This is a genomic window from Hymenobacter daecheongensis DSM 21074 (assembly GCF_900141805.1).
Taxonomy (GTDB): Bacteria; Bacteroidota; Bacteroidia; order Cytophagales; family Hymenobacteraceae; genus Hymenobacter; species Hymenobacter daecheongensis.
In genome coordinates, this window is the sequence record NZ_FQYN01000008.1 from 57672 (window position 1) to 115342 (window position 57671).

The window sequence follows — 57671 nt, forward strand, 5'->3', positions numbered from 1 at the left end:
TCTGGAAGACGACTGCGTGCCCGCGCCCGGCTTCTTCCGCTTCTGCCAGGAGCTGCTGGCCCGCTACCGCCACGATACGCGCGTGATGCACATCGGCGGCAACAACCTCTCCCATGAGGCGCAGCAGCCCGTGGCGGCCGGCGCCGACTCGTACCACTTTTCCGGGCAGGTAAACAGCTGGGGCTGGGCCACCTGGCGGCGGGCCTGGCAGCACTTTAACTTTGAATACCAGCTGCTGCCGGAGCTGCGGCAGCGCGGGCTGCTGCGGGGCATGTACCCCGGCTGGTTGGAGCGGGCCTATTGGCTGCCCAAGTTTGAGGCGGTGCGTACGGGGCCGCAGCCGGCCCACATCTGGGATTATCAGTGGCACTTCACCGTGGCGGCGCACTCAGGCCTGACCATTGTGCCCGCCGTGAACCTGGTGACCAACATCGGCTTCGGCACCGATGCCACCCACACGCTCCATGCCGATGACCGGCTCGCGGGCCTGGCCACCGGCGAGCTGGCATTTCCGCTGCGGCACCCGCCCACGGTGCTGCGCGACTGGCCGCGCGACCAGCGCTATTTCCGCGAGCATCTTACGCAACGGCTCCTGGCCAAAGCTCAGCGCCTGCTGCGCCGACTGCGGCCAGCTGCCGCCCCGGCCGCCCCGCCCACTCCGGCGGCTTCTCCCAATTTTCCACTGCCCCAGCCGCTTCCGTCATGAACGTCCTGCTTTCTGCTTATGCCTGCAACCCGGCCCAGGGCGGGGAATGCGGCAACGGGTTTCACTGGACCTGGGAAATGGCCCGGCGCGGCCACCACGTCTGGTGCCTGACCACGCCCTACGGCCTGGCCGGCATCACGGCTTTTCTGGCGAAGCACGCCGAAGACCCGGCCGCGCGGCGCGTACATTTCACGTATCTCGATGGCCCGCCTTGGGTGCGGTTTCTGTACCGCTGGCAGTTTGGCGTGTATCTGCATTATATGGTGTGGCAGTATACGGCCTGGCGCACGGCCCAGAAAATGGACCGCGCCATTGGGTTCGATCTGGTGCATCATGCCACCTATAGCAGCCTGAAAATGGGCTCGTGGCTGTGGCGACTGGGCAAGCCGCTGGTGTACGGGCCGGTGGGCGGGGCCCAGAAAGCCCCCATTGCCTTCCGCCGCTATCTGCCCGACTGGTTCCGCACCGAAACGCTTCGCTCGGCTTTCACTTGGGTACTCACCACGCTCGACATCAACCTGCACCAGAACCTGCGCCACGCCACGCTGGTGCTGGCCTCCAACGACGAGTCGGCGGCGCTGGCGCGGCGGCTGGGGGCCCGGCGGGTCGAGCTTTTCCTGGATACGGGCCTGCCCGAGGCGTTTCAGGCCGCCACCTTCCCCGAGCGGGTGCCGCAGCCGGTACTGAAGCTGCTGTGGGTGGGCCGCCTTTTCCCCAACAAAGCCTTGCCGCTGGTGCTCGATGCCCTCTCGCAAACCGATCCGCGGGTGCAGTTTCACCTCACCGTGCTTGGCGACGGGCCCATGCGCGACCTGGTGCCGGGCTGGATTGCGCAGTATGGCCTGCAGGACCGCGTGACGTGGCGCGGCAGCGTGCCCTGGGTGCAGGTGCACGCCGCCATGCTCAGCCACGACGTGTTCCTGTTCGGCTCGCTGCGCGACTCCTTCGCCTCGCAGTTCATGGAGGCCATGGCCACCGGACTGCCCATCATCACGCTCAACCACCAGGGGGCCCGCACTTTCATTCCGAATGCTGCCGCTATCAAAGTTCCCGCCGAGCAGCCCGACGAAGCCACCGCCGCCATGGCGCGGGCCGTGGAATACGTGTATGACCACCCGGCCGAGCGGCTGGCCATGGGCCGCGCCGGCTACGACTTCGCCATGGCCCAGACCTGGCCCCAGCGCATGGACCGCCTGCTGACCATGCTCCGGGAGCTGGGCCTGGATACCGCGCCGGCCGCCAGCCATGCCCCGGATCCAGGGCTGCTGCCGGAGCACCGCCGGCCCGTTGCGCCGGTGCTGGCGCAGTAGCCCGCCTTTTGCCTTGCCTTGTTCACTTTACCAAGCGCGTTTCACCCATGCTTTTCATCGTCATTCCTGTATTCAACCGCCTGAAATACACCCGCGACTGCCTGCTGTCCTTGCGGCAGCAGACGCGCCAGGACTTCCGCGTCGTGGTGGTCGATGATGGCTCGACCGACGGCACCGACCAGATGCTGGCTCGCGAATTTGGGGAGGTGGAAGTGGTCACCGGCGACGGCAACCTGTTCTGGACGGCCGGCGTGAACCTGGGCATCCGGCGGGCGCTGGCGCTGGGGGCCAGCCGCATCATGACGCTCAACAACGACCTGCTGGTGCTGCCCGATTTCGTGGACCGGATGCTGTATTGGGCCGATCAGCACCCCACGGCCGTGCTGGGCGCGCTGGAGCTGGATGTGGCCACCGGCCAGCCTGTATACGGCGGTGAGCGGCTGAACTGGCGCACCAACACCCGCCACGACCTGCTGGCCGAGCTGCCCGCCAGCCAGCGCCACGGCCTGCACCCGGTCACGTATCTGCCGGGCCGGGGGCTGCTCATTCCGCTGGTCGTCATCGAAAAAATCGGGCTGTTCGATGAGAAGCGCCTGCCTCACTACCTGGCCGATTTCGACTACACCAGCGTGGCCCGCCGGCATGGCTTTCCGGTGTATTGCAACTACGATGCGCGCCTGAGCACCTACCCCGAGGAAAGCGGGCAGGAGCAAACCCGGCGCTTCCGCAGCCTGCGCGGCTATTATCAGCACCTGTTCGGTATCCGGGGGGGCGGCAACCTGCGCAACTTCACGCATTTCTCGCTCAAAAACTGTCCGCCCCAATACCTGCCCTACTACCTGCTCAATGGCTATGCCCGCCGGCTGGTGGGCTACTTCATGCACTGAGCCGCCCGCGCTTTCCTTCCTCTCTCCCTTTCACTTCCAGCCCGCCTCGTTTCTGGATGCCGCGCCCGCCCCCGGGTCCGGCGGAGGCCCTCACTACATGGTTATTCTCACTCAGGACCTCGACGGCTTCGGCAATCATCTGCTGCTCACTTCCCATTTTCTGGTCAATGTGGCCGAGCACCGCTACGAGCTGGCCATTCCTTCCTTTGAGCGCTACGCCCCCTTTTTCGAGGGCACTGTCCGGCAGGATTTCGACGGGCTGCCGGTGCGCCTCCAACCGGGGCCGCGCAGGTTTCGGGTGTTTTTCCGGGCGCTGCGCCTGCGCTGGGGGGGCGCGGTGGCTCAAAGAGCGCCCTGGCTGCAGCGCCTGCTGGGCGTGCGGGTGCTCACCGACCACGGGGCCAATGATGTGGACCTCAACAGCTCGGCTTACCTCACGGCCGCGCACACGGAGGATCTGCTGGTGCACGGCTGGCAGTTTCGTGATAAGCGGCACTTTGCCCAAAACGGCGACCTGCTGCGCCGGATCTTCCGGCCCATTGCCGCGCATCGCCGCGCCGTGGAGCATGTGCTGACCGCCAACCGGCAAGCGGCCGACGTGCTGGTAGGCGTGCACATCCGGCGGGGCGACTACGCGGGCTGGCATGGCGGAGCCTACCTCTACGACAACGCCACGTTCGTGCGGGCCATGCAGCAGATGCAGGCGCTGTTTCCGGCCACCACGCGGGTGCGGTTCCTGCTTTTCTCCAACGAAACCATCGCCGATGCCGATTTTGCGGCCTTCGATACGGGCCGTTCCACCAACCACGCCGTGGAAGACCTGTACGCCATGGCGGGCTGCGACTACATTATCGGCCCGCTGAGCACGTATTCGATGTGGGCTTCCTTCTACGGCCGTGTGCCGCTGTGCCACCTGCACCGCCCCGATCAGCCTATTGCTTCGCTCCGGGAATTTATGGTATTTGAAGACCAGCCCAGCGTACGGTGGGAATCCAGCCTGGCGTAGGTGCGCTCCAGACTCGTCTGCCTGTTTTCAGGCTTAATCTGAAGAATGCAAAACCCTGACCTGCGCAAGTCTTATGAGCAGTACACGCTCCGGCGCGGCCCGGTACATACCGCGCGGCCATTCGGGCTAGGTGCCAAGCGACTTGCCCTGCCGGGCTGGCTGCGCTGGGTGCCGGTGCTGGCGGGCGTTGGCCTGCTGCTGGGGCCTTCGCAGGCACCGGCGGCCTTGCCCAAAGCTGTGCTCATCATCCGGCAGGGCGGCACCTACTCGGGTACCTACCGCAGCACCGATTCGCGCGTGCCCTGCATCAGCATCGAAACCACCGAGCCGGTGCTGCTGCGGGGCTGCCTGCTGGCCGGCCCCGGCGACCTGATTCGGGCTACGGCGGGCGGGGCCCAGCTCACGGTGGAAGGCTGCCAGGGCTACGGCACGCGGCCCTCCCTGGATCAGGAGCGGCACGGGCGGTTTCTGGAGGTGAATTCCGCGCAGTCGGTGCGCGTAGAGCATTCGTATTTCGAGCACACCTCGGGCATCAGCGTGTATCTGTGGGCGGGCAATGGCTCCCCCGATCAGACGCTGACCGTGCGTTACAACGAGGCCAAGAACATCGACGGCCGCTTCCGCAACGGCGGCGGCACCTTCGCCAACTTCTTGGATCTGAACGGCGTGCGCGGCCTGGCTAACCTGGAAGTGGCTTGGAACCAAGTGGTGAATGAGCCCAACAACTCCTTGGTTGAGGACAACATCAACTTCTTCAACTCGGGCGGCACCGCGGCCAGCCCCGCCCGCCTGCACGACAACTACATTCAGGGCGCGTATCCTTTTCCGGCTACCAGTGCGAGCTACAGCGGCTCGGGCATTACCCTGGATGGCGACGCCAGCTCGGCCCGCGCCACTACCGCCTTCGTGGAGGGCTACGACAACCAGGTGGTGAGCACCTGCGCCGCCCTGAACATTGCCGCGGGCCACGACAACCACTTTCACCACAACCGCCTCGTTACCAGCGGCCTGCTCCCCCAGGGCCTGCGCCTGACGGCCAACTACGCCGCCATCGGCCTCTGGAACGAGTACAAGCAGCCGGACTCCGTTTTCTACGCCAACCGCTTCACCAACAACACCATCGGCTTCGTGCACTGGGGCGGCGAAACGCCCTTCGCCGACCGCCAGGACCTGAGCGTGGGCGCGTGCTCGCCCTGCACCGGCACCATCCATTTGCCCAACCCCATTACGCTGCAGACAGAGCAGGCCGAAGAAACACGCTGGCAACAGAAGCTGCGGCGCGCCGGCGTGGCCGTGGGTCCGGCCCGCCCGCTGGCAGGCCGCGCCGGCGTAGGCGCGGGCCTAGCGCATTAGGTGGAGTCGTGGTCGTCTGTCATCCTGAGCTTGCGAAGGACCTTATCACGGCAGAACGAGTCGTTGTGACGCTTGTCGTTCCCATCCCATAAGGTCCTTCGCTTTGCTCAGGATGACAGACGATTTCCCAGACTCACAACTCAATACGGATACACCGATTGATAATACTTCACCGTTTCGCGGATGCCCTCGTTGAAATCGGTGAACTCGAATTCGGGCAGCACCTGCCGGAAGCGGGTATCGTCCATCACCTTTTTCGGGGCTCCATCGGGCTTGCTGTGGTCCCACACCACCTGGCCGCGGTAGTCAAACTTGCTCTGAATGATATCGACCAGTGCTTTCACGCTCAGGCCGTCGTTCTGAGCCAGGTTCAGCGGCTGGCACAGACCTTCGCGGTCGGGGTTTTGGAGCACTTCCCAGATCAGGCGGCCAAAATCGGGGGCGTAGAGCCACTCGCGCACCACGCTGCCCGTGCCCCACACCGACAGTTCGGGCTGGGCGCTGCACTCGGCCTTCACAAACTTGGAAATCAGAGCGTTAAGCGCATGAGCCTTGTTCGGATCAGTGGAATCGTAGGGGCCATACATGTTGGGCGTGAGCAGATGAATGCTGCGCACGCCATACTGCATCTGGAAGCACTCGGCTACGGCCCAGAGCATGCGGCGGCTGGTGCCATAGCTGAGCACCGAGCGGTGCAGGTGCCCGTTCCACCACTCATCTTCCCGAAAGATATCGGCCGCCGCCGGATAAGCGCAGTTCGCAATGGGGTTGATGACGATGGCCTGCGGACACGCCTGCGCCACGGCCTCATACATGCCCAGAATCATGCGGGCATTGTCGGCTACCACGGTGGCAGCTTTCTCCGTCACGTAGTTCAGGCTGCCCACGTGGGCGGCGCAGTTAATGATAAACTCGGGCTTCTGCGCGTGCAGAAACGCGGCCGTGGCGGCCGTATCGCGCAGGTCCAGCCCCCGGCTCAACGACGACTCGATGGGCACTACGCCGTGCTGGCGCAGCACCTGGGCCACATTGCGGCCGGCAAACCCCGTGGCCCCGAAGAGAACTACTTTCATGCGTTCCGATTACCAGCCTTGGGTGATGACCTCAATAATGTAGCTGACCTGCTCCGCGCTCAAATCGTCGTGGAGCGGAGTATGGATCTGGGTTTCGTCGAAGCGCCGCTGCTGCACCAGTTCCGGGCGCTTGCCCCCGAAAAGCGTGTTGTGGTCGATGCCATCGTGCACCACGGAGGCCGCCACGCCCCGGGCTTTCAGGGCCCGAATAAAGTCCAGCCGGTTTTCGACGTGCATCCCGAACAGCCAGTGCGCGCTTTCGCGGTCGGGCTGGTGCCGCAGCAGCTGCAGGCCGGGCACGCCGGCCAGGCCGGTCTGGTATTGGCGCACCAGGGCGCGGCGGCGGCTCATGCGCTCCTGAAACCCCTCCATGTTGGCCAGGCCCAGGGCGGCGGCGTAGTCGCTGAGGTGATATTTGTAGCCCACATCGGTCAGGTCGTATTCCCGCTCCCCGATTTCGGAGATGGGCGAGTTGGCCCGGTCAATGCCGAACCAGCGCCGCCGGAACACCTGCCGCGCCCGCTCGGGGTCCAGGGCGCACAGGGCCCCACCGTCGCCGGTGGTCAGGTGCTTGATGGCCTGGAAGGAAAAGCACGTAAAATCGGAGATGGAGCCAATAGCGCGGCCTTTGTAAGTAGCGCCGGGCGCGTGGGCGGCATCCTCAATCACGAACAGGCCGTGGCGGCGGGCAATGGCGTGAATTTCGTCCAGGTCGCAGGGGTAGCCGCCCCAGTGCACCGCCATAATGGCTTTGGTGCGGGCCGTGATGCGGTGCTCGATGTCGGCGGGGTCGAGGTTGCCGGTTTCGTACTGAATGTCGGCAAAAACGGGCGTAGCGCCCACCTGCACCACCACAATAGCGGAGGCAATGAACGTCTGGGGCGCCAGAATCACCTCGTCGCCGGGACCGATGCCGGCCACTTCCAGGGCCAGATGCAGGGCACTGGTGCCGCTGTTCAGGGCGGCCGGATGCACCATGCCCAGCTCGGCGCTCAGGCGCGCTTCAAACTCCTTTACCAGCTTGCCCTCACTCAGAAAAGTGCTTTGCAGCACCGCCTGCACGCGCTGCGCGGCCTCAGGGTGCACAAACGTAGTGAACATGGCAATAGGCGGGGCCACAAGTTGATCCGGTGGAGCGGCCACCGACGAATGAGTAGTGTGGTTCATCATAGCACAAAAGGAAAGGGGAACAGGAACGAAAAACCAGTCTGCGCCATAATCTTCAACCAACCAGGGAGCAGTACACGTGCCGAATTAACATTATTTATTTAATATAAAAAATTTTAATAATCATATTCACCAGTGGCGCCTCTTTTCTTATCCAAACCCCACAGCACATTTACTGCCTAGCCAGTCCATCTGGGCGGAGTGTGAGGCCGCCACGGCTGCACACCTATTATATAAGCGGAGCTAGCAGCGCGGTCAGAACAAGGCGGCTACGCTACGGCTCGCGCTGAAATCGAAGCTTCTGATGATTTGGGGTATCTAAAGCCGTTTTGCGGTGGTTGGGTGGCAACTGCAACACCCAGAAGCTCGCGCTGCTCGTGGCGGAGCGGTTTGCCACACCATTTCTTGAGCAACAAGCTGGAAGCCGCGCTAAAACGTGCGCGATGATTTGGCCTTTGCCACCAAAACAGTAGTGTGCGCATGCTAGTCCGGCGCTTTTCTGCAGCTAGTGGCCCTTTCGGCAGTCCAGTAGCGGGCTATCAGGGTGTGCCATCCTGCTAATTACCAGACCAGTAACAAAATTTTGGCTTTGTGACCAACTGTTGGGCCGGGAGGGGCGCAGGCAAAAACCGGCAAAATGAGCCAAAAACGCAGTAAACCAAGCTGTAATTCAAACTATATATTATTAAAATACTATTATTTGAGCCTGCCACAACCGCTTGCCGATTCGACATCTTTAGTACATTTGCATTGAACCTCTTCAGCTGTTTTATAACTTTAACAAGTTAAGAAACAGTCGGACTTTTCAAAAGGCGCTTACAGAACGCGGATTCGGCGTTTTGAATAGGACCTAAAAGACAAGTCAAATTGCGCTGGCCAGCACGGCTGCCAGCAGACCGGGATGAGATGTGCGGAAAGCTAAAAAGCCTCAAATAGAATCAGAAAGAGGATTCTTGAAAACCAGATTGGCAGAACAGCGCAGAATCTGAGTCTATCATTCTTTCATCTGGCGCCGGATGAAAAAATAATAAGACTCCAAAATGCGCAAGCCAGCAATCAGGAGCCGCTTTTTGATGAATATAACAAATTTGATTCTGCCTTCCGGAACAAATTGGCTTTCACCCTGGTTTAGCCAATCATCCATATATAGTTTTTTTCCTTCAAAAGCACACAGAATGCAAAAAGGCACTGAAAACCGTTTTTCTCTCGCGTTCAGCAACCGCTCCGGTGCTTGCTTTTTGCCCTTGTCGGCGATGATGTTCATCCTGCTGCTGCTGTTTCCTGGTTTGAGCCGGGCGCAGGGGCAGGCCCCAAATGTGACCTACCAAGGCCCGATCACCATCACGAAAGGTGGTACGTACTCGGGCAACTACCGCAGCACCAACTCGGATGTGCCGGTTATCAAGCTGGAAACCACGGAGCCCGTTATCATCGAGAACTGCATCCTGGCTGGTGCCGGCGACCTGATCGACGCGAAGAATGGGGGTTCTAACCTCATCATCCGCAACAACCGCGGCTACGGCCTCACCCAGAGCAAAGACAACACCCGCCACGGCGTATTCGTGGAGGTGAACTCGGGTAAGTCGGTGGTCATTGAGCACAACTACTTCGAGCATACCATTGGTATTCTCATCTACCTGTGGGGTGGCAACGGCACGGCGCAGCAGACGCTGACCATCCGCTACAACCAGGCGAAAAACATCGACGGCCGCTACCGCAACGGCGGTGGCACCTTCGCCAACTTCCTGGGCATGAACGGTGTGCTGGGTCTGGTAGGCTCCGAAATTGCCTGGAACCAGGTGATCAACGACCCCGACAACTCGCTGGTGGAAGACAACATCAACCTGTACAACTCGTCGGGGGTAGCCGGCAGCCCGATCCGGATGCACGATAACTACATCCAGGGTGCCTATCCTTTCCCCGCTACCAGCCCTAACTACACGGGTTCGGGCATCACGCTCGACGGCGACAACGCCGGCCCCGGCGGCGTAACGGCCCACGTAGACGGCTACAACAACCAGCTTGTGAGCACCTGCGCTGCCATGAACATTGCCGGCGGCCACGACAACATCTTCCACGACAACCGCTTTGTGACCAGCGGCTACCTGCCCGACGGCCGCAAGCTGCAGGCCAACTACGCCGGTGCCGGCCTGTGGAATGCCTATGGCCAGCCCAGCAACGTGTTCTACAACAACAAGTTCGACAACAACACCATCGGTTTCGTGGCCTGGGGTGGCAATGAGCCCTTCAAAGACCGTCGGGACTTGAGCCCTGGTGCCTGCGGCCCTTGCTACAACACCAACCACATGCCGAACCCCGTAACGCTCCAGCAGGAGCAGTCGGAATGGACTTCGTGGCAGCAGAAAGTGCAGCAGAACGGCCTCACGATTGGTGTTGGTGGCGGCACTACGCCTCCCCCCACTCCTACCAACACGCCTCCTACGGTTAGCTTGAGCGTACCATCGACCGGCACCGTGGGCACGGCCCTCACGCTGAGCGCTACGGCCGCCGATGCCAACGGCACGGTAACCAAAGTAGAATTCTTCAACGGTGCTACCAAGCTGGGCGAAGACACTTCGGCTCCTTACTCCTTGAGCTACACGCCCACGGCGGCTTCGACCCTGAGCCTGACGGCCCGCGCTACCGACAACGCCGGTGCCGCCACTTCTACGGCTGCTACTTCGGTTACCATCTCGGCCCCCACCACGGGCGGCGGCACGGGTGGCACGGGTACTCCTACCAACGCCACTTTCGTACGGGCTCTGAACCTGAACGGCCCCGCCGCTACCATCGACGGCCTCAGCTGGGAAGCCGGCAACGGCGCAGCTAACTTCCAGGTGAATGGCATGTCCTTTGAAAACCAGGGCATAGCGCTGAACCCTGCTACCGACGCTGCTCGGGCCCACATGATCCGCTCGTCGGTGTTCAACGGTAACATTACCGCCACGGTGGGCGGGGTAGCCAACGCCACGTACCAGGTGTACCTGTATGTATGGGAAGATAACAACCCGGTTACCTTCAACATCAGCGTGGAAGGCCAGACGGTACAGAGCAACTACAGCAGCGGCAACGGTGGCCGTTGGGACCGACTCGGCCCGTTCACGGCTAACGTAACGGACGGCAACATCAGCATCAACCTGGCCGCTGCCAACGGTGGCAATGCGAACCTGTCGGGCATCGAAATCTGGAAAGCGGGCACCTCGACCACGCCAACCAACGCCGCCCCAACCGTTACGCTGACGGCTCCGGCCACCGGCACTGTGGGCCAGGCCCTTTCGCTGACGGCCACCGCTGCCGATGCCGATGGCACCGTGAGCAAAGTGGAGTTCTTCAACGGCACCACCAAGCTGGGTGAAGACCTGACCTCGCCTTACGCCCTGAGCTTCACGCCGACTGCGGCCGGCACGCTGAGCCTGACGGCCCGCGCCACCGACAATGCCGGTGCCGCTACTACCTCGGCCGCCAAAAGCGTAACCGTAGCCGGTGTTGCTACGCCTCCTCCGGCCGGAGCCGGCACGTTCTACCGCGCTATCAACATCAATGGCTCGGCCATGACGCTGGACGGCAACGCCTGGCAGGGTAGCACGGCCGCCAACTACACGGTGAACGGCGGAGCATTTGCCAACCAGAACGTGGCGCTGACGCCGGCCACGGATGCCTCCCGCGCTTCGATGATCCGCTCCTCGGTGTTCGGCCCGGCGCTCAACTTCAAGATGACTGCCGTACCAAATGGCTCGTACGATGTGTACATGTATGTTTGGGAAGACAACAACGCCGAAACCTACAGCCTCTCGGTGAACGGCCAGCCGGCTGTGAGCAACTTCAACAGTGGCTCGGCGGGTAGCTGGAAGAAGATGGGCCCCTACGCCGCCAACGTGACGGCCGGCACCATCACCATCACCAGCTCGGGTGGCTACGCCAACCTGTCGGGTGTGGAGGTTTGGAAGAAGTAATCCAGGCCTGACGCTCATCCGGAGCGTCGCCCCACCCACTATCCTTTTACTACTCAACGACTAAGGTCCTCGGGTCTGGTCTGCCGGCCAAAGCCTGCTCCTGCAAAGGGGCAGGCTTTTGTCGTTTGGGCCGGCCGGCGGCCTGCTGGTTTTCCGGCGTTGGGCTGCTCGTTGGGGCGGGGCATATCATGGGCGCAACAGTGGCAGCCTCAAATCCGGTCCAGCGCCTTTGTTATGCAATTCATTATTTAAATAAGTAAATAAATATTCCTGACTTGTTGTTATTGTAAATATTAATACAATAATTTGTCAATAAAGTTCAACTGATGAACTTGAAAGCCGATCCGTAAACAGTCTACTCAACTCTTGTTTGTATGAAGCGCGCCCTCATCACTGGTATCACGGGACAAGACGGAGCCTACCTGGCCGAGCTGCTCCTGGCCAAAGGCTACGAAGTTCACGGCATCAAGCGCCGCTCGTCGCTGTTCAACACCGACCGCATCGACCATCTCTACCAGGATCTGCACGAGGCGCACGTCCGGTTCCGCCTGCACTACGGCGACCTGTCGGATGCCACCAACCTGATCCGCATTGTGCAGGAAGTGCAGCCCGACGAGATTTACAACCTGGGGGCCATGTCGCACGTGAAGGTGTCGTTTGATATGCCCGAGTACACGGCTGATGTAGATGGCGTGGGCACGCTACGGCTGCTGGAAGCCGTGCGCATTCTGGGCTTGGCGAAGAAAACGCGCATTTACCAGGCCAGCACTTCCGAGCTGTATGGGCTCGTGCAGGAAGTGCCCCAGCGCGAAACCACGCCCTTCTACCCCCGCTCGCCCTATGCCGTGGCCAAACTCTATGCCTACTGGATTACGGTGAACTACCGCGAAGCCTACGGCCTGTATGCCTGCAACGGCATCCTGTTCAACCACGAAAGCCCACGCCGGGGCGAAACCTTCGTGACGCGCAAAATCACCCGGGCCGCGGCCCGCATTGCCCTGGGCCTGCAAGACAAGCTGTATCTGGGCAACCTGGATGCCAAGCGCGACTGGGGCCACGCCAAAGACTATGTGGAGGCCATGTGGCGCATGCTGCAGCAGGAGCAGCCCCGCGACTACGTCATTGCCACCGGCGTTACCACGCGGGTGCGCGAGTTTGTGCGGCTGGCGTTTGCCGAACTGGGCATTGAGCTGACCTTCAGCGGTGAAGGCGCGGCCGAAGTGGGCCACGTGGTGGCCTGCCACAACCCCGAGTTTCAGATAGCCACCGGCAAAGTAGTGGTGGCCGTGGACCCCGCCTACTTCCGGCCCACGGAGGTGGAGCTGCTCATCGGCGACCCAACCCGCGCCCAGACCGAGCTGGACTGGCACCCTACTTACGACCTGCCCGCGCTAGTCAGCGACATGGTGCAGCACGACCTGCGCCTGTTTCAGCGCGATGCCGTGCTGGTGGAGGCCGGCCACACCGTGCTGCACTACCACGACGAGTAAGCCCGGCCTGCCTACTTTCGCCAGCCAGGCCCGCGCCTGAATTTCTTCCAACCTCTTACCACTATCGGGCTGACTCTGGCCGGCGGGGCGGGCTCCGGCCGCGGCCCCGGAAACCACCCCGGCTGCCCGCCGCTTACCTTCTGCTTTTTATGGAAAAAAATGCCAAAATCTACGTGGCTGGTCATCGGGGAATGGTGGGCGCGGCCCTGGTGCGCCGGCTGACCCACGCGGGCTACCACAACCTGCTGGTGCGCACCTCGGGCGAGCTGGACCTGCGCGAGCAGGCCGCCGTGGCCGATTTTTTTGCCCGCGAAAAGCCCGACTACGTGCTGCTGGCCGCCGCCAAGGTGGGCGGCATTGTGGCCAACAATACCTACCGCGCCGATTTCATCTATGAGAATCTGATGATTCAGACCAACGTCATTCATCAGAGCCATGTGCAGGGCGTGAAAAAGCTGCTGTTTCTGGGTTCGTCGTGCATCTACCCGAAGCTGGCCCCGCAGCCCATCAGGGAAGAATACGTGCTGACCGGCCCGCTGGAACACACCAACGAGCCATATGCCGTGGCCAAAATAGCGGGCCTGAAGATGTGCGAAGCCTACCGGGCACAGTACGGCAGCAATTTCATCTCGGTGATGCCCGCCAACCTCTACGGCCCCGGCGACAACTACGACCTACACAACTCGCACGCGCTGCCCGCGCTGCTGCGCAAGTTCAGCGAGGCCGTGGCCGGCGGCCACGACCGGGTGCAGGTGTGGGGCACGGGCACGCCGCGCCGCGAGTTTCTGCACGTCGATGATCTGGCCGAGGCCTGCCTGCACCTGATGCAGCACTACAATGACCCCGAGCCCATGAACGTAGGCCCCGGCGAGGATCTGACCATTCGGGAGCTGGCCGAGCTGATTGCCGAGCTGGTGGATTTCACGGGGGACATCGAATTCGACTTTTCGCGGCCCGACGGCACCATGCGCAAGGTACTGGATGTGAGCCGGCTGCACGCGCTGGGCTGGCACCACCGCATCGGGCTGGAAGCCGGGCTGCGGGCCGTGCTGGCCTCGGAAGAGTGGCGGGCCGCCGTACCGCGCCGCTCGCTGGTGCCGCAGTCGGCCGGGTAGCCCCGCGGTTATCTGCTCTGTCTCCTTCTCTTCTCTAGCTAGTCTGCTACGCCATGTCTGATTTGGTGAACAAAGCCCACCGCTGGGCCAGCCGCCGCCTGCGCGAGCTGGTGCCGCACCACGGCCGCTACCGTCCGGTGGGCGTGCATGCCAGCAGCCAGGCCCTGGCGGCCCGGCCCGGCAGCGGAGCTACTTACGCGGAGCTGTATCCGGCCCAAACCACCCACCTGGAAGTGAGTGAGGCCCTGCACGAGCACATCACCGACTACGGAGGCCTGCACGCCAAGCCCAACCGCACCGAGCACACACCCGCGGCCTTTGTGCTTACCCTGGACCGGGGCCGGCTGCTGGCCGATAACAGCCAGAGCGTAGCCATCATGGCGGCCGATAACCGGCTGGTGGGCGATGCGTCGTTTCAGTATGACGGCCAGCGCGCCGACCTGGCCCGGCCCGAGGCCAACAATGTGTTTCGGCTGCGCTGGTTTTCGGCCCCGGTGCAGGTGTCGGGCACGGTGTGCAGCCTGCTGTCGGGCGGCGGGGCGGCCGTAGGCAACTACTACCACTGGCTCATTGACTCGCTGCCGCGGCTGCACCTGGTGCAGGAAGCCGGCCTCTGGGATTCCATCGACTATTTCCTGATCTATGACCGCCGCCGCCGCTTCGTAGTCGATTCATTACTGGCCCTGGGCATCCGCGACGAGCAGATAATTGATGTGCGCACCCACCGCCATTTGGTAGCCGACCGGCTGGTGGTGACCTCGGCGGTGCGCGGGCAGGGCACGCACACGCCCGAGTGGGCCGGCACTTTCCTGCGGCAGGCGCTGCTGCCGGCCGCCGCGCCTCGGGCCTTTAGCCCCTACGTGTACCTGAGCCGCCGCGACGCGCCCGCCCGGCACGTGCTGAACGAGGCGGCCGTGGAGGACCTGCTCCGCCCCTACGGCTTCCAGACTCACGTGTTGGGCCACTACACCCTTGCCCAGCAGATAGCTCTTTTCGCCGGGGCCCGGCTCATTGTAGCGCCCACCGGCGCGGGGCTGGCCAACCTGGTTTTTGCCCCGCCCGGCACGCCGGTCATCGAGCTGTTTCCCAAGCACTTCACGGTTATTGAATACCCGGAGCTGTGCTACCGGCTGGGCCTGTCCCACCAGTTTCTGGTGGCCGAGGCCGCTGCCGGCCCGCTGCACGCCCGCCACGACGGCTGGCGCGAAGACCTGACCGTGGACCTGGCCGCGCTGGCGCACTGCCTGCGGCAGGCGCAGCCCGCCGCTCCCGAAGCCTATTCGCCGCCGCGCCGCTATTCAGCTTTGCCTTCCATCTGATATTTCACCGTCTCTCCCATGTCTGCCCACACGCTCTTGTCCCGAGTTCAGCGCCGCGCCGGCCAGGTGGCGCGCGAGCTGCTTCCCCACAACGTGCACTACCGCCCCACCGGCATTCAGGCCAGCAGCAAAGCCCTAGCAGACCAGCCGGGTAGCGGCGCCAGCTATGCCGAAGTGTACGAGCCCTACGTTTCGGAACTGAGGGTGCCGGAAGTATTTGACGTGCTGCGCCCCTGCTACTACACTCCGGTGCCCACGCGCGAGCAGGTGCCCGCGGCCTTCGTGCTTAGCCTGCCGGGTGGCCGCATCAACGTGGATAATCGCAGTAGCCTGGCCGTTATCACGGCCGACAACCAGCTGCTGGCCGATGTGTCGCTGCAATTCTCGCCCACTACCTATGGCATGGCCCCGGCTAGCCAAAACCCGGTGCTGCGTCAGCGCTACTTTCAGCCGCCGGTGCGGGTGCCGGGCACGGTGTGCAGCCTGCTGTCGGGCGGTGGGGCCGCCATCGGCAATTATTATCATTGGTTGCTCGACTCATTGCCGCGCCTGCACCTGGTGCAGGAAGCCGGCCTCTGGGATTCCATCGACTACTTCCTGATCTATGACCGCCGTCACCAGTTTGCCGTCGATTCGCTGCTGGAGCTAGGCATTCGTGATGAGCAGATCATTGATGTGCAGCAGCATACACATCTGGTAGCCGAGCAGTTGGTGGTTACCTCGCCGGTACGGGGCGGAGGGCACCACGCGCCGCCGTGGGTAGGCCAGTTTATGCAGCAGGCCTACCTGCCGCTCGCCACGCGGGGCCGGCAGCCGCGGCAGTTCAGCCCATTCGTGTATGTGAGCCGGCGTGATGCGGCCTTCCGGCGGGTGCGCAACGAGGCGGAGGTAGAAGCCCTGCTGGCCCAGTATGGCTTCGAGAGCTATGCCCTCAGCGAGTTGAGTCTGCGCGAGAAGGCAGCCCTGTTTGCCGGGGCCCGCACGGTGGTAGGGCCCGTAGGGGCCGGCCTGGCCAATATTCTGTTCTGTGCGCCGGGCACTTCGCTGGTCGAGTTTCTGCCGCGCAACCTCGTGGTAGGCGACTATCTGGACCTGACCACCCGCCTGCAGATGCCGCACTACCCGCTCATTAGCCGCGCCGACGAGGCCTCGGGCCAGAAGGCCTCCGCCGACCGGCAGGATGACTTAACTGTGGACCTTGCTGCGCTGCGGCAGGCCCTGCACCAAGCTATGCCCCAGCGCACGCTGCAAACAGCCTGAGTGCCGGGCGGCCACTGTGCTCTGCCCCCCTTCACTTCCTTTTCAGCCCTCTCCGCTATGCCTTCCGTCCTGCTCTCTATCGTCACCTGGAACAGCGCTGCTGTTATTGAGGAATGCCTGAAATCGGTGCTGGCCCAGACGTACACCGACTTTGAGGTGTGGGTGGTCGATAATGCTTCGGCCGACGACACGCGCGACAAGGTAGCGGCCATAGCGGCCCGCGATGCGCGGGTGCGGCTGCACAGCCTGGCGCGCAACACCGGCTTCTGCGGCGGCCACAACTACGCCCTCGACCGCACCCACTCGGAAGCCGTGCTGCTGGTGAACCCCGACATTGAGATGGAGCCCGACTACCTGGCCCGCGCCCTTGCCACGCTCCGCGCCGATGAGCGCACGGGAACCGTGTGCGGACTGCTGCTACAAAGCCGCGAGGCCAATCCGCGCATCGACAGTACCGGCATGGAGGCCCTGCCCGATGGGCGCTTCCGGCTGCGCCACCACGCCCAGCCGCTCCACGACACCCCGCTCACCACCGGCCCCGTAGACGGGGCCGATGGGGCCCTGCCGCTCTACCGGCGGGCTTTTATTGATGATTTGCGAGTAGAAGGACAGTTTTTCGACGAGCGGTTTTTTGCCCACAAGGAAGACTGGGACATTGCCTGGCGCGGGAGGCTGTTTGGCTGGCGCACGGTATTTGACCCTGCCTGCCGCGCCCTGCACCCCCGCGAGTTCCGGCCGGCCAACCTGCGAGTACGCCTACGCCTGAGCGGCAACATCAAGGCCGATGCCGTGAAAAACCAGTGGCTGCTGCTGCTCAAAAACCCGGCCCGCCGCGAGTTGCCCGGCATTTGGCTGCGGGCGCTGCCCCGGCAGCTGGGCATTCTGCTCTATTGTGTGCTGCTGGAGCGGCCCTCGCTGCGGGCCTACCGCTACGTGTGGCAGCACTGGGGCAGCATCTGGCAGGCCCGGCAGCTGATTCAGAGCCGGGTGCGGGAGCGGGCAGCGCACGGCTTCGGCCCGGCGGCCCCCAGCCAGCCTACCAGCAGCCGGCAGCCCGCCGCCCTTACCACCGATCTGGCCTGACCGGCACGTTCAGGTGCTTCGTATCCAATTGTGGGCCATATGCCGTGCAAGCCAGCAGCCGCTGACCCGTCAGAATACTTGATTGGGCTTCTCATAGTGTGATAGGCCCAACTGATAAAGCACGCAACGCGGCAGGGCCATCCATCATCATAGCATGTGCGCATCCCAAGCGCCGGAGCCGCAATGGCTAGCCGCAATGGCTGCAGCTGACCCATTGCCCACAACCAGCCTGTTGCTGGCGGATGATGCGGAAGCGCGGCCTTGCACGTATGGCAGTGAACCGGCACGGCCTGTACCGCGCATAATAAGCGGCCTCAGCCGTGTATAATAAGCGGCCTCAGCCATGTAAGGCCTGGCCTCTACCATTCTGACTACTAGAACGAACGGAGCGCCTTTTGAAGCAGCACGGCTACAGTCCCGCGTACAAGAGTTTGTGGAAAATGCTCCTGAATTGCTGGCTCAACCGTCCTTATTTTATGCGAATTTACCGCTTTACAGTTGCGTTTCGCCATTATCAATACAAATTAAAATAAAAATTTTGCAATAATGTTTTATATCATTAGATTTGGTGAGAGAGCTGTTTTGTTGGACTTTATAAAGCCGGGATATGAAAACTTCTGCTACTCTTCTCTCTTACCTGCGTTCAACTACGGTTTGCGCAGTATTTCTACTGCTGAGCTTGTCGGCTCTGGCAGTTAGGCCTGATATGGGAGCCGCCGCTTGGCCTGGCATACAGGGTGCCAACCAGGCACCGGTAGCCAACGCGGGGCCCGACCAGGCGGTGTTTCTGCCCGCAGGCAGCACCACTACGCTGAGCGGGGCAGGCACCGATGCGGATGGCACGATCAGCGCGTATGCCTGGAGCCAAGTGAGCGGGCCGAATACGGCCGCGTTCAGCAGCGTTTCCGTGGCGGCTCCTGTGCTCACGGGGCTGGTGGCGGGCACATACGTCTTCAGCCTCATCGTGACCGACAACCTGGGTGCGGCCAGCCCGGCCGATGAGGTGAGCGTGACCGTAGCGCCCCAGGCCGTGGCGAGCTACACCCTGGTGAATGCCGATATGAACACGGACATTCAGCCCCTGACGGACGGCGCGGTGATAAACCTAGCCACGCTGGCCACCCGCAACGTGAACGTGCGGGCCAATACCGACCCGGCCACGGTGGGTAGCGTCGTGTTCAGCCTGAGCGGCACGCAAACGCAGAACATTACGGAGAGTGTGTTCCCCTACGCGCTGTTCAGCGATTTTCTGGGTAGTTACTTCGTCTGGACCCCGCCCGTGGGCTCCTATACGCTCACGGCTACACCCTACTCGGCCAGCGGCGGCACAGGCACGGCCGGTACTCCGCTCACCATCAGCTTCACCGTCATCGACCCTACCACCGTCACGAGCTTCACGCTGATCGATGCCGACACGGACCAGGCCATTCAGACCCTGACGACGGGCGCGACGCTTAACCTCTCTACGCTGCCCACGCGCAACCTGAACATTCGGGCCAACACGAGCCCCACCACGGTGGGCAGCGTGGTATTTGACCTGACCGGAACCCAAACCCGCAACCAGATTGAGACGGGTGCGCCCTACGCGCTGTTTTCGGATGTGGCCGGCAACTACAACCCCTGGACCCCGGCCGTCGGCTCCTATTCGCTCACGGCCACGCCCTACAGCGGGGCCGGCGGCGGGGGCACGGCCGGCACGCCGCTCACCGTCAGCTTCAACGTGACTGACCCCACCGGCACCGTGACGACTTTTACGCTGGTGAATGCCGACTTGGACACGGATATTCAGACCATGACGGCCGGTATGAGGCTGAATCTGGCCACGTTGCCCACCCGCAACCTGAACATTCGGGCCAATACGGCCCCGACCACGGTGGGCAGCGTAGTGTTTGCCCTACGGGGGCAGCAAGTGGTAGACGATCTGGAGAATGTGGAGCCGTACGCGCTGTTTTCCGATGCCGGCGGCAACTACTCGCCCTGGACCCCGGCCGTGGGCTCCTATTCGCTCACGGCCACACCCTATCCGGCGGCCGATGCGGGCGGCACGGCCGGCGATGCTCTCAGCCTCAGCTTTTCGGTGGTAGACCAGGCAGGCCCGCTACCCGTTACGCTCACCACCTTTACGGCGCAGGCCCAGGGCGCGGCCGTGCAGGTGCGCTGGACTACCGCCAGCGAGTTGAACAACCGGGAATTCGTGTTGCAACGCAGCATAAACGGGCGGGTGTTCACCGACTTGCTTACCATTCCCGGCCATGGCACTACCACCACGGCCCACCAGTACAGCTACCTGGATACCGAGCTTCCCGCCGCCCCCCACCTGCTCTACTACCGCCTCTACCAGCTGGACTACAGCGGTGAGGCAAGCTTTTCGCCCGTGCGAACCGTGGCCGTCAAAACCAGTGCGAAAGGGCTCGACGTGTATCCCACGGTCGTTCAGGATGGGCGGCTGCACTATGTGGTGGCGGGCGGCAGCTCCGCGGCCGGCCAATTGGAGCTGTTCACGGTGCAAGGCCGTCGTCTGGCGCAGTACCCAGCCCCGATGGCCGACTTCGGCACCGTTTCTACCAAAGGGCTGCCGCCGGGCACGTACCTGCTGCGCTTCACTTCAGCTAATGGCAGCTTCACTAAGCGGTTTGTAGTCCCCTGAGTGCGGCGGAAATCTTGCGCCGTTGACCTCACCCCCTAGCCCCCTCTCCATAGGAGAGGGGGGACTAGCTCTAGTTTTCAGACCTGTTTATCAGCACTCTAGAAGCTAAAGGCTAGTTCCCCCTCTCCCATGGAGAGGGGGCTAGGGGGTGAGGTTGAGGGAGAGCCAGAAGTATCGGCAGCTAGAGCCCTCCCACCTGCATAACCAAAAAATACCCCGGAGTCTGGCGCTGGATGGCCAGAGTTTCCGGGGTGTTTTGTAACCAATTATAGCTGAACGAACTGTTAGCAACCAACAGCACCTAACCGGGGCAATGTGTCAGCGCTGCTTGCTTTTGTTGCTTAGTGCCGCAGCAGCTTGAGGCGGGCATGCAGGCCGGGGCTTTCCAGTAGCAGGTAGTACAGGCCGCGCTCCGGCAGCTGCCGCGCCAGGTCCAGCGTGAGCGGGGCGTCCTGCTGGCTCACCGACCACTTGCCGGTGGTCATCACTTTTCCGTAGGCCGATACGACGGTGTAGGCTACCGCGGCCCGCTGCCGGGGCAAGCGCACGGTGAAGCGGCCATCGGAAGACGGATTGGGGTAAACCTGGGCCGTTTCGGGAACGGCAGCCGACGCTTTGGCGGCTTTCTGCTCCAGTACCAGGAAGCTTAATGCTAGCGGTTGACCAGCGGCGCCGGCACCGGCAGCGCCGGCATACGGAGTAGCCGTGAGCGAATAGGAGCCCAGGGCCGGGGTCCAGGCCGAATAATCGCCCTGCACATCACTGAAAAGGGCATACGGGGCCACTGATTCTGAATGGCCGCGAACCTGCGCCCCACTCAGGGCAAACACCACACTACCCACGGTAGCCGAGCTGGTGACGGCCCGAATGTTCAGGTTGCGGGTGGGCAGCGCGGCCAGCTCCAGCGTCATGCCGTCCGTCATGGGCTGAATATCCGCGTCCGTGTCGGCATTCACCAGCATCAAGCCCGTCACGGCAGGAGTCTGCGCCGTTGAATCGATAACGCTGAAGCTCAGCGTGAGAGCCGTGCCTGCGGCCCCGGCTCCGCCCGCGCCGCTGTAGGGCGTGGCCGTGAGCGAGTACGCGCCGACGGCCGGGGTCCAGGGGTTGTAGTCGCCGCTGGCATCGGAAAACAGCGCGTAAGGGGCCACCGACTCCGTCTGGCTGCGGGCCTGGGCACCGCTCAGGCTGAACACCACGCTGCCCACGGTGGCCGGGCTGGTATTGGCCCGCACGTTCAGGTTACGGGTAGGCAGCGCGGCCAGATTCAACCGCGTGCCAGCACTCAGAACCTTGATATCCTGATCTGTATCGGCATTCACTAGCGTGAAGCTCGCAACGGCAAAAGCCGGGGCGGCGGCCAGCATGCCAAACCTGGCCGTGATGACCCGGCTGCTGGTCACCGTGACATTTAATGGATTGGCGGTGCCAAGCGAAACGGAGTCGCTGCTCCAGCCCGTGAACTGCTGCCCGGCCGCGGGGGTGGCCGTAAGCGTAACCACGCTACCGCTGGCGTAAGTAGCCTGATCGGGGCTGCGGCTCACTGTGCCGCTTCCGCTCACGTTCACCATCAGGGCGTAGAACACCGGATTCGGCTGGTCGCGCACGAAAAAGCCCAGGGTGAGCGGCGTGCCGGCCGCGCCGCCGCCAGCGCCCTCGGCATACGGTGTGGCCGTGAGGCTATAGGAGCCCCCGGTGGGAGTCCAGGCAAAATAATCGCCCTGCGAATCGCTGAACAGTGCATAGGGGGCCATGCTCTCGGTGTGGCTGCGGGCCTGCGCGCCGCTCAGGCTGAATACCACGCTGCCCACCGTAGCGGGGCTGGTGTTGGCCCGAAGGTTCAGGTTGCGCGTGGGCAGCGAACTTAGCGTGAGCGTGTCGCCGGCAGTCAAGGTCTTGATATCCTGATCCGTATCGGCATTCACCAGCGTGAAGCTCACAACGGCAAAAGCCGGAGCGGCGGGCAGCGGACCAAACGTAGCCGTGACGACCTTATCGCTGGTGAGCGTGACGCTCAGCGGATTGGTCGTTCCGCTGGCCGCCCCGCTCCAGCCCAGAAACTGCTGCCCCGCCGCGGGCGTGGCCGTGAGCGTGACCGTGCTGCCGCTGGCGTAGCTGGCCTGATCGGGGCTGCGGCTCACCGTACCGCTGCCGCTCACGTTCACCAGGAGCGTGTGCGCGGGGGCGGGCGGCGGGCCGAGCAGCGGCTGCAGGGCCGCGTACCAGCGGCTGGCCATTTCGGCCTCGCCGGCAGCCAGCAGATGAATGCCATCATAGGTATCGGTGGTGGGGTTGAAGCCCGTGTTCTGGTCTACTATGAGGATGCGCGACTGGGCCGTGGATTTTTGCTGCGCCAGCTGCGGCAGCAGGGCATTCAGCGCCGTGATATTGCTATTTGGGCCACTAGGCGCTACCGGCAGCAGCTGGGCCAGCAGCACCGTCACGTTGGGCTGGCCCAGCCGCAGCCGGTCGATTATTTCCCCTATCTCCACTTTGGTATCCTCAATGCCGTTGTCTATCATCATGTCGTTCGTGCCAACGTGCATCAGCACAATATCGGGCTGGTAGGTGGCGGCCCAGCTTTGGGCATCTACCAGTAGCTGGCCCGCCAGCCAGCCCCAGTGGCCTTCGTGGTCGAGGTCGAAGTCCGGGTTGGGCGTGGGGGCGTTGTAGTTGCCTTTTTGGGAGCCCACAAAATCGACGCTGTAGTTGCCCGCCTGTAGCTTCTGCCACAGTGCCCGGCGGTAGGAGTTGTAGTTGGCATCACCCTGGGTGGTAGATGCTCCGAACGGCATTATTTTTACCTGAGCTTGGCCGAGGAGCGGCGCAAAGAGTACCAGGGCCAGCACGATAATCGGCCAGCGGAGCAGGCGAAAAACAAAAGGTGGAGCGGGAGGCAAGATGGTGTGCATATGTATGGCATTTAGGCGTGTCCAAACAAAATCTAATCAAGAACCAGTAGCTCCTCTCCTGCTGCTCTGGCATACTTCCCCGTTCCGGGCATTATTTCCGAACCCGGACTTCCATAAACCCGAATTACCTCGCTATGCGCAGATAATCTGTCTGTTAAGGTAAACAGTATCTATACGAGAATGTCTAGTTTTATATCATTTTTTTATTAAAAATCTAAATTATTGCCTTATCAGGCAATAGAATGGCATTTGCGAACCCAGCTAATCAGTTCTGTAGCCAGACTGCTGCTGTTCAGGTAAATGATTCGCTCATATCGGGCAGCCGTGCCGCGATGCTGGGGCAGTTCGTTTCCGGCCCGCTCATAATAGCAGCAGCCTCACCAATTGCTTGATGAGGCTGCCGGGGTATTCACCGCGCGTTGCGCGGCCGGGCTAGTTGCGCACCACCTTGAGCTGAATGGTGTGCCCGCCGTTTTGCAATAGCAGATAATAGAGGCCGGCGGCCGGCATTTGTTGGGCAAAATCAAAGGACAGCGCCGACTGCGGCTGCTCAAGCTGCTGCCGGCCGGTAGCTACCACCGCCCCCACTGATGAGAGCAGCGTATAGGCCACCTCGCCCGCCAACGGCTCCGCTACCCGCACCACGAAGCGCCCGCTGGCCGAAGGATTTGGGAAAACCTGCGCCGGCCGGCTTGCGGCCCGCGCCTGCAGCCCGCTGGCCAGCGGCGCGGCCGGCGCCACCTGGCTGATGACGGTGAAGCTGACCGTGAGCGGGATACCGGCCGTGCCCGCGCCGCTACCGGCCGAATACGGCGTAGCGGTGAGCGAGTAGGAGCCTACGGGCGGAGTCCAGGGGTTGTAGTCGCCGCCCGCATCAGAAAATAGCGCGTAGGGGGCCACACTTTCAGTCTGATTTTTCACCTCTGCCCCGCTCAGGGCAAACACCACGCTGCCCACCGTGGCCGGGCTGGTATTGGCCCGAATATTCAGGCTTTGCGAGGGCAGCGTGGCCAGGTTCAGGGTCGCGCCCGTGGTCAGGGGCTGAATGTCCTGGTCGGTGGCGGCATTTACCAGCGTGAAGCTTGCCACAGTGTTTACGGTGGCGAAGGTGGCCGTAATGGCTCTGTTGGCAGTCATGCTCACGGTCAGCGGATTAGTGGTGCCGGTGGCCCCGCCGCTCCAGCCCGTAAACTGCTGCCCCGCGCCCGGTGTCGCCGTGAGCGTAACATTGGTGCCGCTCGGGTACGTTGCCTGGTCGGGGTTTTTGCTCACTGTGCCCGTGCCGCTCGTGGTGACGGTGAGGGTGAACGGCCCCGGCGCGGCCACGTCCTGCACAGTGAAGCTGATAGTGAGCGGGGTGCCGGCCGTGCCCGTGCCGCCGCTGGCCGAGTAGGGCGTAGCGGTGAGCGAGTAGGAGCCCACGGATGGAGTCCAAGGGTTGTAGTCGCCGCCCGCGTCAGAAAACAGCGCATACGGTGCCAAGCCCTCGGTTTGGTTTTTCACTTGCGCCCCGCTCAGGGCAAACACCACGCTGCCCACCGTGGCGGGGCTCGTGTTGGCCCGCACGTTTAGGTTGCGCGTGGGCAGCGCGGCCAGGTTCAGGGTGGCCCCCGTAGTCAGCGTCTGAATATCCTGGTCCGTATCGGCATTCACCAGCGTGAAGCTTGCCAGAGACTGACCGGCCGGGATAGGGGCGAAAGTGGCCGTAATGGTTCTGTTGGCAGTCATGCTCACGGTCAGCGGGTTAGTAGTACCCGTAGCCCCGCCGCTCCAGCCCGTAAACTGCTGCCCCGCGCCCGGTGTCGCCGTGAGCGTGACGTTGGTGCCGCTCACATACGTCGCCTGGTTCGGATTTTTGCTCACTGTGCCCGTACCGCTGGTAGTCACCGTGAGGGTGTAGCTGGCTGGGATGGGAGCGAAAGTGGCGGTGATGGTCTTGTTGCTGGTCATGCTCACAGTCAGCGGGTTGGTGGTGCCGGTAGCCCCGCCACTCCAGCCCGTAAACTGCTGCCCCGCGCCCGGCGTGGCCGTGAGTGTGACGTTGGTGCCACTTAGGTACGTCGCCTGGTCGGGGCTTCTGCTTACCGCGCCCGTGCCGCTCGTGGTGGTGGTGAGGGTGTAGCTCACGGTGGTGGCGGTGAAGGTGGCCGTGAGGCTCTTGTTGGCATCCATAGTCACGCTCAGCGGGTTGGCGGTGCCGGTAGCGGCGCCGCTCCAACCCGCGAAGGTGAAGCCTGCCGCCGGCGTGGCCGTGACTGTAACGACGGTGCCGCTGCCATAGCTAGCCTGATCCGGACTTTTGCTCACCGTGCCGCTGCCGCTGGCCGTGGCCGTGAGCGTGTAGCTGACCGGGATGGGAGCGAAAGTGGCCGTAATGATTTTATTGGCAGTCATGCTCACCGTCAGCGGATTAGTGGTGCCGGTAGCATCGCCGCTCCAGCCCGTAAACTGCTGCCCCGCGCCAGGCGTGGCCGTCAGCGTGACGTTGGTGCCGCTCAGGTACGTTGCCTGGTTCGGGCTTTTGCTCACCGTGCCCGTACCGCTGGTATTGGCCGTGAGGGTGTAGGAAACCGGCGCGGCCTGGTCGGTCACGGTGAAATTGGCCGTGAGGGCCGGGGCGGCCGTGCCCCCACCCCCGCTGGCCGAATACGGCGTGGCAGTGAGCGAATAGGAGCCCACGGCCGGGGTCCAGGAATTGTAGTCGCCGCCCACGTCGGAAAACAGGGCGTACGGAGTCACATTCTCCAGCTGCGAGCGGGTTTCGGTGCCGCTCAGGCTAAACAATACGCTGCCCGTGGTGGCCGGATTAGCATTGGCCCGAATGTTCAGGTTGCGCGTGGGCAGCGTGGCCAGGTTCAGCACGGTGCCGTTTATCACGGCCTGAATATCCTCGTTGGTGTCGGCATCCACCAGCGTGAAGCTGGTCGTGGTGCAGTCCGGATCGAGCCGCACCTCCTTCGTGGTGGCCAGGCCGGCGGCATCGGTCACGGTCAGGGTGATGCGGTAATAGTACGTCTCGGCCCCGCAGCCGTAGGGAGCAATGGTGGTCGTGGGCTGCACGTTGGTATTGATGGGGTCGGGGTGCTGGTGGGTGCTGTGGTGCAGAATCGTCTGCCACTGGTACGAGAGCTGCGCGGCGCTATGCTCGGCATCGGTCACGGTGGCCCGCAGGTTGTAGGTGGTGTTGCCGGTCAGCGGATACAGCGTGTTCGGGGCCGGGCTGGTGATGGTAACCTGGGGCGGCGTGTTGTTGGCCGATATCACCAGCGAAGTCTGGTTCGTGTTGTTCTGCGGATCTTTTACCGTGAGCGTCACGGTGTACTTGGTGGGGGCCGAGGTAGCGGTGGTGAAGGTGTGGGTCGGATTGGCGACCGTGCTGGTGGTGCCGTCGCCGAAGTTCCACAGGTAGGTCAGGGCCTGCCCATCCGGGTCGGAGGAGGCGCTGCCCGTGAACTGCACCATTAACGGGCTGGTTCCGAACTTTTTATCGGAGGAAGCTACGGCGACCGGGGGCGTATTGCCGCTGGTGCCGTAGGTGATTTTGCGGATTTCAGAAGGGTAGAAATTCACGTAGAACAAGCCGGTTTCGGCCGGGCTCACGGCAAAGGCTACTGGCACGGCCCCGGTGTTCACGAAGTCGCGCACGGCGGTGGGCTTGTTGCTGCCATCCACCACCAGGTTGCGGATCCAGCCACCCACGTAGTCGCCGAAAAAGTACGTATTCTGATACCCGGCCGGGAAGTCGCTGTACGGATAAAACACGCCGCCCGTGGCCGCGTTGCCGCCAAACTGCGACCCGCTGACCGGCGAGCCCGGCGCGCCAATATCAATGGTGGCTGCCGTCTGGCCGCTGAAAATACCCGTGCGCGAAGGCCCCGCGCCGTGGCCCCAGTCGATGAGCGGACGGTTGTGCACGAAGGTGGGCACCGTGGCCGGAATGGTTTTGGTGTTGTCGCAGGGGTTAGTGAACGTGGCCGTGCCGGTCGGCGTGGTCTGCTTCACCAGGTCGCGGAAGTAGAAATACTGCTGCGTGCAGCCCCCGATGTTGTATTGCGGGTTGGGCGCGTCGAGGTTAGGCGTGTTCTGCGTCATAAAGGAGGGGTAGGTAGTCAGGCCCTCGAACAGGGGCCAGCCCAGGTTTTGCTTGGGCTTGTCTACCACATGAATCTCCTCCCAGAGCGTGGCTCCCACGTCGCCCACATACAGCACGCCGGGGTTGGCGGCGGCGGGGTCGGTGCTGCCGGTGCCGGGCTTCAGCGTCATCCGGAAAGGGTTGCGGGTGCCCACCGCCCACACTTTCGAGCGCGGGGCATTGGGGTTGGCCGCGTCATAGAAAGGGTTGCTGGGAATGCCGGCCCCGGTGGCCGCGTTGATGCGCAGAATCTTGCCGCTCAGACAGTTCACCATTTGCGCCCGAAACGAGCCTACGTCTTCCTTGCTGGTAATGATGCCGTCGGCCAGGGCCTGGGCGGCGTAGGTGGCGTTGTAGGCCCCGTAGTCCGGGAAAGGGTGGGCCCCGTCGCCGGTCGAAATCAGCAGCGTGCCATCGGTGCCGAACACCAGGGCGTTGGTTACGTGCCCGTTGAAGGTAGACGGAATACCCGTCGATTTGGTGGCCCCCAGCAGAATTTTGCGGCTGCTTGGGTCCACTGTGCAGCTGGTAGTAGGGCTGGTGGCCGTGTAGCGGGTGAGCCGGCCGATGGTGGCGCTGAAGTATTCGTCGGTGGTGGCGCTGTAGGCCGGCGTGCCAAATTTCATCAGGTGGTGCCGGTCTACTACATAGAGCAGGTACAGGTAGCCGTTGGTGTCAAAGTTGGGGTCGAGGGCGAAGCCCAGCAGGCCATGGTCTTCCCAAGCCCCAACTTCGGGGCCTATATCGAGTAGCAGGCGCTTCTGGCCGCTTTCCACCACCCACACCTGGCCGGGCCGCTCCCACACAAACATCTTTGTGCCGGTCTTATTAAAGGCAAGGCCCACCGCCTCATTCCACCCCGACGAGACAACTGAGGAAGTGAACCCCGCGGGTGGAGCCTGCGCCAGCAGCGGCCGGCTAAAAACGACTGCAAGCAGCAGTAGCGCCCAGGCAATAATTGTTGGCTTACTCCGCATTGTTTTGTTCGTTAAGATTTCCATGATTGTACTACTCAAAATGATTGTGTTGCTCTGCCTGCGCCGCGTATCCGCCGGCTACGGTCCTGCCGCCTAATTGCGCGGTCCGGCCCTGAGACGTGCTGGCTTACCAAGCCACCGCCCCGGCCCCCAGCCAGCTGGCCCTATGTCTTCCCCCTCTCCTACCCGAAACCTGGCCTGCTGCCCGATCCTTTAATGCAGCCACCGAAAAGACTTTCTAAGCCCCAGAGACGCCCTAAAACAGCAGAAAAGCAATGGCCGTATTCGGCTCTATTTCAACCTACCACACCAGTGGTCATCAGCGTTTACAATGCAAGATAATATTATTTCAATTAATATATTGATTTTTCTAATAAAATACTTTGTCGGGCTTTCTTGCTGATCAACTTCGCAAAGCCTCTATAATACAATTTTGCCCTAAACCTAGAAAAGGCCCCGCCGAAGCTCCATCCAGAAGCTTTGGCGGGGCCTTGGCACTTGAGCGCAGCCAATGCGCCGGTATTCGTGAGGGAGCTACAGACGCACAACTTTTACCTGCGCGTTCAGCTTCTTGCCCCGCAAATGCAGATAGTAGATGCCCCCGGCGGGCAGCTGGCGGGCCAGATCCAGCGCCAGCACGGTGGTGGCTGGCCCGCCGGCCAGGGTGCCGGCCGCCAGCTGGGCACCTACGCCCGTGCAGAGCGCGTAGGCAATGGAGCCCTGCACGGGCTCCGACAGCACTATCCGGTAGCGGCCGTCGGCCGAAGGGTTCGGGTAGGCCTGCAGCGCCAGGCGTTCGGCCGGCCCCCGCTGGGCCGTGGGCGTACTCACCCGACTGAAAACGCGGAAGCCAATAGTGAGGGCGGCCCCGGCAGAACCTGCTCCACCGGCCTCAGAATAAGGCGTGGCCGTGAGCGAATACGTGCCAACAGGCGGAGTCCAGGGATTGTAGTTACCCGCTACATCCGAAAACAGCGCGTAGGGCGGCACCGACTCGGTCTGGAGCTGGGAGTCGGCCCCGCTTAGAACGAATACCACGCTGCCCACCGTGGCGGGGCTGGTGTTGGCCCGAATGTTCAGGTTGCGCGTGGGCAGCAGCGCCAGATTGACGCTATCCACACTGCCCAAAGTTTTGATATCCTCGTCCGTATCCGCATTCACCAGCGTGAAGCTGGTGACGGCGGAAGTGGTGACCTGGGCGTGCGCCGGCTGCCGGGCGGCCAGGGCCAGCAGCAAGAGCAAAAAAGCGGAAGTAAGTCTCATGTTCGGTGGGGGTTAAGGGGGTGAAAAAGGCATGTTTCAGCCCTGCCCCCACCATTCATCGGCCAGCTGGGTTACCCCATCCGACAAGACAATAGCGCGAGCGAGAGCAGCAAAGGGGGCGGGTTCCAGCGGGAGCTGGCAGGTTGTGGCGTACGCAGATGGTCAGACATTAAGAAGAGTGGGAAGTGAGCAGATGATAGAGCTTGGGAAGCGGGTCGCCCAGCCAGCCCCGCACGGTGGTATCGCGCAGAGAGAAGTAGGTTTTGCCGGGCCCGCGCCCCAGCAGCTTATAGCGGATGAAGTTGGTGAAGGGAATGTAGCGGCCCAGCGCGAAGGACGAAGGCGCAAGCCGCTGCCCCAGCGCGACGCGGCAGGCCAGCACCGGAAAATTCATATTGGCCCGCACCGCCGAGCCCACCACCGTGAGCCAGAACCGGGTATTGATTTCGATGACCTTCATCTGCCGGGCGCGGGCATCGTAGCGCAGGTCGAGGTGGGCCACGCCGTGCCAGCGCAGCGCCCCCATCACCTGCTGCACCACCTCGAGCACGGCCTCATTGCGCACAAACTCGATGGCCTCGGTGGGCGCGTATTTGGAAGCGGCGGGCAGCAGGCCCTTCTGAATGGAGTACGCCACCAGCTTGCCGTTGTCATACAGCACGTTGCAGTCGATGTCGTAGCCCTCAATGCAGTTCTGAATGATGTAGCTGCTATCGGCGGGCAGCTTTTCTACGGCCCGCAGCACGGCCGTGCGGTCTTCAAACAGCTCGATGCCGCCCCCGCCAATGCCGTCTACCGGCTTGAGCAGCACCGGGAACTGAAAATTTTCCAGCTGGGCCGCCAGGTTGCGGCGCACGTTCAGAATGGTATCCGGGGCCGGAATGCCGCGCTGCTGCATGAAGGCGCCGAGCTTGCTCTTGTCGGTGGCTATTTCGTAGGCCGCCGACTCCGGCAGCGGCAGCACCCGCACAAAGGCGGCCAGCGCCGCGCGGTGGGCAATGGCAAAGCGCATTCCGGCCACATCGATGGGGAAAAACACCTCGGCCCCGGTGGTTTCGACTACCTGCCGGGCAAAGGCCACAAATTCCGCGTCGGTCTTCTCTTTGGGCAGGTAATGATAGGCCCGCACGTAGCGCGAAAAGCGGTAGGGGCTGGCCGGGTCGCGGGAAAGCAGCTCAATAACGAGGCCTTTCTGCCGGCTCAGGCAAAACAACACGGCCCCGGTGAGACGGTAGTTGCTTTCCAGCACCACCACCGTGGCGGGCCCGGCCGGGCCGGGCCGCGCCGCACCAGACGCAGCCCGGCGTAGCACCGCCTCTTCGTTCAGCAGACCAGGGCGCGGAGTCTGAAGGAGGGGAATATGCCCGTCGGCACCGGCATATTCGAGTAGATCAACCTGGTCGGAGTTCATGAAGCAGAGAGAAGAAAATCTTGATAGACACTTGTATTACAGAACTTCACCTAGCCAACGCTCAGACTGGCTTCCGACACCGCCAGCGGGCTCGGTTGGGCGGCCAGCCCGAAGTAGGCTTCCTGCTCTTGGCGCAACTGGTCCACGAGGCGGCCTTCGGGCAGCAGCACGTCGTCGTAGGTCAGGGCCTGGTCTTTGGGTATGTCGCGCAGCAGGCGGCAGCCTTCGGCCACGCCCAGCGGCAGCAGGTTCTGGGCGCGGGCCACGGCGTAGTTTTCGGCCAGCCCGTAGGTCATGTAGTGCCCGATACCGTCGAGCGTGTCGCCAGCCCGCAGCCCGATCTTGGCCGCCGTGATAACCTCCACGCACGGCGCGCCCTGCGGCGCCAGCGCGGCATCCTGAAACAGCACGGCCCGCGCCACCGAGGTGGGCGTTTCGAAGTGGCACAGGTGGTAGGGCGTATAGAAGCAGTAGAGCGGCCCCGGCCCCAGCTTATACAGCTTGAGGTAGTGCTGCTGAATGGGGTCGTCGTGGGTGCCCAGGATGAACACGCCGGGACCAGGCTCGGCCCCCACCACGTAGTCTACGATGCCGGGGCCGCCGCTGAGCAGTCGCTCCGTGGGGTACCACTCCGCCGCCTTGCTGATGGGCGTGCCGGGCGCGACGGTAGGCCCCAGCATACCGCGCTGCGCCACTTCCATGCCCAGGGCATTGGCAATGACGGCCTGCTCGAAGCTGATTTTGCTGCCATCGGCGAAGCTGGTGACCATGCTCGGATTCTGCCCCCACTGCCGGGCAAATGCCTCCTGGGTGGTGGGGTTGCGGTAGGGGTCGTGCAGGCCTTTGATGTTGCCGCACAGCACGGGCTTCACGCCCAGGCCTTTCACGAAGCGGGCCAGGTTCAGCGTCACGCCGGGCTGGTCGCCGTCCGAAACGGTGTACACCACGCCGGCGCGGTCGGCGTATACTTTCAGAATAGCACCCACCGTACCGTCCAGCTCGGCATTGAGCAGCACCACATGCTTGCCGTGCCGGATGGCTTCCAGCACCACATGCGCGCCGTGCTCCACGGCCCCGGTCACCTCAATGATGGCATCGATGCCGGCGGCGCGGCTCAGCAGCAGCGCATCTTCCGTAATGGCGGGCTGGCCCCGCTGAATGCAAGTTTCCAGCGCCAGCACCGAGTCCACTTCGCGGGCTCCCGGCTCGCCGGCTTCTTCGTAGGCGCGGCGGGCCTGGGAAAGGGTGCGGTTGGCAATGGCCACCAGCTCCATGCCGGGCACGTAGCGGCAAATCTGAAGCGCCACCCCGCGGCCCATAAAGCCGGCTCCTACCATCGCCACCCGGATGGGTTGGCCGAGGCGTTGTCGTTGGGCCAGTGCAGTATCAATGATGAGCATATCGAGGCAAAAATCGGGTGAAGAAAAAAAGAGCGGGCGGGGCGGCTTATTCGCTGAGCTGCGCTTCGGCGGAAGGTATCATCAGCCGAAAATCAGGGTGATGCCGGTCCTTTTCCGACACCAGCACCGGTTCAAACGGCCACTGAATCCGGATGGCCGGGTCGTTCCAGCGCAGGCCCCGCTCCGAGCCGGGCGCATACTTGGCCGACACCTGGTAGCAGACATCGGTGTTGTCGGTGAGGGTGAGGAAGCCGTGGGCGAAGCGGGCCGGCACAAACAGCATCCGGAAGCTGGAAGCCGTCAGTTCCACGCCCAGCCATTGCCCGTAGGTCGCGGACTCTTCGCGCAGGTCCACAATCACATCATAAATGGCCCCGTGGGTGCAGCGAATCAGCTTGGTTTCCTCGTAGGGGGCCAGCTGGTAGTGCATGCCGCGCAGCGTGCCACGCTTCGGGTTCGACGAGACGTTGGCCTGCAGCGGCGGCATCAGAATGCCGTGGGCCGCAAACTCATCCTCGCACCAAGAGCGGGCGAAAAAGCCCCGCTCGTCGGCCATGCGGTCTACATCAATAATGAAGGCTCCGGATAATTCGGTTTCGGTGAAGATCATAGCGAAAGAATGGGCTTTGGTGGAAAAGGAAGGGCAGCAATGGTGGTTGGCGGTCAGGAAAGGGCCATTTCGGTCGGGCTGGGGGCGGGCTCGGGCGCGGCGGCGGCGGGCCGCGGCTCGTGCCAGCCAAGGCGGGCATCGAGCTGGCCGGTGTCGCGCAGGGCCGTGAGCACCCGCAGGCGCATGAGCTGCGAGGAGCGGAACTCCGGGTCGCGGAAATTCATGCTCAGCAGGCCCGCGTGCAACTCCGTGATGGTGTCGGCGAGGGTGCGGCGGGGCTGGTGGTGCGGGGCCAGCTGCCGGAACAGGCTGAAATCGACGCGGTAGGAGCGCTTGTCGGGCGGGGCGCTGGGGTTCAGCTCCACCTCGGTGCCCGGAATGATGTGGGCAATGGCAGCGGCCAGCTCCCGCACCTGGTAGTTCCACTGCTCCGAGCCGGCATTGATGGCCAGAAAAGCCCCACCGCAGTCAGCCGGCCGGCCAATGGCCCACTCGATGGCGCGGGCCATATCCTGCACATGAATAAGAGGCCGCCAGGGCGAGCCGTCGCTCAGAATGCTGATGCGGCCCGTGGCCACGGCCCCGGCCACGAAGTCATTCACCACCAGGTCCAGCCGCAGCCGGTCGCTCCAGCCGCAGGCCGTGGCGAAGCGCAGGCACGTGATGCGGAAGCTGTCATCGGCCAGCGGGGCCAGGTCCTGCTCGCTCAGCACCTTCGAGCGGGCGTAGGCCGTCAGCGGGTTCAGCGCCGAGTCTTCGGTTTTGGCCCCCTCGCCCCCGGCCCCGTACATACTGCACGAGCTGGCAAACACGAAGGCTTTCACCCCGGCCTCCCGGGCCAGGCGGGCCAGCCGGATGCCGGCCCGATGGTTGATTTCCAGCGTCACTTCCTCATAAGTCTGGCCCATGGGGTCGTTGGAAATGGCGGCCAGATGCACTACCGCGTCTACGCCCTGCAGCAGGGCGGCCGGCAACTGGCGCACGTCGCCAAAGTGCTGGCAATCGAGGCGGGCTTCGGGCAGGCGCTGCCCGCCGGTGAGGCAATGAGCAAAGTAGGCCATGTCGTAGCCGATCAGCTCGGCCTGCGGAAACTGCTGGCGCAGGTGCCGCACTACGCCCGGCCCCACGTAGCCCATGTTGCCGGTGATAAGAATGCGCTGCATATACTTGAAAATCAGAAGGGAGAGAGAAGTAGGAAATGGAGCCGGTTGGCGGAAATGGCTCAGCTCTGGGGCAGCACCGTGGCGGCAGCCACGCGCTGCCCGGCCGGGGCCGTCACGGCCGAGGTCATTATCTGGGTCAGCACGGGGTCGGTGTCGGGGCTGGCCGCGGCATCGGCGGGGGCATTGTCCCACACTTTCCAGCGGGCTTTGCCGGCGCTCCACATTTCCTCCAGCATGTTCCGGTCGCGCAGCGTGTCCATGGGCTGCCAGAAGCCGGTGTGGCGGAAGGCGGCCAGCTTGCCTTCGGCGGCCAGGCGCTCCAGCGGGGCTTTTTCCCATACCGTGCTGTCATCGGCAATGTAGTCGAACACCTGCGGCTCCAGCACGAAGAAGCCGCCGTTTATCCAGGGCGTTTCGCCGCCTTCGGGCTTTTCGGTGAAGCTGCCGATGCGGCTGGCCTCATCGGCAAGCGAAAACACGCCGAAGCGGCCCGGCTGGCGCACCGCCGTGAGCGTGGCCAGCGCCCCCTGCTCCTGGTGGTAGCGAATGGCGGCCCGAATATCCACGTCGCCCACGCCGTCGCCATAGGTCAGGCAAAATGGCTCATCGTCAGCCAGATGCTCGCGCACGCGGCGCAGGCGGCCGCCGGTCATGGTTTCCTGGCCCGTGTCCACCAGTGTCACCGTCCAGGGCTCGGCGTTGCTCCGATGAATCTGCATCTCATTGCGGTCCATCCGAAACGTGACATCGGAATTGTGCAGAAAGTAATCGGAGAAGTACTGCTTTATCATGTGGCCTTTATAGCCGCAGCAAATCACAAAGTCGCGGATGCCGTGATGGGCATATATTTTCATGATGTGCCACAGAATGGGCCGCCCACCCACTTCTACCATTGGTTTGGGCCGTACGCCACTTTCTTCGCTGATGCGGGTGCCGTAGCCCCCCGCCAGAATAACTGCTTTCATACGTGCGCGTATTGGTTTGGTCAGAAGAGAGAAGGAAGAAAGGAGAGAGGACGAATCAGCCAGCCCGCTACTGATAACGCGCTAGTATTTGGTTGCTGAAATATAGAGTATATTATAATATTATCAATAAAAATTGTTAAAATATTTTTATAAAGATCAAAAATACATTGCTATTATCCACATGAATGATTTAAGCACGCACCCAGGCCTTCAGCGGGGCTTCAGCAGCAGTTCTTTCAGGAATGACAAGGACTTCTAGCCGAAGAGCCGGGAGTCGGGCAGGCCACCGGAAGTCGGCTGGCAGCACGATTGGCTGGCACTTCGCTCCTACTGCCGTTGCCGAAGCAAGCAGTTTCCGCGTAGCCGCGTCAGGTTTGCCGGCCGGCCACTGGCTGACCATAAAAGAGGCGTAGCGTCGCCACAAGCGTCTGAATGCCTCTGTCGTCGCTACGCCGCCTTGGTATGTATATTCTTGAATTCTAACACATTGCTACCGCCCGCACCACCGAACAGCCGGGCCGTAGGCAGCACGCCCGCCGCCGCCGGCCTCAGGCCGGCACGTGCGGCCGGCCGGCTAGGTGGCTCAACGCCCGCCGCCCCACCAGATACACGAATTTTGTGTTGGTATGCAGGTATCGCCGCCACAGGCGGCGCGGCTCCAGCCACAGCCGGTAGGCCCATTCGAGCCAGAGCTGCCGGGCCCAGCGGGGCAGGCGCGGCTCCAAGCCAGCATATACCGGAAAGGCCTGCCCCACCCCCAGCATACAACTGCGGATGCGGCCCTGGTGCTCGGCCATCCAGCGCTCCTGCCGCGGGCAGCCCAGCGCCACAAACAGCAGATCGGGGTCGGCGGCATTGATGGCGGCGGTTTCGGCGGCATCTTCCTCGGCCGTGAGCGGCCGGAAAGGCGGCGAATAGGCCCCCACAACGCGCAAACCGGGGTGCTCGCGGCGGGCGCGGGCGACCATGGCCGCCAGCACGGGCTCGGTGGTGCCGTAGAAATAAACCGATTGCTCACGGCTGGCGGCTTCCGCGAGCAGCGCGGGCAGCAGGTCCATGCCGGCCACGCGCGACTGCCGCTGCCCATGAAACAGGCCCACGGCCGCCGCTACGGGGCTGCCATCGGGCACTACCAGGCTGGCCTCGTCCAGAATGCGCCGAAACTCGGGGTGCTGGTGCGCCTCAACCAGCATGTGCACATTGGCGCAGCACACGTACGCCGACGACCGGGCCGCCCCCATGTCCAGAATGGTGCCGACGAACTCGGCGAAGGTGCCGGTCGAAATCCACGAGTCCAGCACGAGGCGTTTGGGTAGCATAGCAAGCCGATGAGGTGAAAAGACAAGGACAGACGGATAAAAAATTGGAAGGGGTTGGGAGCAGCCCGGCCGCCGGGTCTGGCCGACCCTGGCTACCGGAGCTGCTCCCTCCCCCTCCCTTTTTTGGGTGTAGCGAAGGGCCACGACCGAGGCGAGCAAAAAGCCGCCCGGCGCTTCTAATAGGCGTTTTTCTCGCCCCGAATCATATTCCAGACGGTTTGCCCGATGATTTTCATATCCAGGCCAAAGGTCCAGGTTTCCATATACTTCAGGTCATATTCTACCCGCTTGCGCATAGCCTGCGGGGCGCGGGTTTCGCCCCGGTAACCGTTCACCTGCGCGTAGCCCGTGATGCCGGGCGTCACGCCGTGCCGCATCTGGTAGGTGCGAATGTGCTTGGAGTACTCTTCCAGCTGCGACACCATGTTGGGCCGCGGCCCTACCACCGACATGTGCCCGAGCAGCACGTTGAAAAACTGGGGCAGCTCGTCGAGGTTGTACTTGCGCAGGTAGCGGCCCACGCGCGTGATGCGCGGGTCGGCTTTGGTGGCTTGCAGCTCGGCCTGCCCGTGGCCGGCGCTCATGGTGCGCAGCTTGTAGCACGGAAACAGGTGGTTGCGCTTGCCGGGGCGCATCTGCTTGAAAAACACCGGCCCCGGCGAATCCAGCTTGATGATCAAGGCCAGCACGGGCAGAATGAATGGGAAGATGCCGCAGATGACTGTCAGGGAGAAACTAATGTCGAAGAGGCGCTTGAGCAGCTGATTGGTGCGGATGTGCAGCGGCTCGTGCCGGATGGTGAGAATAGGCAGGTGGTCGTAGTAGTACACATTCACGTCTTTGCGCACAGTGCCCCGGAAATCGGGCACGATGCGGAACGACAGAAAATGGTCGTCGGCGAATTGCGACAGGTCCTCAATCAGGCTGTGCTGGTCCAGCGGCAGCGTGAAGTATATCTCGTCAATCTGCGTGCGCAGGCAGTAGGCTTTCATCTCGGCCAGCGGGCCGCGCACGAGGTTGCGCAGACCGGCGGCCACGGGCTCATCGGCAAAGAAACCCTCAAACTGGTTGCCAACCGGGTCGTGCGAGCCCAGAAACCGATAAAGCTCCTGCGCACTTTCGCCCGCTCCTACTATAATGAAGCGGCTGTGGGGCCGGGCAATGTGGCGGTGGTAGGCGCGGTAGCTGAAAGTGAGCAGAAAGCGCCCGCATACCACGCTGGTAACGGCCAGCGTATATACCGCAAACAAGTAGCGCAGCGGCAGCCAATACATGTGCAGCACCAGCACCACCACCAGCACAATGCTGGCATGCAGCAGAAACGCCCGCATCAGATACAGCAGCTTCTCCGGGTACGTAATCAGCTTATCGACCCGGTAGATATTGGCCAGCTGCCCCGACAGAATCCACCAGAGCAGCGCGAAAATGGCGAAGAAGAACGGATAATAGCCCCCAAACTTCCAGGAGCCCATAATCAGCCAGCCCGCCACGCGAAAGGAGGCAAAAATCAGCAGCACATCAATTGCGGGCAGAATAAAGCCGGAAGCGTCGGAGTAGTGTCTGTAGCGTTCCATACGGGTTCAGGGGTAGGCAGCACAACCAACTGGGAATGAGCACAGCAGTAGATTGTTATCTACTGACTGACTATAGAACAAAGAAACTGTTTTTTATGCTTTAAACAATATTTAATATAACTTTTATTTATAAAAATAAAATACAAACTAAAAATCAGTCAGTTACGAGCATAATTGAGACTTTCTTCCTATCCCCAGACTTCTAATGGGGTAAGCAGCTGGCCCATAACCGGTAGCAGTAGTACAGCAGCAACACCATTGAGGCAGTGAAGGGAGATCATAGCCTATACCTGCTTCCGGCTCCGGGCCACTTATAGCGAGCGGCAAGCGCTATTTGACAGGTGCAGTGAAACCTGCTGGCAGTAGCTGTCAGCGTTATACCGCTTCAACGGCAGACAAACCGGGAACAACTTCCAGACAACTGCCCCAAAGCAGAAAGCCATTGCGGAGCAGATGCCCGGCAATGGCTTTCAGTGATTTTGTCAGGAAGCAGAGCCGGCTGCCTGAGGGGCGGAGCACCCGCCGGCTCGGTACGGGCGCTATCGGCTAACCCATATGTGGTCAGGCAGTTCCGAAGGCCGGCATTTTCCGCTCAGCCATTCGCTGGTCCATCAGGGCCTTGCTGGAGAGCATCACGGTGGCGTAGCCCTGGGGCACCTCAGTGTAGCGCAGGCTCACCTGCCGGCCAATCCAGTACTCGCTTTTGGTGGAGGCCAGCCGCTGCCCCTGCCCGTACTCATCGAGCAGAAACTGATGAATGGCCCGGCAGTTGGTATCGCCCATGGTGCGCACCTCAATCGAGCAGAGCTTATCCTTATAGAAGCCGTAGCTAATGCCCGTTACCCGGAAGCTGCCTACTTTCAGGTTCTCGGTGGAGCGCGTGTAGTACGTGGTTTGGGTGCTGGCATCGGTGCGCTCCAGCACCAGGTGGCGGAAGCTATGAATATCAGCGCCCAGCGTGGTTTCCCGGAAGCCGTTTTTCTTGTCCAGAATGCGGATGGACGGGGCCAGCCCTGGCCGGCCATTCGTGCCAGTATGCGGATCTGCCTGGCTGGCCAGGGCGGATAGAACAAGCAACAGGATGGCAGCGAGGCTCTTCATAGAGGCAAGGTACTATTTCGCCTCAAAAAAATCTTCACTTATGGTCATATTTTTCGCTGAGACTCAGCCTGAAAGCGGCCCCTACCCTTCCAGCCCAGAGCAGGGTACAAAGCGAAGACTGAGGAGCTGCGGTGGCTGCCCGCGCCAAAAGCAAAGCGGCCGGTCAGGGGCGGCAGAAGCACTGGAACGCTCCTGCCGCCCCTGACCGGCGGCTTTACCTATGCAGGCTACCTGGCTAGTTGGCTACCTGCTGACGAATAAAGTCGCGGATGGCTTCCTGGGCCAGGGGCGAAAAGTTGGGCTTGGGCTGGCCGCCCACAAGGGGCCACTCCTGCGCCGGGGCCTGAAACAAATGATTGACCCCAACCAGCTTACGAACCAGCACGCGCTTGTTCGTGCGCAGGCCTTTTTCCAGCAGGGCCAGGTTGGGCAGGCCCACCTGCGCGTCCAGGGTGCCATTGAGCAGCAGCACGGGGCACTGCACTTTCAGCAGGGCCGGCTGCGGGTCAAACTCCAGGAAGTACCGATACCAAGGCGTGGTCATCTGGGCGGCGCTGGTGCGGGCTACGGCCTGATCGAGGCCGGGGGTGTATTGCTGGAGCATATTGGCCACAATGGCCTGCGCCTGGGAATTGTCGGCGGTCTGGCGAATGATTTCGAGCATGGCTCGCTGCTGCTTCATCAGCTGCTCCATCTGCTTTTTCTCTTCAGCCCGCTGCTGCATGCGCTGCTGGGCCAGAAAGGTTTCGACCTGAGCCACGTTGGCCCCGTCGGCCCGCATTTTGGCGGCCTCGCGGCGCACATCGGCCGAGAGCTGCTGCTGGGCACCAGCCACCGCGCCCTTAGTCGTGTCGGCAGCCGTGGCGAGGCCGGCTTCGGCCTGGCGCTGCACCAACTGCTCGCGGCCCACCACCCCGGAGGCGGCCAGCGCAATAACGAAAGCGGGCGGCAGGGGCTGCGCGGCGGCCAGCAAGGCCACATTGCCCCCTTCGCCGTGCCCGATGAGACCGAGGCGGCTAAAGTCGATGAGCGGGCGGGTGCGCAGGAAGTTCAGGCCAGCCTGGGCATCTTTCACCAGGTCGGCGGTGGTAGTGCTGGTGGGGTCGCCGCCCGACTGGCCCACGCCGCGGTCGTCGAGGCGCAGCACGGCGGTGCCCTGACGGGTGAGGTAGTCGGCCAGCTCGCCGAACATGCGGTAGGAGCCGAAGGTAGCGTCGCGGTCCTGCGGGCCGATGTCGGAGAGCAGCACCACGGCCGGAAACGGGCCGGCCCCGGCCGGAATGCTCAGCGTACCGTTCAGGCGAGTATTGTCCTGCAAATTTGACATCGTGACTTCCTCAACGCGGTAGGGCGGCGGAAATTTGAAGTTCTTCGGGTCAACCTTGGGCGCTACAAAAAAGGCGAGCGTGACGGGCGTTTTGTAGCCCGGCTGCTGCCAGATGCCCTGCAGCTCTTTGCCATCGGCGGAGCGCTGGCCCACAAACTGGCAGCCCACCTGCTGGGCATCAAAAATCAGCGTATCGCCGCGCTGCTGCACCTCCATGGGCGAGCGGACGATGCGCTGCATGGGCACATCGAGGGTGGCAAACCGATTGCCGCCGGCCAGCTCCGTAACGGAAATAACGATGGGCAAACTACCGCCAGGCACCGTCAGGGCACCTTTCCATTGGCCTTCCAGATTGATTTTGCCCGCCGGCTGCTCCTGCGCCACCACCAGCAGCGGCAGACACAATAACATGAACCAGCCGCTTATAAAGCCAGTAAAAACTTTTTTCATGCTTAAAAGTAGTTAAACCCTCCGCCATCTGCCAGCACCCGGCCGGGGTGGCGGCTATGGCGGGGGTAAAATACTTCTATAAAGCCAGTATTCCACTATTCGCGCCCCCGGCCGGCCACCGAAATTGGGGAAATTCAACTTGACTGATGCCCGACCCGCCTAGGGCAGCAGCACCTGATCGATGACGTGCACGATGCCGTTGGTGCATTGCACGTCCGGTATCACCATGTTGGCGGGGGTAGCGTTGCCGTTGCCTTTCACGGTCAGCAGGCCGTCGGTGAAGGGGCCGGTGGTGGCGGGGGCCCCGCCGAACGACGGCAGCGCGGTTTTTTCCGGCAGCTCGGAGGTGAATTTGTCGCCGATCAGTACGTGGTTGGTCAGCACAGCGCTGAGGGTGCTCAGGCCGATTTTGTCGGCAATCTTGCTCACGTCGGCGGGCTTATCGAGCTGGAGGCCCAGCTGCTGGCCTAGGTTGCGGAATGCCTGATCGGTGGGCGCAAAGACGGTGAACTGCGGGCTACCGGGGCTTTTGGTGAGGGCCCCGGTGAGGCCGCACAGCTGCAGAGCGGCCACCAGATACGTCAGCTCGGGCTGCACAAACACCTTGGCCGTGCTCAGCGCCACGGCCGACTGCACCACATCGGCCCCGGTGGCCAGCAGCACTTTATCCACGGCGTGAATGGTGCCGTTGGAGGCCCGCACGTCGGTGGCGATGATGCGGGAGCCGTTTACGTACTGATTGCCGCCGCGGCTTACGAAGCGCCGCGTGGGCCCGAAAGCCGAAGCCGACACGGTGCCCGGCTGCAGCGCCGAGCCCGCCAGGGTGCCGCCGGCCACGTGGTAGAGCAGCGTTTGGGTGAGGAAAGGCTGGTAGAGAGCCGTCAGATCGAGGGCAGTGCGCAGGCCCAGGCGGGCGAAAGCGGCATTGTTGGGGGCAAAAACCGTGTAGTTGCCCTGCGGGTCGCTCGGGTTTTTATTTGAGAGCACCGCTACCACGCCGCCGCGGATAGCGGCATCTTCCAGCTGCTGAAAATCGGGGTTGGCCACGGTAATACCGGCAATGGACTGATCGGGCTCCTGGCTTTTTTCGCAGCCAGCGAGCAGCAGGGAGGTCACGGCAAGGCCGGCGAACCACTTGGGTACGAGGTATTTCATGTGCAATAGGGTAATAGGGCGGAAAAACTCAGAGCGGGCAAAAAGCGAAGCCACGGATGGCTGCGGCCACCTACGAAAGAAAAACCCGGCCGGATTGCGGCCGGCTGCAATCCGCTGTCGGTGTCGGCTTCGTAGGTGCCATCGCACGCAAAGCTGAACAATTCCGGGGTCGTTAGGTTTTTGCCCCACTCCGCAAGTAGCAGCAGCTTGATTTTGCCTCACTCCACGCCCCTATGCAACACGCTTACCGTTTCCCATTTTTTTTCGCATTGGCCACGCTGGCCGCCGCCCCCACCCAGGCCCAGAGCCTGCTCAGCGGCTTTATGGCCGGTAAAGGCAATGGCTCGGTGGTGCTGAGTGGCACCGCTGAAAAGTATCAGAGCGTATTTATCCCCGACCGCAAAGTGTCGTCGGTGCCGCTGTTCCGGCGCGCGCAGATCAGCTCGCTGAGCGTGTATGTAAACTACGGCATCAGCGATAAAATAGACCTAGTGGTGACGGTGCCCTACATTCACTCGGAAGGCAGCGCCGATGAGCTGGTGCTGGCCGACCTACGTCAGAACAACGCCGGCAAGGATTTCACCAACGCCCGCGGCGGCCTGCAGGACGTATCGGGCTACCTGAAGTTCAAACCGTATTCGCGGGAAGTCGGCAACAACATCCTGGATTTGCTCGGGGCTGTGGGCGTGAGCACACCGGCCAGCAACTACCAGACCGGCCAGGGTGCCGAATATATCATTGCCATCGGCAACCGCGCCACCAAGGTGACGACCATGGGTATCGCGCAGCTCAAAACGCCCTCCGGCGTGTTTTTCACCAACCAGGCCGGCTACAGCCTGCGCTCGGGCCGAGTGCCCAATGCCTTCGTGGCCGAAAGCAAAATAGGCTACGCGGGCCGCAAGCTCTACGCCGATGGCTACGTGGCTTTCCAGCAGTCGAGCAAGAAAGGCACCGACATCGTGCAGGAGGGCTTCGACTTCTTCTTCCCCGCCACCCGCGTAAACTACACCCGCATCGGGCTGAATCTGTACCGACCTATCGCGCAGGGCTTTGGCGTGGTAGCCGGGGCCAGCGCTTACGTAGCCGGCCGCAACCTGGGCAAGTCCACCGCCATTTCCGGTGGCGCTTCCTACAATTTCTAGAAAACTACAAGACTAGCTCCCCTCCTTTTTTCAAGGAGGGGTTGGGGGTGGTTGGCTAGGGCTAAAAAGTCGCCTGATGATTTTCTAGCCCTAGCCGTCGTTCAACGATTGAACCACCCCCAACCCCTCCTTGAAAAAAGGAGGGGAGCTAATTCTTTAGCTTCCATAGTTCTAGCTCAGCAACTCGTGCAGCACGGTTTGCATCGAAAATACACGGTTGCCGGCCTCGGGAATAATGAGCGAGTTGGGCGAGTCTAGCACGGCATCCGATACTTCCACGTTGCGGCGGATGGGCAGGCAGTGCAGCAGCCGGGCGTTGTTGGTGCGGGCCATGTGGGCGGTGTCCACCATCCAAGCGGGGTCTTGGCTCAGCACCTGGCCATAGTCGTGGTAGCTGCTCCAGTTTTTGGCGTAGATGAAGTCGGCGCCCTCGAAGGCTTTCTGCTGATCGTATTCGATGCGGGCTCCTTTGGTAAACCGCTCGTTCAGCTCGTAGCCCTTAGGGTGGGTGATGACGAAATCGACCCAGCTGACTTCCGAAAACCAATCGGCGAAGGAATTGGGCACGCATTGCGGCAATGCCCGTACGTGCGGGGCCCAGGTGAGCACCACTTTCACCCGCTCGGCTTGCTTGTACTCGGCCACCGTAATCAGGTCGGCGAAGCTTTGCAGCGGGTGCAGGGTGGCGCTTTCCAAGCTGATGACTGGTACTGTAGCGTATTGCAGAATCTTGTTGAATACGACTTCGCCGTAGTCCTCGGCCTTGTCCTTGAGGGTGGGGAAGGTGCGCACGCCCAGCACGTCGCAGTACTGGCTCATCACCGCGATGGCGTCCTTGATGTGCTCCTGGGTGCCGCCGTTCATTACCGCGCCATCTGCCATTTCCAGGGTCCAGGAGTCGGCCCCGGCGTTGAGCACCCAGGCTTGCGCGCCCAGGTTGTAGGCCGCCTTCACCGAACTGAGCCGGGTGCGCAGGCTGGGGTTGAAGAATATCAGCCCGACGGTTGTGTTGCGCCCGATGTGCTGGTAGCCGTAGGGGTTGGCCTTGATTTCCAGGGCTTGCTGCAACAGGGCTTTGTAGTCGCCCGCATCGGCGAAGGAGGTGAAGTTTTTCATTTTGTAGGCGATTTTGCCTGTGATTTATACTTGATAACAAACTCTTGAGCGTCCCTCAGATTTTCTGGATACTCAACATATTGCTCAATGCGGTTTAAGTGACCGGGCGTTGTGTTACGCTCAACTAAGTGCTGGTATGGAAATCCATTTTTAATCAAGAATTCTACCGTCTCCCATTTAGCGGATTCGTTCTTCTTGGGCGGACGGAACCTGTGCGGCAATTGAATCATGGGAACTCCACACATCGTGCATATTACTTCACGAATGCCTTCATAAGGTACGTTAAAGGCTTTGCGGCAACTCAGACAAACGTTCTTGTAGCCCATGATTAAGAAATCTATTTCTTCTTTAGCAGGTGCTTTGCGTATTCCTGATAAATCATTCCACTAGCGACAAACTTCTCCGCAGAAGCGCCATAATTCTCAATAGCAAAAGCAACTACAGCTTCTATAGAGTCGAAAAGATGCGTGGTACCACACGGCTCATTCTCTGGGTCAATTACACTGAATTCGTGGACGTCGTGAAACTCCTCGTCGCCTTCATCGAATGACTCGAAATAAGTTACGCCAAATTGACCTTCTTCTTTCGCTACAGATATCCACCTAATGACTGTGTAATCAGCTTCATTGTAATGGGAAAGCCATTGTTCAACTTCCTTTCCAAGATGAACACGTGCAATCAATTCCTGAGGCGAAGGATATGAGGCCATTCTGCTTGTCAATCAACGATTACATCGCCTTATACTCGTTCCAGCTCTTAATCTTTAAATCCTTCATATCCAACGTACAGAAGGCTTGGATAAACGCCTTCGCCAGCCGCGCATTCGTCAGCAAACCAACCCCGAAATCCACAGCCGTGCGGCGGATTTTGTAGTCGTTATCCAATTCGCCTTTCGACAGGTTTTTGGGGATGTTGATGACCAGGTCGATTTTCTTCTCCTTCAGATACGTCAGCACGTTGGGCTCCTGCATCTCATCGGGCCAGTAGAGCAGGCTCGAGGGCACGCCGTTTTCGGCGAAGAAACGGTGCGTGCCCTGGGTGGCGTAAATCTGGTAGCCGCGTTTCACGAGCAGCTGGGTGGCAGAAAGCAGGGCCACTTTCGACAGGATGGGGCCGCCGGAAATGAGCACCGATTTCTGGGGGATTTTGTAACCCACGCTCAGCATCGATTTCAGCAGGGCTTCCTCGGCGGTGTCGCCCAGGCAGCCCACTTCGCCGGTGCTCACCATGTCCACGCGCATCACCGGGTCGGCGCCGGGCAGGCGTGTGAAGGAGAACTGCGGGGCCTTCACGCCCACGAAGGGAAGGTCATAGACTCGCTCGCTTTCGTCGCGCTCCACGGGGCGGCCCAGTAGGATTTGCGTGGCCTTTTTGATGAGGTTGTTGCCCGAGATTTTCGACACGAAGGGAAAGCTGCGCGAGGCGCGCAGGTTGCACTCAATTACGCGGATGGCCCCGTCTTTTTCCAAGAATTGGATGTTGAAGGGGCCGCTGATTTCGTAGCGCCGGGCAATTTTCTCAGCGATGATTTTGAGCTTGCGGATGGTGCCCACGTACACCTGCTGCGGCGGGTAGTACATCGTCGCGTCGCCGGAGTGCACGCCCGCAAACTCCACGTGCTCGGAAATGGCGTAGCTCACGATGTCGCCGTGGTCGGCCACCGCATCCAGCTCAATTTCCTTGGCTTCCTGGATGAATTCCGACACCACCACCGGGTATTCGGCGCTCACCTCGACGGCCGTTTTCAGAAATTCTTCCAGCTCGAAGTTGTTGGACACCACGTTCATGGCCGCGCCCGACAGCACGTAGCTCGGCCGGATGAGCACCGGGAAACCGACTTCGCGCACGAATTCCTGCATGGCGGCCAGCGAGGTCAGCTCCTTCCAGCGCGGCTGGCCGATGCCCAGCTCGTCCATGATGCTGCTGAACTTGTGGCGGTTCTCGGCCTCGTCGATGCGGGCCGGCGCGGTGCCCAGAATGGGCGCGTGGGCGTCGGCCAGGCGGGTGGCGAGGTTGTTCGGAATCTGGCCGCCGGTGCTCAGAATCACGCCGCCGGGCTGCTCAAAGTCCAGGATGTCCATCACCCGCTCGAAGCTCAGCTCCTCGAAGTAGAGCCGGTCCGACACGTCGTAGTCGGTCGAAACGGTTTCGGGGTTGTAGTTGATGATGATGGTTTTGTAGCCCTCGGCCGCCGCCGTTTGCACGGCCTGCACGCCGCACCAGTCAAACTCCACCGACGAGCCGATGCGGTACACGCCCGAGCCCAGCACCACCACCGACTGCGCGGTTTCGCGCGCCAGGTCGTTTTCGGTGCCGTGGTAAGTGGTGTAGAGGTAGTTGGTTTTGGCCGGGAACTCGGCCGCCAGCGTATCAATCTGCTTCACCACGGGCAACACGCCCAGGGCCTTGCGGCGGGCGCGCACCCGCAGCTCGTCGGCCTTCACGTCGCCTTCGCCCAGCAGCTGCACGGCAATCTGCTGATCGGAGAAACCGGCTTTCTTCACGTCGCGCAGCAGCTTGGTTTCCAGTCCGTCCACGCCCACGCTACGGCCGGCGGCTAGCTGTTTGCCCAACTCGAAAATGGTGGACAAACGCTGTAAAAACCAGTGGTCAATCTTGGTCAACTCGTGCACCTGCTCCAGCGTGTAGCCGGCCTCAAACGCGCTATTGATGGCGAAGATGCGCTCCTCGTTGGGCTCGCTCAGGAGCTGGTCGATTTCGGCGTGGTCGAGGTCGTCCTCGGGGCGGTTGGCCACGAAGCCGCGCTTGCCGGTGTCCAGCATCCGCAGGCCTTTCTGAATGGCTTCCTCGAAGGATTTGCCGATGGCCATGACCTCGCCCACGCTCTTCATGGCGCTGCCAATCTGGCGGTTCACGCCCGCAAACTTGCCCAGGTCCCAGCGCGGCAGCTTCACCACCACGTAGTCGAGGGCCGGCTCGAAGAAGGCCGAGGTGGTCTGCGTTACGCTGTTTTTCAGCTCGGCCAGCGAATAGCCCAGGCTCAGCTTGGCGGCCACGAAGGCCAGCGGATATCCCGTCGCCTTGGAGGCCAGCGCCGAGGAGCGCGACAGGCGCGCGTTCACCTCAATCACGCGGTAATCCTCCGAAACAGGGTCCAGCGCGTACTGAATGTTGCACTCGCCCACGATGCCCAGGTGGCGAATGGTCTTGATGCCGATGCTGCGCAGCTTGTGGTACTCGCGGTTGCTGAGCGTCTGCGACGGAGCCACCACGATGCTCTCACCGGTGTGAATGCCGATGGGGTCGAAGTTCTCCATGTTGCAGACCGTGATGCAGTTATCATAGGCATCGCGCACCACTTCGTACTCCACTTCCTTCCAGCCCTTCAGCGATTCTTCCACCAGAATCTGGTCGGACGTAGTGAAGGATTTTTGGGCCAACGTCCGCAGCTCGTCCAGGTTGCCCGCGAAGCCGCTGCCCAGCCCGCCCAGCGCAAACGCCGCCCGCACGATGATGGGAAAGCCGATTTTCTCGGCTGCGGCCAACGCATCATCCATGTTGGTTACGGCCACGCTGCGGGCCGAGAGCACGCCAATCTGCTCCAGCTTCTCCTTGAAGATGTCCCGGTCCTCGGTGTCGATGATGCTCTGCACGGGCGTGCCCAGCACCTGCACGTGGTACTTCTCGAACACGCCGGCGCGGTACAGGGCCACGGCGCAATTCAGCGCCGTCTGGCCGCCAAAGGCTACCAGAATGCCATCGGGCTGCTCCTTTTTGATGACTTCTTCCACAAAAAAGGGCGTCACGGGCAGGAAGTACACGTCGTCGGCCATGTGGTCCGACGTTTGCACGGTGGCAATGTTGGGGTTGATGAGGATGGTGCGGATGCCTTCCTCCTTCAGCGCCTTGAGGGCCTGCGAGCCGGAATAATCGAACTCCCCGGCCTCGCCGATTTTGAGGGCACCGGAACCGAGGATGAGAACTTTGTTGGGTTTGTTCATTAGGTCGTGTGTGTGCAAACAGAACGTCATGCTGAGCGGAGCGCAGCGAAGTCGAAACATCTCTACTGCTTCGTTGCAAAATCAGTAAGTCAAGAACGTTGCTTGCGGAAGCAAATACCCTGAAGGTGTAAAGTGTCAGACTTGAATACAACTTCACAGGTCGCGTCGTAGTCACAGTCGAGCACGGCAACATTCCAAGGGGTAGTTTGGCCTACAGCATAAAGCGACGTGTAAGGCAATAGGGCGCTGGGTAACGTAATGGCAGAATCAAAAAAACAAGTCAGTCCCTTCAGTTTCAATGGAGCTTTAGTGTCATCATCGCATGTAAAGGCAATTCCATTCCAAGGAATTTCAGCCTCTTGCTCTATGGATATAATTTCTGCTAATACTAATTCTGCTCCATCCACAGACCGGTAAAAGGCGAAGTTGCCGGTTTCAGTGTTGAAGAATCGGTGTGCAGCATCAAACTCGAATAGCAGCGTATGACCAATGCTTTGGACTACGTCCCAATAAAGCGTTTGCTCATATTCTGTACCACGCCAAGCATTAGCCTCTGTTAGTGAGCAAATGCCAACGGGTGCGCCCGAAGTTTCGCAGTAAGCGAGCAGCTGACATAACTGTGTTTTCATGTGCGCGTCCGAATTCAAACTCGTTTAACGAAGCGAGCAAGATGCTTCGCTGCGCTCTGCATGACGTTCTTTTCCAATCGTTCTATTTAGCCGCTTTATACTCCACCACCGCTTTCAAAAAATCATCAAACAGAAACTCTGTATCCTGCGGGCCGCCAGCAGCTTCGGGGTGAAACTGCGTTGAAAAAAACGGCTTGGTTTTGTGCTTGATGCCTTCACAAGTGCCGTCGTTCAAATTTTCAAACAACATTGTCCAATCAGCCGGTAGCGTTTCGGTGTCGACTGCGAAGCCGTGGTTTTGGCTGGTGATGTAGCAATGCTGGGTGCCGGTGAGCTTCACGGGCTGGTTGTGGCTGCGGTGGCCGTATTTCAGCTTGAAGGTGTCGCCGCCGCAGGCAAGGCCCATGAGCTGGCTGCCCAGGCAGATGCCGAAAATCGGCTTGTCCTGTTGCAGGGCTTTTTTCAGATGTGCGATGGTCGGCTCGCACATTTTGGGGTCGCCGGGGCCGTTGCTCAGGAACAGGCCGTCGTAGTCGAGGGTCGTGAAATCGTAGTCCCAGGGTACCCGAATCAACTCCACGTCGCGCTCCAGGAAGCAGCGGATGATGTTGGTTTTGGTGCCGCAGTCCACGAGCACGATTTTGTGCTGGCCGTGGCCGTAGTGCTGCACGCCGGCCGGGCTCACCTGGGCCACCAGGTTGTCGAGGTTGGGGTCGTGCAGGGGCACGTCGGTTTCGGCCACGATTTTGCCCAGCATGGCGCCTTTCTCACGCAGCTTCTTGGTGAGCATGCGGGTGTCGACGCCGAAAATGCCGGGGATGTTATACTCCTTGAGCCAGTCGCCGAGGCTTTTGGCGGCGTTCCAGTGGCTGTGCTCCTCGGAGTAGTAGTTCACCACCAGCCCGGCAATGTGAATTTTGTCGGACTCGAAAATCTTCGAAATCGACTCGTACAGCTCCTCACCGGGCACGCCGTAGTTGCCCACCATGGGGTAGGTGAGCACCAGAATCTGGCCGGCGAAGGACGGGTCGGTGAGGTTTTCGGGGTAGCCGGTCATGGCCGTGCTGAACACCACTTCGCCCGCAGCGGAGGTAAAGGCGCCGAAGGATTCGCCCTGGATGGAGGTGCCGTCTTCGAGGGTTAGGGTTACTGTTTGATTCATACTATTGGCCTCACCCCCTAGCCCCCTCTCCGGAGGAGAGGGGAGACTAGTTCCTAGTTTTAAGGCTAGAAAGTTTGGCTGGTGGTGAGGCGTAAAGAGGTGAGCTAGAAACTACTTTTTTAGAACTAGTTCCCCCTCCCCCCCGGAGAGGGGGCTAGGGGGTGAGGCGACCGTCAGCGCATACAACGCCCCCAAAAACCGGTCAACTTCCGCCTTCGTGATATTCAGCGGCGGCAGCAGCCGCAGTACCGTGGGGTCAGAGGCGTTGCCCACGAAAATGTGGTGTTCGGCGAGCAGCTTGTCGCGCACGTCCTTGATGGGGAAGTCGTACTTGATGCCCACCATCAGGCCGCGGCCGCGGATTTCTTCGGCCCCGGCGTGGGCCAGCAGTTCGGTGCGGAGGTAGTTGCCCAGCTCGGTGGCGTGGGCCAGCAGGTTTTCGTCTTCGATGACTTCGAGCACGGCCAGGGCGGCGGCGCAGGCCAGGTGGTTGCCGCCGAAAGTGGTGCCCAGTAAGCCGTAGGAAGCTTTCAGCTCCGGCGCAATCAGGATGCCGCCGATGGGAAAGCCATTGCCCATGCCCTTGGCCACAGAAATGATGTCGGGCCGGATGCCGGCGTGCTGGTGCGCGAAAAACCTCCCGCTGCGGCCGTAGCCGCTCTGCACCTCGTCGGCAATTAGGATAGCGCCGTACTGCTGGCACAGCGCCGCCAGGCCTTGCAGGAACTCGTCGGAAGGCATGATGATGCCGCCCACGCCCTGAATCGGCTCGATGATTACGGCGCACACGTCACCTCCTTGTAGCGTGGTTTCTACTGCTGCCAGGTCGTATTCCAAGAAGCTAATGGCGTGGCCTGCGTTGAAGGGGGCCACGATTTTGGGGTTGTCGGTCGCTGCCACCGCGCCCGAGGTACGGCCGTGAAACGCGCCTTTGAACGCCACCACGCGGGTTTTGCCGGTGTGGAAGGAGGCCAGCTTCAGGGCATTCTCGTTGGCCTCGGCCCCGGAGTTGCACAGAAACAGCGCGTAATCGTCGTAGCCCGACACCTGGCCCAGCTTGTGCGCCAGCTGCGTCTGAATCGGAATCTGCACCGAGTTGGAGTAGAAGCCGATGTTCTGCAGCTGCTCGGTGAGGCGCTGCACGTAGTGCGGGTGGCTGTGGCCGATGGAAATAACGGCGTGGCCGCCGTAGAAATCCAGGTATTCCTGGCCCTGGTCGTCCCACAGCTTCGCGCCGAGCGCCCGCACGGGCGTGATGTTGACGAGGGGATAAACGTTGAAAAGCTCCATTAGAAAAGCACCGATTTGAGGTTGAGTCCCGTCGTTTCCGGCAGGCCAAAAAGGAGGTTCATATTCTGCACGGCCTGACCGGAAGCGCCTTTCACCAGGTTATCAATTACCGAAGTGATGAGCAGCTGCTTGCCCTGTTTCTGGACGTGCAGCAGGCACTTGTTGGTGTTGACGACCTGCTTCAAGTGGATTTCCGATTCCGACACCGTGGTAAATGGCGCATTAGCATAGAACTTCCAGTACAGCGCCCGCGCCTCGTCCTGCGTCAAATCCGAGGGCGTGTAGACGCTGGCGAAGATGCCCCGCGCGAAATTGCCTCGGTACGGGATGAAATGAATGTCCACGTCCAGCGGCGTTTGTAGCTGGGCCAGGCTCTCCCCGATTTCGCCCAAATGCTGGTGCGTAAAAGGTTTGTAGATGGACACATTATTCGTGCGCCAGGAGAAATGCACCGTTTCCGACAGGCTCTGCCCCGCGCCCGTGCTGCCCGTAATGGCCGAAACGTGCACGTCATCCGTGAGCTTGCCGGCCTGGGCCAGCGGTAGCAGGGCCAGTTGAATGGCCGTGGCGAAGCAGCCCGGATTGGCAATGCTCTGCGCCTGCTCGATGCGGCTTTTGTTCAGCTCCGGCAGACCGTACACGAACTCGCGGCCCGTAAACTCCGCATCGGCGGCCAAGCGGAAGTCATTGCTCAGGTCAATAACGTGGGTGGTTTCGGGCAGCGGGTTTTTCTTCAGCCACGCCCGGGAATTGCCGTGGCCCAGGCACAGAAACACCACGTCTTCATCCCCGGCCAAATCTGACGAAAATCGCAGCTCCGTCTCCCCCACCAGGTCGTCGTGCACCTTGTAAATCGGGTTGCCGGCATTGGAAGAACTCACAATACCGCCCAGCTCCACAAATTCGTGGTGCAGCAGAATGCGCAGCAGCTCCCCGGCCGTGTAGCCGGCCCCGCCGACGATGCCGGCCTTCACCCCTCCCCCGGCCCCTCCCCAAAAGGGAGGGGTGCCAGACGTATTTTCGTTTGTAGTCATACGTTGCGTGGTAACCTAAGCCCCTCCCTTTTGGGGAGGAGTTGGGGAGGGGTTAAAGGAAGAATGAATCTTCAACTGGTTGCTGAAAATCTTGATGAAGCCCTTCGCGTCGCGGCCGTCCCAGGCGTCGTTTTCCTCGCCGTAGGTAGCCACCTTCGACTGCATCATATCGAACGGCGACTCCACGCCCAGCAGCTCAAACTGATACGATTTCAGGGTCACGAACACCGTGCCCGACACCCGCTCCTGCGACGACTCCAGGAAGGCCTCGAAGTCGCGCATCACCGGGTCGAGGTACTGGGCCTCGTGCAGCAGCGTGCCGTACCAGTTGGCCACGTAGTCCTTGTGCAGCAGCTGCCAGCGGCTCGACGTATGCTTTTCCAGCAGATGGTGGGCCTTGAGCAGAATCAGCGGGGCCGGGGCCTCGAAACCCACGCGGCCCTTGATGCCCAGAATCGTGTCGCCCACGTGCGTGTCGCGGCCAATGGCGTACTGGCCGGCCAGCTCGTTGAGGGCCTGAATCAGCGCCACCGGGTTCATGGTTTCGCCATTCAGCGCTACTGGCTCGCCTTTTTCGAAGGTAATTTCGATACTCACCGGCTCCGTGGCGCTGAGCTGGGTCGGGTACGCCGATTCGGGCAGGGCTTGGTGCGAAGTCAGCGTTTCGACGCCGCCCACGCTGGTGCCCCAGATGCCCTTGTTGATGGAGTATTTGGCCTTTTCCCAGCTCATCTCGAAGCCATGCTGGTTGAGGAAGTCGATTTCGGCCTGGCGGGAAAGCTTCAGGTCACGAATGGGCGTGATGATTTCCGTGTTGGGGGCAATGACTGAGAAAGCCACGTCGAAGCGCACCTGGTCGTTGCCGGCGCCGGTGCTGCCGTGGGCAATGTAGTCGGCCCGGTGCTCGCGGGCGTACTCGGCCAGCGCCAGGCTCTGGAACATGCGCTCCGCGCTGACACTCAGCGGATACGTGTCGTTTTTGAGGATATTGCCGAAAATGAGGTAGCGCAGGCACTGCTGGTAGAAACGCTCGGTCACGTCAATCACTTCGTGGCGGGTCGAGCCCAGCTCGTAGGCCCGCTGCTCGATGGCGGCCAGCTCTTCCTCGGAAAAGCCGCCGGAGTTGACGATAACCGTGTGTACTTCCAGACCCAGCTCGCGGGTCAGGTACACCGCGCAGAAGGACGTATCCAATCCGCCGCTGTACGCTAAAACTACCTTCTTTTTCATGGTTTGAGGGGATATTAGAACGTCGTCAGGACGTTAGCAGCACGTCATTCCGAGCGCAGCCGAGGAATCTCGCCCGCTCCGTTAGCTTACCAATCCTGCGTCAGCACGCGAGATTCCTCGGCTGCGCTCGGAATGACGTTCTACCGACGTTCTGGTTTTTTCGTGCCAGATACTAAGAATGCTCCTGGCTCAGTATTTCAATGGTTTGCTGGCTGAACTGGTCATCGAGCTTGTCGTAGACCATGCCGGTGCACAGGCACATCTTGCGCTGGTTTTCCTGCAGAATCGGGTAGTTCTTGCAGCCCATGCAGCCCTTCCAGAAGTCGTCGGATTGCGTCAAATCGGGGAAGGCAACTGGCCGGTAGCCCAGCTCGCTGTTGATCTTCATGACAGCCCCGCTGGTGGTGATACCGAATATTTTGGCCGCCGGATACTTCGTGCGCGACAGCTCAAACACGCGGTGCTTGATGGCGCGGCCCAGCCCTTCCTTGCGCAGCTCGGTATTCACAACCAGCCCCGAATTCACCACAAACTTGGCGTCTTCGAAGGTTTCGATATAGCAGAAGCCGGCCAGCTGCTCATCAACAAAAGCAATAATGGCGTCGCCGCGCTCCATCTTCTTTTTCAGATAGTTAGGGTCGCGCTTGGCAATGCCGACGCCGCGCGATTTGGCCGATTCCTCGTACCACTGACAAAGGGTTTCCACGTACTGCACATCGGCAACCGTAGCGACTCGTAATAGCATGGTCAAAGCGGGGTTAGCTGCCTGCAGATGCGGCAACGGACTCGGAAAGACGAAGGGCAGGGAGCGCCGCGGGTGGGCGAAGCAGCGCGGCAACCGGCGCACGACGGGCCGGTTTGGGGAAGGGAAACCCAGAAAAAAGCGGGCTTGGCGGATCAAGCCGGCGCGGGGGCCGGCAAAGTCACACGATAAGAATTACACTCGGACTCGGGCCAGTTATTCGTAAAAGTTCTCTTCAGTGGGGTTGGTTATTGGGGAACCCCGCGCCGGTTTTCAGAGGAGCAAGCCGGCGAAGTATTGCAGCCAGCGCTTACGCTGGCATAATTCGCACAACCAGCAGTGGTCGTCGCAGAAGCGCAATAGAGGAGAGACGAATCATGACAAGGGCCGCGGGGCGGCAAAGGGAGTGTTTCGCGCTTTAAATCGTTTAAACCGCTAAATCGTTGCAAAACTAGAGTAATTTTTTCGGAAACTTTGCCGCGTCGGCGCTAAAAAAATGCCGCAACATTGGCCGGGGCTCCGGCCGTTGGCGCTGTCCCTTTTGGCAAAATCGGCCCTGTTTGACCTCTGCGCCCTCCATTTTCCCCTCCTCTGCTGGTATGAGCGAAGTCCTGAAAATTTTCAAAATCGGCGGTGCCATCATCGACGATGCCGCCCAGCTGGGTCGCTTCCTCACGGAGCTGGCGCGGGTTTCGGGGGCCAAAATCTTGGTGCACGGCGGCGGCAAAGGTGCCAGCCAGATGCTGCAAAATCTGGGTATTAAGCCGCAACTGGTGCAGGGCCGCCGCATCACCGACGCGGCCACGCTGGGCATTGTGACTATGTTTTACGCCGGCAAAACCAACAAGCAGATCGTAGCGCTGCTGCAGCAACTCGGCGTGAATGCGCTGGGCCTGAGCGGGGCCGACGGCAACGTAATCCGGGCCACGCGGCGGCCGGTGCAGGACATCGACTACGGCTTTGTGGGGGATGTGAGCGAGGCGGGCGTAAATGCCGCGCTGCTCGGCCAGTTTCTGCAAAGCGGCCTCACGCCCGTGTTTTGCGCCATCACCCACGACGGGCAGGGCCAACTGCTCAACACCAACGCCGACACCATTGCCAGCGTGCTGGCCCGGGCCCTAGCGGCGGCCTACGCGGTGGAGCTGCATTTCTGCTTCGAAAAGGACGGCGTGCTGGCCGATGTGAACGATGAAACCTCCGTCATTCCGCAGATTACGCCCGAGTTGTACCAGCGCCTGAAAGCCAGCGGGGCCATTGCCGCCGGCATGGTGCCCAAGCTCGATAACGCCTTTGCCGCCCTGGCCGCCGGGGTCGAAAAAGTGGTGATTGAAAACGCGCTGCGCCTCAACGAACCCGTGAAAACTGTGCTATGCCGGAGCTAATCGACAAGCTGACCGCCGACGCTATTCAGCTGCTCACGGAGCTGATTCAGACGCCCTCGTTTTCGCGGGCCGAAGACCAGACGGCAGAGCTGATTTTCCGGTTTCTGACCTTCCACGGCGCCCAGCCCCGGCGCGATAAAAACAACGTGTGGGCGCAGAATCGGCACTTCGATGCCCGCAAGCCCACCATCCTGCTCAACTCCCACCACGACACCGTGCAGCCCGGCGCGACCTGGACGTATGACCCGTTCGGGGCGGTGGTGGAAGGCGACAAGCTCACCGGTCTGGGCAGCAACGATGCGGGGGCTTCGGCCGTGAGTCTGTTGGCCACGTTCCTGTACTTTCACGAGCGTACGGACCTGGCCTACAACCTGATCTGCGCCATCACGGCCGAGGAGGAAGTGTCGGGAGCCGATGGTATTCGTCGCCTGCTGCCGCTGCTGCCCGAAGTGGCGCTGGGCATCATGGGCGAGCCGACGCAGATGGACCTCGCCATTGCCGAAAAAGGCCTGGTGGTGCTCGACTGCGTAGCCCACGGCCGCACCGGCCACGCCGCCCGCGACGAGGGCGAAAACGCCCTCTACAAAGCCGTGGCTGACATTCAGTGGCTGCAGCAATACCAGTTTCCGGCCGTATCGGAGCTGCTGGGGCCGGTGAAGCTGACGGTGACGCAGATTCAGGCCGGTAACCAGCACAACGTGGTGCCGGACCGCTGCCAGTTTGTGGTGGATGTGCGCACCAATGAGCTGTATTCCAATGCTGAGGTGGTCCGGATTGTGCAGGCGCACGTACAGGCCGAGGTCACGCCGCGCTCCACCCACCTGAACTCGTCGCGCATCAGCCCCGAGCACCCGCTGGTACGCAGAGCCGTGGCGCTGGGGCACCGCCCCTTCGGCTCGGCCACGCTCTCCGACCAGAGCATGATGCCGTTCGACACGGTCAAAATCGGGCCCGGCGACTCGGCCCGCTCCCACACTCCGGACGAGTACATTCTGCTCAGCGAGGTGCGGGCGGGCATTGACGGATACATTAACCTGCTGGAAGGGCTAAAGCTTGGAAACCAGAAGATTAGAGGCTAGAAGCTAGTTCCCCTCCTTTTTTCAAGGAGGGGTGCCCGAAGGGCGGGGTGGTTGCTAGAGCTAGAAAGTCGTTGAACATCGGCTAAAGCTAGTAGTCGTTCAACGATTGAACCACCCCCAACCCCTCCTTGAAAAAAGGAGGGGAGCTAGATTTCTAGTCCCGTGGCGCATTTGCCGTACATCGAAAAACCACACTCCGCACGTATGAAAATCTGGGATAAGGGCATTGCCGTTGACCAAAAAATCGAGCAGTTCACCGTCGGTAAAGACCGGGAGCTGGACTTGTACCTGGCGCAGTTCGACGTGCAGGCTTCGAAAGCGCAGGCCAATATGCTGGCCGCGGCGGGCCTGATTTCCGGCCAGGAAAACCAGCAGCTGCAGCAGGGCCTCGCGGAGCTGGCCGCGCAGATCGAGGGCGGCACCTTCACCATCGAGTCGCAGTTTGAGGATGTGCATTCCAAAATCGAGGCCTACCTGACGGAGAAATTCGGCGACGCGGGTAAGAAAATCCACACCGCCCGCTCCCGCAACGACCAGGTGTTGACGGCCATTCAGCTGTTTTTGAAAGATTACACCGAGCGGGCCGCCGCCAAAATGCTGGCTTTGGCCGAAGTGCTGCTGCAGAAAGCCGAAGCCCATAAAACTGACCTGATGCCGGGCTACACCCACTTTCAGGCGGCCATGCCGAGCTCCTTCGGCCTGTGGTTTTCGGCCTACGCCGAGCACCTGCTGCTGGACCTGGCCCTGTTCGACGCCGCCCACACCGTGGCCGACC

General features: G+C 61.6%; 41 protein-coding genes (2 of these 41 cut by a window edge). 16 read left to right on the forward strand and 25 right to left on the reverse strand.

Going from position 1 to position 57671, the window contains the following annotated elements:
* The 5 genes from BUB62_RS15175 to BUB62_RS15195 all read left to right on the forward strand — a co-directional run.
* On the forward strand, window positions 1-706 hold the 3' portion of the coding sequence (locus BUB62_RS15175; protein WP_073111515.1) for a glycosyltransferase family 2 protein. It extends 326 nt beyond the left edge of the window; 706 of the gene's 1032 nt are visible here — the last part of the coding sequence; its start codon lies beyond the left edge, outside the window; its stop codon occupies window positions 704-706.
* A complete protein-coding gene (locus BUB62_RS15180; protein ID WP_073111516.1) occupies window positions 703-2016 on the forward strand; it encodes a glycosyltransferase family 4 protein in 1314 nt (437 codons plus the stop codon). The genes BUB62_RS15175 and BUB62_RS15180 overlap by 4 nt, the downstream gene beginning before the upstream one ends.
* 47 nt (window positions 2017-2063) lie before the next feature.
* Window positions 2064-2903 carry a glycosyltransferase family 2 protein gene (locus BUB62_RS15185; protein ID WP_073111518.1) on the forward strand — a complete coding sequence of 280 codons (840 nt, stop codon included), beginning with the start codon at window positions 2064-2066 and terminating at the stop codon, window positions 2901-2903.
* A 97-nt stretch (window positions 2904-3000) separates the two neighbouring features.
* Window positions 3001-3909 (forward strand): alpha-1,2-fucosyltransferase, encoded by a 909-nt coding sequence (locus BUB62_RS15190; protein WP_073111520.1) that lies wholly within the window; start codon window positions 3001-3003, stop codon window positions 3907-3909.
* 45 nt (window positions 3910-3954) lie between these two features.
* Window positions 3955-5262 (forward strand): hypothetical protein, encoded by a 1308-nt coding sequence (locus tag BUB62_RS15195; RefSeq protein ID WP_073111522.1) that lies wholly within the window; start codon window positions 3955-3957, stop codon window positions 5260-5262.
* Between the two features lie 140 nt (window positions 5263-5402).
* On the opposite strand, the gene BUB62_RS15200 is transcribed toward BUB62_RS15195, so the two are convergent.
* From BUB62_RS15200 to BUB62_RS19125, 3 genes are all read right to left on the reverse strand, one after another.
* On the reverse strand, window positions 5403-6335 hold the full coding sequence (locus tag BUB62_RS15200; RefSeq protein ID WP_073111524.1) for an NAD-dependent epimerase/dehydratase family protein: 933 nt from the start codon (window positions 6333-6335) through the stop codon (window positions 5403-5405).
* 9 nt (window positions 6336-6344) lie between these two features.
* Window positions 6345-7505 (reverse strand): DegT/DnrJ/EryC1/StrS family aminotransferase, encoded by a 1161-nt coding sequence (locus tag BUB62_RS15205; protein WP_084539107.1) that lies wholly within the window; start codon window positions 7503-7505, stop codon window positions 6345-6347.
* Window positions 7506-8496: 991 nt separating this feature from the next.
* Window positions 8497-8766 (reverse strand): hypothetical protein, encoded by a 270-nt coding sequence (locus tag BUB62_RS19125; RefSeq protein ID WP_143164213.1) that lies wholly within the window; start codon window positions 8764-8766, stop codon window positions 8497-8499.
* Between BUB62_RS19125 and BUB62_RS15210 the strand changes: the two genes are divergently transcribed.
* The 7 genes from BUB62_RS15210 to BUB62_RS15240 all read left to right on the forward strand — a co-directional run bounded on the left by BUB62_RS15210 (window position 8756) and on the right by BUB62_RS15240 (window position 20369).
* Window positions 8756-11455 carry an Ig-like domain-containing protein gene (locus tag BUB62_RS15210; RefSeq protein ID WP_073111526.1) on the forward strand — a complete coding sequence of 900 codons (2700 nt, stop codon included), beginning with the start codon at window positions 8756-8758 and terminating at the stop codon, window positions 11453-11455. The genes BUB62_RS19125 and BUB62_RS15210 overlap by 11 nt on opposite strands.
* A gap of 374 nt (window positions 11456-11829) precedes the next feature.
* Window positions 11830-12945 (forward strand): GDP-mannose 4,6-dehydratase, encoded by a 1116-nt coding sequence (gene gmd, locus BUB62_RS15215; protein ID WP_073111528.1) that lies wholly within the window; start codon window positions 11830-11832, stop codon window positions 12943-12945.
* A 149-nt stretch (window positions 12946-13094) separates the two neighbouring features.
* Window positions 13095-14060, forward strand: coding sequence for a GDP-L-fucose synthase family protein (locus BUB62_RS15220; protein ID WP_073111530.1), 966 nt, complete (start codon window positions 13095-13097; stop codon window positions 14058-14060).
* Window positions 14061-14113: 53 nt separating this feature from the next.
* Window positions 14114-15379, forward strand: a complete 1266-nt coding sequence (locus tag BUB62_RS15225; RefSeq protein WP_073111532.1) for a glycosyltransferase family 61 protein — start codon at window positions 14114-14116, stop codon at window positions 15377-15379.
* A gap of 36 nt (window positions 15380-15415) precedes the next feature.
* Entirely contained in the window at window positions 15416-16639 is a 1224-nt protein-coding gene (locus tag BUB62_RS15230; protein WP_159437474.1) for a glycosyltransferase family 61 protein, read from the forward strand.
* A 57-nt stretch (window positions 16640-16696) separates the two neighbouring features.
* Window positions 16697-17722: a glycosyltransferase family 2 protein gene (locus BUB62_RS15235; RefSeq protein WP_073111536.1), complete on the forward strand. Its 1026-nt coding sequence runs from the start codon at window positions 16697-16699 to the stop codon at window positions 17720-17722.
* 706 nt (window positions 17723-18428) lie between these two features.
* Window positions 18429-20369 carry a T9SS type A sorting domain-containing protein gene (locus tag BUB62_RS15240; protein WP_073111538.1) on the forward strand — a complete coding sequence of 647 codons (1941 nt, stop codon included), beginning with the start codon at window positions 18429-18431 and terminating at the stop codon, window positions 20367-20369.
* Window positions 20370-20710: 341 nt separating this feature from the next.
* Here the strand turns inward: BUB62_RS15240 and BUB62_RS19435 are convergent, their stop codons facing one another.
* From BUB62_RS19435 to BUB62_RS15305, 13 genes are all read right to left on the reverse strand, one after another.
* On the reverse strand, window positions 20711-23281 hold the full coding sequence (locus tag BUB62_RS19435; protein ID WP_073111540.1) for an InlB B-repeat-containing protein: 2571 nt from the start codon (window positions 23279-23281) through the stop codon (window positions 20711-20713).
* A 432-nt stretch (window positions 23282-23713) separates the two neighbouring features.
* Window positions 23714-28414, reverse strand: coding sequence for an InlB B-repeat-containing protein (locus BUB62_RS15250; protein WP_084539109.1), 4701 nt, complete (start codon window positions 28412-28414; stop codon window positions 23714-23716).
* Between the two features lie 510 nt (window positions 28415-28924).
* Entirely contained in the window at window positions 28925-29653 is a 729-nt protein-coding gene (locus BUB62_RS15255) for a hypothetical protein (RefSeq protein ID WP_143164214.1), read from the reverse strand.
* Between the two features lie 169 nt (window positions 29654-29822).
* On the reverse strand, window positions 29823-31064 hold the full coding sequence (locus BUB62_RS15260; protein ID WP_073111546.1) for an ATP-grasp domain-containing protein: 1242 nt from the start codon (window positions 31062-31064) through the stop codon (window positions 29823-29825).
* A gap of 50 nt (window positions 31065-31114) precedes the next feature.
* Window positions 31115-32464: an NAD(P)H-dependent oxidoreductase gene (locus BUB62_RS15265; RefSeq protein WP_073111548.1), complete on the reverse strand. Its 1350-nt coding sequence runs from the start codon at window positions 32462-32464 to the stop codon at window positions 31115-31117.
* Between the two features lie 46 nt (window positions 32465-32510).
* Entirely contained in the window at window positions 32511-33074 is a 564-nt protein-coding gene (gene rfbC, locus BUB62_RS15270; protein ID WP_073111550.1) for a dTDP-4-dehydrorhamnose 3,5-epimerase, read from the reverse strand.
* Between the two features lie 53 nt (window positions 33075-33127).
* Window positions 33128-34237 (reverse strand): NAD-dependent epimerase/dehydratase family protein, encoded by a 1110-nt coding sequence (locus tag BUB62_RS15275; protein WP_073111552.1) that lies wholly within the window; start codon window positions 34235-34237, stop codon window positions 33128-33130.
* Window positions 34238-34296: 59 nt separating this feature from the next.
* Window positions 34297-35202, reverse strand: a complete 906-nt coding sequence (rfbF, locus tag BUB62_RS15280; protein WP_084539110.1) for a glucose-1-phosphate cytidylyltransferase — start codon at window positions 35200-35202, stop codon at window positions 34297-34299.
* A gap of 548 nt (window positions 35203-35750) precedes the next feature.
* On the reverse strand, window positions 35751-36521 hold the full coding sequence (locus BUB62_RS15285) for a WecB/TagA/CpsF family glycosyltransferase (RefSeq protein WP_073111554.1): 771 nt from the start codon (window positions 36519-36521) through the stop codon (window positions 35751-35753).
* 176 nt (window positions 36522-36697) lie between these two features.
* On the reverse strand, window positions 36698-38095 hold the full coding sequence (locus tag BUB62_RS15290) for an exopolysaccharide biosynthesis polyprenyl glycosylphosphotransferase (protein ID WP_073111555.1): 1398 nt from the start codon (window positions 38093-38095) through the stop codon (window positions 36698-36700).
* A gap of 561 nt (window positions 38096-38656) precedes the next feature.
* Window positions 38657-39196, reverse strand: coding sequence for a hypothetical protein (locus tag BUB62_RS15295; RefSeq protein ID WP_073111557.1), 540 nt, complete (start codon window positions 39194-39196; stop codon window positions 38657-38659).
* A gap of 235 nt (window positions 39197-39431) precedes the next feature.
* A complete protein-coding gene (locus BUB62_RS15300) occupies window positions 39432-40973 on the reverse strand; it encodes an alpha/beta hydrolase family protein (RefSeq protein WP_073111559.1) in 1542 nt (513 codons plus the stop codon).
* A gap of 159 nt (window positions 40974-41132) precedes the next feature.
* A complete protein-coding gene (locus tag BUB62_RS15305; protein WP_073111561.1) occupies window positions 41133-42128 on the reverse strand; it encodes a fasciclin domain-containing protein in 996 nt (331 codons plus the stop codon).
* A gap of 233 nt (window positions 42129-42361) precedes the next feature.
* Between BUB62_RS15305 and BUB62_RS15310 the strand changes: the two genes are divergently transcribed.
* The gene (locus BUB62_RS15310; protein ID WP_073111563.1) at window positions 42362-43270 is read left to right on the forward strand and encodes a hypothetical protein; all 909 of its coding nucleotides are present in this window, start codon (window positions 42362-42364) and stop codon (window positions 43268-43270) included.
* Between the two features lie 171 nt (window positions 43271-43441).
* Here BUB62_RS15310 and BUB62_RS15315 read toward each other — a convergent pair whose 3' ends face one another.
* The 9 genes from BUB62_RS15315 to BUB62_RS15350 all read right to left on the reverse strand — a co-directional run bounded on the left by BUB62_RS15315 (window position 43442) and on the right by BUB62_RS15350 (window position 54438).
* Window positions 43442-44386, reverse strand: coding sequence for an N-acetylornithine carbamoyltransferase (locus BUB62_RS15315; RefSeq protein WP_073111565.1), 945 nt, complete (start codon window positions 44384-44386; stop codon window positions 43442-43444).
* A gap of 337 nt (window positions 44387-44723) precedes the next feature.
* The gene (locus tag BUB62_RS15320; protein ID WP_143164215.1) at window positions 44724-45095 is read right to left on the reverse strand and encodes a hypothetical protein; all 372 of its coding nucleotides are present in this window, start codon (window positions 45093-45095) and stop codon (window positions 44724-44726) included.
* Between the two features lie 19 nt (window positions 45096-45114).
* The gene (carB, locus tag BUB62_RS15325) at window positions 45115-48348 is read right to left on the reverse strand and encodes a carbamoyl-phosphate synthase (glutamine-hydrolyzing) large subunit (RefSeq protein ID WP_073111569.1); all 3234 of its coding nucleotides are present in this window, start codon (window positions 48346-48348) and stop codon (window positions 45115-45117) included.
* Between the two features lie 89 nt (window positions 48349-48437).
* Window positions 48438-48977, reverse strand: a complete 540-nt coding sequence (locus BUB62_RS19135; RefSeq protein ID WP_143164216.1) for a hypothetical protein — start codon at window positions 48975-48977, stop codon at window positions 48438-48440.
* 82 nt (window positions 48978-49059) lie between these two features.
* Window positions 49060-50139, reverse strand: a complete 1080-nt coding sequence (gene carA, locus BUB62_RS15330; RefSeq protein ID WP_073111571.1) for a glutamine-hydrolyzing carbamoyl-phosphate synthase small subunit — start codon at window positions 50137-50139, stop codon at window positions 49060-49062.
* 111 nt (window positions 50140-50250) lie between these two features.
* A complete protein-coding gene (locus BUB62_RS15335) occupies window positions 50251-51429 on the reverse strand; it encodes an aspartate aminotransferase family protein (protein WP_073111573.1) in 1179 nt (392 codons plus the stop codon).
* The gene (gene argC / locus BUB62_RS15340; protein ID WP_073111575.1) at window positions 51429-52463 is read right to left on the reverse strand and encodes an N-acetyl-gamma-glutamyl-phosphate reductase; all 1035 of its coding nucleotides are present in this window, start codon (window positions 52461-52463) and stop codon (window positions 51429-51431) included. The genes BUB62_RS15335 and argC overlap by 1 nt, the downstream gene beginning before the upstream one ends.
* A gap of 15 nt (window positions 52464-52478) precedes the next feature.
* Window positions 52479-53693, reverse strand: coding sequence for an argininosuccinate synthase (argG, locus tag BUB62_RS15345; RefSeq protein WP_073111577.1), 1215 nt, complete (start codon window positions 53691-53693; stop codon window positions 52479-52481).
* 172 nt (window positions 53694-53865) lie between these two features.
* Window positions 53866-54438, reverse strand: a complete 573-nt coding sequence (locus BUB62_RS15350) for a GNAT family N-acetyltransferase (RefSeq protein ID WP_073111578.1) — start codon at window positions 54436-54438, stop codon at window positions 53866-53868.
* Between the two features lie 596 nt (window positions 54439-55034).
* Here BUB62_RS15350 and argB point away from each other — a divergent pair.
* The 3 genes from argB to argH all read left to right on the forward strand — a co-directional run.
* The gene (gene argB / locus BUB62_RS15355; RefSeq protein ID WP_073111580.1) at window positions 55035-55817 is read left to right on the forward strand and encodes an acetylglutamate kinase; all 783 of its coding nucleotides are present in this window, start codon (window positions 55035-55037) and stop codon (window positions 55815-55817) included.
* Window positions 55805-56896 (forward strand): M20 family metallo-hydrolase, encoded by a 1092-nt coding sequence (locus tag BUB62_RS15360; protein ID WP_073111582.1) that lies wholly within the window; start codon window positions 55805-55807, stop codon window positions 56894-56896. The genes argB and BUB62_RS15360 overlap by 13 nt, the downstream gene beginning before the upstream one ends.
* Before the next feature lie 204 nt (window positions 56897-57100).
* Window positions 57101-57671: the 5' end (the start) of an argininosuccinate lyase gene (gene argH, locus BUB62_RS15365; protein ID WP_073111583.1), read on the forward strand. The gene runs 731 nt beyond the window's last position; only the first 571 of its 1302 coding nucleotides appear in the window; the start codon lies at window positions 57101-57103; its stop codon lies beyond the right edge, outside the window.

Bases quoted from the DNA above. Each gene is read 5' to 3' on its own strand.
- BUB62_RS15180 (WP_073111516.1), top strand. From the start codon at position 703: ATGAACGTCCTGCTTTCTGCTTATGCCTGCAACCCGGCCCAGGGCGGG.
- BUB62_RS15185 (WP_073111518.1), top strand. From the start codon at position 2,064: ATGCTTTTCATCGTCATTCCTGTATTCAACCGCCTGAAATACACCCGC.
- BUB62_RS15190 (WP_073111520.1), top strand. From the start codon at position 3,001: ATGGTTATTCTCACTCAGGACCTCGACGGCTTCGGCAATCATCTGCTG.
- BUB62_RS15195 (WP_073111522.1), top strand. From the start codon at position 3,955: ATGCAAAACCCTGACCTGCGCAAGTCTTATGAGCAGTACACGCTCCGG.
- BUB62_RS15200 (WP_073111524.1), bottom strand. From the start codon at position 6,335: ATGAAAGTAGTTCTCTTCGGGGCCACGGGGTTTGCCGGCCGCAATGTG.
- BUB62_RS15205 (WP_084539107.1), bottom strand. From the start codon at position 7,505: ATGATGAACCACACTACTCATTCGTCGGTGGCCGCTCCACCGGATCAA.
- BUB62_RS15210 (WP_073111526.1), top strand. From the start codon at position 8,756: ATGATGTTCATCCTGCTGCTGCTGTTTCCTGGTTTGAGCCGGGCGCAG.
- BUB62_RS19125 (WP_143164213.1), bottom strand. From the start codon at position 8,766: ATGAACATCATCGCCGACAAGGGCAAAAAGCAAGCACCGGAGCGGTTG.
- gmd (WP_073111528.1), top strand. From the start codon at position 11,830: ATGAAGCGCGCCCTCATCACTGGTATCACGGGACAAGACGGAGCCTAC.
- BUB62_RS15220 (WP_073111530.1), top strand. From the start codon at position 13,095: ATGGAAAAAAATGCCAAAATCTACGTGGCTGGTCATCGGGGAATGGTG.
- BUB62_RS15225 (WP_073111532.1), top strand. From the start codon at position 14,114: ATGTCTGATTTGGTGAACAAAGCCCACCGCTGGGCCAGCCGCCGCCTG.
- BUB62_RS15235 (WP_073111536.1), top strand. From the start codon at position 16,697: ATGCCTTCCGTCCTGCTCTCTATCGTCACCTGGAACAGCGCTGCTGTT.
- BUB62_RS15240 (WP_073111538.1), top strand. From the start codon at position 18,429: ATGGGAGCCGCCGCTTGGCCTGGCATACAGGGTGCCAACCAGGCACCG.
- BUB62_RS19435 (WP_073111540.1), bottom strand. From the start codon at position 23,281: ATGCACACCATCTTGCCTCCCGCTCCACCTTTTGTTTTTCGCCTGCTC.
- BUB62_RS15250 (WP_084539109.1), bottom strand. From the start codon at position 28,414: ATGGAAATCTTAACGAACAAAACAATGCGGAGTAAGCCAACAATTATT.
- BUB62_RS15255 (WP_143164214.1), bottom strand. From the start codon at position 29,653: ATGAGACTTACTTCCGCTTTTTTGCTCTTGCTGCTGGCCCTGGCCGCC.
- BUB62_RS15260 (WP_073111546.1), bottom strand. From the start codon at position 31,064: ATGAACTCCGACCAGGTTGATCTACTCGAATATGCCGGTGCCGACGGG.
- BUB62_RS15265 (WP_073111548.1), bottom strand. From the start codon at position 32,464: ATGCTCATCATTGATACTGCACTGGCCCAACGACAACGCCTCGGCCAA.
- rfbC (WP_073111550.1), bottom strand. From the start codon at position 33,074: ATGATCTTCACCGAAACCGAATTATCCGGAGCCTTCATTATTGATGTA.
- BUB62_RS15275 (WP_073111552.1), bottom strand. From the start codon at position 34,237: ATGCAGCGCATTCTTATCACCGGCAACATGGGCTACGTGGGGCCGGGC.
- rfbF (WP_084539110.1), bottom strand. From the start codon at position 35,202: ATGAAAGCAGTTATTCTGGCGGGGGGCTACGGCACCCGCATCAGCGAA.
- BUB62_RS15285 (WP_073111554.1), bottom strand. From the start codon at position 36,521: ATGCTACCCAAACGCCTCGTGCTGGACTCGTGGATTTCGACCGGCACC.
- BUB62_RS15290 (WP_073111555.1), bottom strand. From the start codon at position 38,095: ATGGAACGCTACAGACACTACTCCGACGCTTCCGGCTTTATTCTGCCC.
- BUB62_RS15295 (WP_073111557.1), bottom strand. From the start codon at position 39,196: ATGAAGAGCCTCGCTGCCATCCTGTTGCTTGTTCTATCCGCCCTGGCC.
- BUB62_RS15300 (WP_073111559.1), bottom strand. From the start codon at position 40,973: ATGAAAAAAGTTTTTACTGGCTTTATAAGCGGCTGGTTCATGTTATTG.
- BUB62_RS15305 (WP_073111561.1), bottom strand. From the start codon at position 42,128: ATGAAATACCTCGTACCCAAGTGGTTCGCCGGCCTTGCCGTGACCTCC.
- BUB62_RS15310 (WP_073111563.1), top strand. From the start codon at position 42,362: ATGCAACACGCTTACCGTTTCCCATTTTTTTTCGCATTGGCCACGCTG.
- BUB62_RS15315 (WP_073111565.1), bottom strand. From the start codon at position 44,386: ATGAAAAACTTCACCTCCTTCGCCGATGCGGGCGACTACAAAGCCCTG.
- BUB62_RS15320 (WP_143164215.1), bottom strand. From the start codon at position 45,095: ATGGCCTCATATCCTTCGCCTCAGGAATTGATTGCACGTGTTCATCTT.
- carB (WP_073111569.1), bottom strand. From the start codon at position 48,348: ATGAACAAACCCAACAAAGTTCTCATCCTCGGTTCCGGTGCCCTCAAA.
- BUB62_RS19135 (WP_143164216.1), bottom strand. From the start codon at position 48,977: ATGAAAACACAGTTATGTCAGCTGCTCGCTTACTGCGAAACTTCGGGC.
- carA (WP_073111571.1), bottom strand. From the start codon at position 50,139: ATGAATCAAACAGTAACCCTAACCCTCGAAGACGGCACCTCCATCCAG.
- BUB62_RS15335 (WP_073111573.1), bottom strand. From the start codon at position 51,429: ATGGAGCTTTTCAACGTTTATCCCCTCGTCAACATCACGCCCGTGCGG.
- argC (WP_073111575.1), bottom strand. From the start codon at position 52,463: ATGACTACAAACGAAAATACGTCTGGCACCCCTCCCTTTTGGGGAGGG.
- argG (WP_073111577.1), bottom strand. From the start codon at position 53,693: ATGAAAAAGAAGGTAGTTTTAGCGTACAGCGGCGGATTGGATACGTCC.
- BUB62_RS15350 (WP_073111578.1), bottom strand. From the start codon at position 54,438: ATGCTATTACGAGTCGCTACGGTTGCCGATGTGCAGTACGTGGAAACC.
- argB (WP_073111580.1), top strand. From the start codon at position 55,035: ATGAGCGAAGTCCTGAAAATTTTCAAAATCGGCGGTGCCATCATCGAC.
- BUB62_RS15360 (WP_073111582.1), top strand. From the start codon at position 55,805: ATGCCGGAGCTAATCGACAAGCTGACCGCCGACGCTATTCAGCTGCTC.